Raw genomic sequence first — 57,200 nt, forward strand, 5'->3', positions numbered from 1 at the left:
TTGCCGGTCAGCTTCTTGCGGAGTTCCGCAAGTGCCTCATCTGATGCCAGGGTGCCGGTTTCGGCGGGCTTGTCGGATGAGTATGAGGTGGGTGCTGCTTCGGCGGGTGCTGATGCGGGAGCTGCAGTTGCGGCTTCTGCGTCGGCTTCGAGTGCCTTGGCGACCTGTGCCTTGTGTGCTTCCCAGCGGGTCTGGGCTTCGGCGTACTGCTGTTCCCAAGCTGAGCGCTGGGTTTCGAAGCCTTCGAGCCATTCGTTGGTCTCGGGGTCGAAGCCCTCGGGGTACTTGTAGTTGCCCTCGTCGTCGTATTCTGCTGCCATGCCGTAGAGAGCGGGGTCGAATTCGGTTGACTCGGGGTCAACACCTTCATTGGCCTGCTTCAGTGACAGGGAGATGCGGCGGCGTTCGAGGTCGATGTCGATGACCTTGACGAACAGTTCGTCGCCAACGGAGACAACCTGCTCTGCCAGGTCCACGTGGCGAACTGCGAGTTCGGAGATGTGGACGAGGCCTTCGATACCGTCTTCAACGCGAACAAATGCGCCGAAGGGTACGAGCTTGGTGACCTTACCGGGAACAACCTGACCCAGTGCGTGGGTGCGGGCGAATGCCTGCCAGGGATCTTCCTGGGTAGCCTTCAGTGACAGGGAGACGCGTTCGCGGTCCAGGTCAACTTCGAGCACCTCAACGGTAACTTCGTCGCCAACTTCGACAACCTCTGAGGGGTGGTCGATGTGCTTCCAGGAGAGCTCGGATACGTGGACGAGGCCGTCAACGCCGCCGAGGTCAACGAATGCACCGAAGTTAACGATGGAGGATACAACGCCGGTACGAACCTGGCCCTTTTCGAGCTGGTTGAGGAAGGTTGAGCGGACCTCTGACTGGGTCTGCTCGAGCCATGCACGGCGTGATAGAACGACGTTGTTGCGGTTCTTGTCGAGCTCGATGATCTTGGCTTCGATTTCCTGGCCGATGTAGGGTGCCAGGTCGCGGACGCGGCGCATTTCGACGAGTGAAGCGGGCAGGAAGCCACGCAGGCCGATGTCGAGGATGAGACCACCCTTGACGACCTCGATGACGGTACCGGTAACGACGCCGTCTTCTTCCTTGACCTTTTCGATGTCGCCCCAGGCGCGCTCGTACTGTGCGCGCTTCTTGGAGAGAATCAGGCGGCCTTCCTTGTCTTCTTTGGTGAGGACAAGAGCTTCAACAGTGTCACCAACGGAAACAACTTCGTCGGGATCTACGTCGTGCTTGATGGAAAGTTCGCGTGAGGGGATGACGCCTTCGGTCTTGTAACCGATGTCGAGCAGAACCTCGTCGTGGTCAACCTTGACAACTTCGCCGGACACGAGATCGCCATCGTTGAAGTACTTGATGGTTGCGTCGACAGCTGCGAGGAAGTCCTCTTCGGTACCGATGTCGTTGATTGCAACCTGAGGAATGTTGGTGCTCATAGAGAGTAGGGCTCCAATATGGATAGTTTTTCTAGGTCAGTGCAGATATTTTCTTAGCTTCTTGGTGCTACCGGGGTAGTTCCGAGGGTAGGAAAATATGTGGTTCGCTGCGCTGAGCGTTGATATGGACAAATTAACTGTGCGTTTTCTACGCATAGACGTAGTAAGCGCACAGGTTCAAGTCTAGGGGGTAGCTATCTGTGGGTCAACGGTTTGACCCGCGATTTGGCCATGTGTTGAGGGCTTTGACACGTGATGTTGGTCTTAAAGTTAGCTACCCCCGGACTCTGCCTGATTCCGGGGGTAGCTTTTGGGTTTTGTTAGTGTCCAGCTTCGTGCCAGGAGCGGCCCCAGCCGACCTGAACATCGAGCGGAACTTGTAGGGATGCAGCACCGCTCATTTCTTCGGTGAGGATACGTTCAGCAGCTTCCTCTTCACCGGAAGCGACTTCGAGGATAAGTTCATCGTGTACCTGGAGGAGCATGCGGGTTGAAAGCCCCTCATGTTTGAGCCGTGCATCAACGTTAATCATGGCGATTTTGATGATGTCGGCTGCTGTTCCCTGGATAGGTGAGTTGAGGGCGGCACGTTCAGCGGCTTCCCTTCTCTGCCTGTTAGAGCTTTGCAGATCCGGCAGGATGCGGCGGCGGCCAAACATGGTTTCGGTGTAGCCGGTCTTGTGGGCTTCTTTAACAATTGAGCGGAGGAACTTCCCCACTCTACCGAAGCGTTGGAAGTAGGTGCTTCGCAGGCTGGTGGCTTCATCGACGGAGATTCCCAGCTGCTTGGATAACCCGAAGGGTGAGAGACCGTAGGCTAGGCCGTAGCTCATAGCTTTGACCTTTGAGCGCATCTCGGGCGTGACGTCCTCTGGGGCCACGCCGAAGACCTCGGCACCTACGAATCGGTGGAGGTCTTCCCCGTCTTGGTAGGCCTGGATGAGGTCCCCATCGTTAGACAGGTGCACCATGATTCGCATTTCGATCTGTGAGTAGTCTGCTGTCAGCAGGCTGACGTAGTCCACACCGTCAACCGCTTGGGGTGCAACGACGAAGGCGTCTCGAATTTTTCGCCCTTCCTCCGTGCGAATCGGAATGTTCTGCAGGTTGGGGTCAGTGGAGGACAGCCGCCCGGTGGCAGCCACGTTCTGCTGGTAACTGGTGTGAATACGTCCGTCAACCGCTCTTGCCTTCTCAAGCCCCTCAACGGTCTGCTTGAGCTTGGTGTAGTCACGGTAGGTCTGGAGTTCAGCCAGAAACTGGGCACCCTGACTTTCGGGGTCCACCTGGTTGAGGATTCCTTGGAGGGAGTCAGCATCGGTTGAGTAGCCGCTCTTAAGTTTGCGGGTGGTAGGTAGCGACAGCTCATCGAAGAGGACGCCTTGGAGCTGCTTGGGTGAGCTCAGATTGACCTCGTGACCCAGCACCTGGTAGGCGGCTTCGGTAGCTCGGGTAACGTGCTCACCGTAGTAGTTCTTGAGCTCGGTGACGTTTCCGGCATCCAGCGCTACACCGGCGATTTCCATACGCGCTAGGACGCTTGCTGCTGGTAGCTCAATCTCTTGGTAAAGCCCCAGCTGGTTTTTGGCGACCAGGTCCCGGTGCAGGGCGTAGGCCAGTTCTTGAATGTAGCGCGCGACGTTGCCCTGGTAGTCCAAATCTACAGCGGGTTCCAGGGAGAACAGCTCGCCCTGGTCGGCCCCTTCCGGCTCAGCGGGGAAAGTTTGGTTGAGGTAGTCCCGGCTCAAATCTTCGAGCATGTCTTGGAAGCCTCGCCGCCGGGCCGTGGGAATAAAACCACAGACGTATGAGGAAAGGAGCGGGTCCTCAACTACACCCGCAAGGGGGAGTCCTGCGGCGTCTAGGGTCTTGTAGGCCTGTTTTGCGTCAAAGACAATCTTGGGTGCATTGGAATCTGCCAGCCAGTCCCCCAGCTTGGCCTGCAAGCCGGCATCGGCAAGCGGAACATCAAGATAGATGGCGGTATGCCCTGCAAGCAGAAGCAGGCCGTGTAAGCCCTGCCCGTGGGCTGGGCTGGTTTCGGGGGCTTCACGATCGATGACGGGGTAGAGGGTAACCGCCTGGGCAAGACGCTCGGGCACCTGGCTCCCCCGCTCCACCGCTGCTATATTCTGGGGAGCCTGGGCCAGGAAGTCCGTTAGACCCTGTGCCGTGCTGACAGTGTCAAGAGCTTTGAGAGAGATTTCAATAGCCGGTTCAGCCGGTAGCATTGATTCAAAGAGCTCAGCCATGCGCTTACGGATTGAGTTGAACTCCAGGTAGTCAAAGAGCTCATCCAGTTCTTCCTGGTTAGGGCCGTAGTGGTCCGCATCGGCCAGGGTAACAGGCAGATCGAGATCATCAACAAGACGGTTGAGGCGGCGGTTGCGCAGAACGTCCTCAACATGGTCACGGAGGGCTTGGCCCTTCTTACCTTTGATCTTATCTGCATTATCGAGCACACCGGCAAGGTCACCGTATTCGTTAATCCATTTGGCGGCGAAGCCGGGGCCAACCCCGGGTACACCGGGTAAGTTATCGGCCTGTTCCCCGGTGAGGGCGGCCAGGTCGGGGTAAAGGTGGGGTGCAACCTTATATTTCTCTTCTACAGCAGCCGGGGTCATGTAGCGAATCCCCTTAGTGGGGCCGGTCGTGACCGGGTAGAGCACGGTTACAGTATCGGTGACAAGCTGGAAAGCGTCGCGGTCTCCCGAAACAATCTGCACCTGGAACCCTGCTTCGCGGCCCTGGCGGGCATAGGTTGCCACGATGTCGTCAGCCTCATAGCGGGGCAGGGTCACCGATGGGATATTCAGCGCGGTGAGGGCTTTTTGGATCAGCTCGATCTGCCCGTAGAACTCTTCGGGAGTTTCGTTACGCCCGCCCTTGTACTCGCCGTATTCCTCGGTACGGAATGTGCCACCGGAGAGGTCAAAAGCAACAATGATATGGCTGGGCCGTTCAGTCTTAATGAGGCTCATGAGAGTAGAGAGGAAGCCGTGTACCGCGTTGGTGTGCTGGCCTTGAGCGTTAACAAAGACATCGACGGGAGTCCCATAGAAAGATCGAAAAGCCAGTGAATGGCCATCAATCAGCATCAGTTTCTGGGGGTTATCTGCTGAAGTTTCAGGTGTAGTAGTCACCCTCCCCATCCTACAGCCCACCCTAGCCGGTGCCCAGACAGCTTCCGTTCTTGGCAGCTATTCTCACCTACTATAGATAAAGGGTGTTCAAAGAGCCCTCAGATTACAGTGGAGGAAACAAGCAATGGACAGTACCCAAGCGCCCCCCAAGGACAAGCCAGCAGCTGCAAGCATCAGGGCAGGTTCCCTGGCACAGAAACTGGGCATTGAGATTCTTGAGGCCGACCCCCAGCTCACAGTTGCTACCATGCCCGTGGCTGGTAACACACAGCCAGCAGGTATACTGCACGGCGGCGCATCAGCGGTTCTTGCTGAAACTTTAGGTTCTTGTGCCGCGAATCTTTTGGTGGCCGGAAGCAGGCGGGCGGCGGTGGGCCTTGACCTGAACATCACGCATGTACGGCCTGCGCGAGCAGGGCTAGTGACCGGAACCTGCCGCGCTGTGCATCTGGGGCGGAGTATATGCGTTCACTCTATTGAAATCACCGATGAGACCGGCAAACTGATCGCAACAGCCCGCATCACTAACAAAATAATTGATGTGCCTGCCTCCTAGTTCAGCACCAGAAATTCAGGGACCTTGTCCTGTACACTCATGGGGTAACACAAGCACATAAAAGACCACACAACCACAAGGAAACCCTTATGAAGAAGATTCCGCTGCTCGTGTGGATTATCGTCGCCATCATCGGCGGTATCCTCATCGGCGCCTTTACGCCCGGCGCTATCGCCGGCATCAACGGGGCACTCGGTAGCTCAATTCCCACTGATTTCGTGGTACAGCTCTTTGTCTCATTCTCCACCGTATTTAGCGCCTTCCTGAGCTTTGCAATTCCGCTCATTATCATTGGCTTCATCGTGCCGGGTATCGGCTCGCTAGCCAAGGGCGCGGGTAAGCTCCTGGGCACAACCGTCGGCCTGGCTTACACTTCATCTGTTACTGCCGGCTTTTTGGCAGTCACCGTTGCGCATTTTCTCTACCCCATCATTTTAAAGGGGCAGCAGCTCACTGCTTTTGAGAACCCCGAAGAAGCGCTTTCTGCGGGCTACCTCACCTTTACTCTTGACCCGATTATGTCCGTTATGAGCGCCCTGATTCTGGCTTTCATTCTTGGCCTGGGTATTACAGCGCTCAAGACCAAGAACATGCTCAACCTCTTCCAGGACTTCCAGGTCATCATCGAGCGACTGCTGTCCTACGTGATTATCCCGCTCTTGCCCGTACACATCGTGGGTGTCTTTGCCAACATGACCATGGCCGGCCAGGTAGGTCAGATTCTAGCTGTCTTCGGCAAGGTCTTTGTCATGGTTATTGCCCTGCACTGGATTATGCTGGCTATCCAGTACACCCTGGCAGGTGCCCTTACTCAGCGTAACCCCGTCAAGATGCTGCGCGGCATGTTGCCCGCCTACTTCACCGCTATCGGTACACAGTCATCGGCAGCAACCATCCCCGTGACTGTCGCCTCAGCTAAGGATGTTGGTATCAAGGGCAAAATTGTTGATTTTGCAATCCCCCTCTGCGCAACCATCCACCTCTCCGGTTCAATGATTACCATTACATCGTGCGCTGTAGCTGTTGTTTATATGACCAGCGGGTCACTGAGCTTCACCGCTATGATTCCCGTGGTTCTGGTGCTGGGTCTCATGATGGTTGCCGCTCCCGGTGTTCCCGGTGGTGCGGTTATGACCGCAATCGGCCTGCTCCAGTCCATGCTGGGTTTCGATGAGTCCATGATTGCCCTCATGATTGCCCTTTACCTGGCGCAGGACTCCTTCGGTACTGCTACGAACGTGACCGGTGATGCTGCAATTGCATCATTGACTGAGCGTGTAGCTAAAGTTTTCGGTGCCGATAAAGACGACCTGCCCACTGCAGAAGCATCCCATAGGCCTATTGCCGCTTCTCACTAAGAAGTAGCTCCAATACGATGAGGTCCGGCCCCCTGCAAGTGCAGGGGGCCGGACCTTTCTCTTGACCGGGTAAAGTAGATAATCAAACGATTTTATCGATCCCACTCGAAAGGCTACCGATGAACCCCCGGCACCGAAAAATGCTTGGCAATATCTTTTTGATTCTTACGCTGTTTATCACTGCTACCGCCCTTAGTCAGGGGGGTCTGTGGTGGGCCGGGGTTACCCTCTTTGCTGCACTGACTCTGTGGGGAATCGGCGTCAAGAATGATGGCTCTTGAGAAAAGCTATCAACTCATACAGCTACTGAGGCTTTCAAACTGCCTGCCCCATAAATAAGCCCGCCTAGACTGCACGAGCTGTTTAGGCGGGCTTCGTATCGCTTAGGAGCTAACCCTACTGGACCTGCTTAACGATAGTCTGCGCGACATCACGCATAGAAAGGCGGCGGTCCATAGAAGTCTTCTGAATCCAACGGAAGGCCTCAGGCTCGCTCAGACCCATGCGGGTCATCAGGAGCGACTTTGCGCGATCGACTAGCTTACGAGTCTCGAACTGATCCTTGATATTTGCAACTTCGCTTTGGAGCGCACGAATCTGCTCGTAGCGACTGATAGCCACCTCAATAGCGGGTACTAGATCGTTGGGGGTAAAAGGTTTGACCACATAGGCCATCGCGCCGGCCTCTGTCGCCCTGTCCACTAACTCTTTCTGGCTAAAGGCAGTCAGCAAAACAACGGGTGCTAGTTGCTTCTCATTAATGAGTTCTGCTGCGGCGATACCGTCCATAATGGGCATCTTGACGTCCATCAGGACGAGGTCTGGTCGGTGTTCCTCAGCAAGTTCAACCGCTTTTTTACCGTTATCGGTCTCGGCTATTACCTGATAGCCCTGGTCTTTAAGAATCTCAACGATATCGAGGCGTATTAAGGCTTCATCTTCAGCAACAACAACTGTTCGTTGCGGCCTTTCTTCGTAGGTCTCAGGCTCTTGGATAGTCTGCTCCGACATCTCCCGCTCCTTTTATGGTTTCTGCTTGTGTGGGGGTTTACGGTGCCTTGATATTCACATGCAAACCGCCCGTTTACCCCGTAAAACGAGGTAAAGCGGGCCGACCCTTTCTTACCTATAATACCCCTCCCATAGCCTTCTGAATCGCACAGATTCCAGAGAGCAAGACACCGAATTCAGCTCACCGCACGAGGCTGCCCACCTCTTGACTCAAGGATTGGCATATTTGTGCCGAAACATGTAAGGTAGAAGAGCTTTAACCGCTTGCCCAAGTGGCGGAATTGGCAGACGCGCCGCACTCAAAATGCGGTTCTTCGGAGTGTGGGTTCGAGTCCCACCTTGGGCACCATAAAACGCCTAGTCAAAGCGTTATAAACCCTCTCCTGTTGACAGGAGAGGGTTTTTTGTTGACACAGCACCCCATACTTAACACCGTGGCAAGCATTCGAAAATGCCCCCGCCCCCTGGTATACAGCCCGGTCGGGGGCTTTTTAGGGCCACACGGGCAGGTCGCTGGCTCTCCCATGAAGTTATATACCAATATGCAGAAAAGCTTCTTGACCAGGGGAGGTCTTTATCGTCTGGAGATTGGCTGATACCCGCCCAGAGAAAATCCGCCCCTCCACATATAAGCCAAGAGGTGGATCGGGGCGAGACAAAATCACCTAGTTTTATTCTTGTGGTTCCTGCGGTGGTTTAATTCAAGACTAATGCGCTTAATCCTGAGTCACCGAGATAGGCCTATACCCGGTTGCGGCGCGCCACCTGGCACGCCCCCTTCTGAGCTAACAATACGTGCACCACAGGCTGATGCTTGAACATCTACCGGTCGCCATCACCAGGCGCTGAGCGCCAGGACGGTTATTAGCAAGCTCCGCCCACCCTAGAAGGGCAGGCGGAGCTTCTTTAGGTTATTTCAAGGCTTATTAGTCGTGGAAAGGGCCAACCGTTTCACGAGCCTCGGGAAGAATCGCCCCGGCATCGTCCAGATCGCCCACGCGGTGGACCTTAACGCTGTTGGTTGAACCGGCAACCCCGGGAGGCGAACCGGCGGCCATAACAATCAGGTCGTTGGGCTCTGCAAGGCCGTTAGCCAGCATGAAGCGGTCCACAACAGCAGTCATTTCATCGGTGTCACGAGCAGTCGGTGCCACTGCCGCTTCAACACCCCACAGAAGTGAGAGGAAAGCACGAACTGAGGGCTCAGGGGTAAGCGCCAGAACGGGCTTAGCAGGACGCAGGCGGGCCAGACGGCGAGCAGTGTCACCGGACTGGGTGAAGGTTGCCATGTATTTGACGTCGAGCTGGTCAGCAATGTTGACAGCTGCGCGGGTGATAGCGCCACCGCGAGTCTTAGGTGAAGTACCAAGCTCAGGAACACGGAAGAGACCACGCTCTTCGGTTGCTTTGATGATACGGGCCATGGTCTGAATGGTGATGATAGGGTACTTACCCACAGAAGTCTCACCGGAAAGCATCACAGCGTCGGCACCATCGAGGATAGCGTTGGCGCAGTCAGAGGCTTCTGCACGGGTGGGAGTGGGGTTCTGAATCATAGTTTCAAGAACCTGGGTAGCCACAATAACGGGCTTTGCCCAGCGACGAGCTAACTCAATCGCGCGTTTCTGCACCAGGGGCACTTCTTCGAGGGGGAACTCAACGCCGAGGTCACCACGGGCAACCATGATACCGTCAAACTTATCAACGATATCCTGCAGGTTTTCGACAGCCTGGGGCTTCTCAACCTTAGCGATAACCGCGATCTTTCGGCCTTCTTCTTCCATGATTTCGTGTACGCGCTTGATGTCATCACCAGAGCGCACGAAGGAAAGAGCGATAATGTCTACGCCGAGTTTGAGGGCGAAACGCAGGTCGCGTTCGTCTTTCTCGGTCAGAGCGGGGATAGAAACAGCAACACCTGGAAGGTTAATACCCTTGTTGTTAGATACCGGGCCCCCGACAACCACCCGGGTTGTTACAGTGGTTTCGTTAACCTCGATGGCTTCAAGACGGATTTTGCCATCATCAATCAAGAGGGTATCGCCGGGCTTAACATCTCCGGGTAGGCCCTTGAAGGTAGTACCGCAGATCTCCTTGCTACCTTCAACATCTAGGGTAGTAATCTTGAAAGTATCGCCGGGCTCAAGAAGTTCTGAACCGTTTTTGAAAGTTTCCAAACGAATCTTGGGGCCCTGAAGGTCGGCAAGAATTGCCACGTTTTGACCAAGCTTTTCGGCCTGCTCGCGGATAGTTGCGTATGAGTCAGTGTGAACTTGGTGGTCACCGTGGCTCATGTTTAGTCGGGCGACGTTCATGCCCGCTTCGATAGCCGCGGCAATCTTCTCGGGAGCTGAAATTGCAGGGCCGATGGTGCAAACAATCTTTGCGCGTCTCATCAATCAACCTTAGGTTTGTAGGGGTCTGAGAACCTGATGACGTGGCTTCTGCAAGTGCGCGGTTACCCGCTCACTAACTACCAAGGCATTCACAGAGCGATAGTCTGAAACCAACGTGTCTACCACCTAGTATACTTTGTTTTGTGAGGTTTTTATGGAGTCCTCCACCACTTTTTAGCCCTTCCCCCACCCAATTCCCACAAAAACACACATATTCAGTCAGTATTCCAATATTTTAGGGCTAAGGGTTACATTGCCCTTGTGCGGGCTAAAATGAGGGCGTACCCTGAACACTGTTTCATACTCGCGATACGGCACCCATAAGTGAGAGGTCCCTATGCCCAGCCCTACTGTTCTTATCCTTTTCGGTTCAACCTACGGCCATACCCAACGGTACTGCCGCTGGATTGCTGAAGATTTGGAAGCCCTAGAATCTGCACCAACCGTGCTACTCTCCCCCATTGCCGAAGCAACCGATGAACTCATTGAACAGGCAGATATCCTGATTGTTGGCGCTAGCTACCTGGGAGGCTTTCTCACAGGCGCCCCCACACTCCGCAAACGCCGTGAAGCAATGCTCAAGGTACCCCGCCGTCTCTTCTTCACCGTCTCTTTCAACGGCACCGAGGTCTACCCCCGCTCCTACCTTGATGACAAAATCATGAAGAGTTACAAGGCCGACGTAGCTGAAGGCCACCCCGCCTACCATTTCCGCGGCGGTCTAGACCTTAAGAACATGTCTACGACCCACAAGACTGTCCTAGCCGGTGTACGTACCGCCCTAAGACTCAAGCCTCACCAAAACGAATTTAACCGCCAGATGATTGAATCCTTTGATAACGGCGGTGGAGACTACACCAACCGTGAGTGGATCGATCCCCTGGTAGAGCAGGTCAAGACCTACTTGAACGATAGCAAGGGCTAAAACCAAGCACCACAGGAACTGAAGGGGAAACCCGCACCATGACAACTGTCCTTATTACCTACGCCAGTCAGTACGGGCACACCGAACGATACGCTCACTGGATTAGCGAACAGCTCGGAGGCGGCTACCGCTGTGAGCTCCTGCCCGTCGAAGACCTTACTGAAGCTGCCATTGAAAAGTCTGATGCAGTTGTTGCGGGTCTGAGTGACTACGGCGGATTTCTCACCGGTGCAAGTGCTCTCAAGAAGCACGCTGGCTTACTCGCTCAGCGGCCCCTAGCCCTCTTTACCGTTTCCTTTAGCGGATTAGAGGGCGGGAGCCAAGAAAAGCTCGATGCCATGCTGTCCAAGAATATTAAAGAAACCCTGGTCAGCCACGCTATCAGCACCTGCCACGTTCGCGGGGGCTTGGACCACACCAGGTTATCGCTCAAACACAAAGCCGCACTTGCTGGGATCCGCTCTGCCATTGCCGCTATCCCCCGCAAATCGCTGGCTAACCAGCAAATGCTCGATAGCTTCACCGCTAAAACGGTAGACTACTCCAGCCCAGAGCAAATAGAACCGCTTGTAACAGCACTCAAAACCGCGCTGTCCTAGTTCTTTTATAAAGATGAAAGGCCCGGCCCCTACTTTCTAGGGGCCAGGGCCTTTTTACGTGAAAACTCTGTGCCTGTTAGACAGAAAGGTTAATTGCGCGATCGCTGGGTGCAACCGGAGCCGGGAGCTGGGTAGATCCGGTCAGGAACTTCTCCACTGCCGCAGCGCAGGCACGCCCCTCCGCGATAGCCCAGACCACCAGTGACTGGCCTCGGCCGGCATCACCGCAGGAGAATACACCGGGAACATCGGTCATGTAATTCTCATCGCGGGCAACATTGGTACGCGAATCAAGTTCAGCACCCACCTGGGCAGTAATGGTGTCGCTCTCCTGGCCTGTGAAGCCCAGAGCTAAGAAGACCAGGTCGGCTGGAATGATACGCTCGGTCCCGGCCTTGGGCAGGCGACGGCCGTCGGGCTGGTACTGGGTATCGGCAACCTTCAAGCCTGTGAGCTTACCGTTCTCCCCCACAAATTCAAGGGTCGAGACAAGGTAGTTGCGTTCACCACCTTCTTCGTGTGACGAGGAGACTTCAAAGACCTTGGGGAACATGGGCCAGGGTTCATCTTCGGGGCGGTCTGTAGGTGGCTGGAGACCAATCGCCAGGTTAGTGATAGAGGCAGCGCCTTGGCGTACAGCGGTACCGATACAGTCGCTACCGGTGTCGCCACCGCCCAGAACAATAACATTCTTACCAGCGGCGTCGATACTGGGTGCTTCTAGGTCACCAGCTACCACCCGGTTTGCCTGGGTCAGGTAGGGCATGGCAAAATGAACGCCCTCAAGATCCGCACCGGGAATAGGCAGAGCACGGGGGGCTGTTGCTCCGGTTGCCACGATAACAGCATCGTAGCGGCGTTTGAGGTCGTCCCAGGAGATGTCCTGACCAATTTCAACGCCGGTGCGGAAACGGGTGCCCTCGGCCTCCATAACCGCGATACGGCGGTCAAGAATCTGCTTTTCCAGCTTAAAGTCCGGGATGCCGTAGCGCAAGAGGCCACCAATTTTGTCGTCACGCTCAAAGACAGCAACCGTAAAACCAGCCTGGGTAAGCTGCTGGGCAGCGGCAAGACCGGCAGGGCCAGAACCCACCACAGCAACAGTCTTATCAATCATGCGGTCGGGCATAATCGGCTCAATGTAGCCGCCCTCAAATGCCTGCTCTGCGATAGAGTATTCAATCTGCTTGATAGTCACGGCGGGCTGGTTGATACCCAGCACGCACGAGGTCTCACAGGGAGCTGGGCAAACACGGCCGGTAAACTCCGGGAAGTTATTGGTCGCGTGAAGGCGTTCAACAGCCTTCTCGGTCTGCTCGCGCCAGGTCAGGTCATTCCACTCAGGAATCAGGTTGCCTAGGGGGCACCCAAGGTGGCAGAAAGGAACACCACAATCCATGCATCGGGAGGCCTGGGTTTTGAGCACAGCCGAGTTCTGCTGAACCTGGACTTCATTCCAGTCCAAAATACGCACTGGCACCGGGCGCTTAGGGCGGTCCTGACGACTGGTTACCTTTAGAAAACCGCGGGGATCAGCCACAAGCGGTCACCTCCAAAATCTTGTTCCAAACCTTCATGGATTCGGCGTCTTGGCCGCGAGCGCTAGCCTCGGCACGGATGTCCTGTACTGCGGCGAAGTCGCGGGGCAATACCTTGGTAATGCGGGCGCAGGTGCCCTCAATATCGGCCAGCAGGGTGGCCGCCAACCTTGAATTTGTTTCTTGGCGGTGGCGGGTCAGCAAGTCGGTAATGAGGTCGCGGTCCTGGGCTGAGGGCTCAAGGAAGGTGAGTTCACCTGATTCCCGTGCCTGCTTATTGACCCGGGTCATATCCAGGTCTAGGACGTAGGCAACGCCACCGCTCATACCCGCACCGAAGTTACGGCCGGTTGAGCCCAGTATCAGGGTGGTTCCACCGGTCATGTATTCACATCCGTGGTCACCGATACCTTCAACCACCGCTGTTGCACCGGAGTTACGAACCAGAAAGCGTTCGCCCACGATACCGCGGATAAACATTTGGCCGCTGGTAGCGCCATAGCCAATGACGTTACCCGCTAGGACATTTTCTTCAGCAACAAGGGGTGCGGCGGGGTCCGGACTGAGCACGATACGGCCCCCGGAGAGGCCCTTACCGACGTAGTCATTAGAGTCACCGGTCAGTCGGATGGTCACGCCTTGGGGAAGGAATGCGCCCAGAGACTGTCCGGCCTGGCCCTTGAGATTGAGGGTGATGGAGTCGGGTTCGAGCAGGTCGATACCGAAAGTCTTGGTGACCTTGTGCCCTAGCATGGTTCCTACGGATCGGTCCGTGTTGACCACGGCTGAGTCAATGGTGACCTTCTGACGGCTCTCGAACGTTGCGGCAGAGGCTTCGATAAAGCGGTTATCGATATGGGCATCGAGTTCGTGGTCCTGGTCGCGCAGGTGGCGGATTCCCTGCCCCCGGTATTCGACGGCTGTTGAGGCCAGTAGCTTGCTCAGGTCAAGACCTTCGGCCTTCCAATGGGCGATGGCACCTGAAGTGTCAAGGACCTCGGCGTGGCCAATAGCTTCGTCCAATGAACGGAAGCCCAGGGCTGCCAGGTACTCACGAACCTCCTGAGCAATGAACTCGAAGAAGTTGATAAGGTGCTCGGCCTTGCCAGTAAAGCGGGCGCGCAGGTCGGGGTTCTGGGTTGCGATACCCACCGGGCAGGTGTCCAGGTGGCACTTGCGCATCATGATGCAGCCCTCAACGACCAGGGGCGCGGTAGCAAAACCGTATTCCTCTGCGCCCAGCAAGGCGGCAATGATGACATCGCGGCCGGTCTTGAGCTGGCCATCTGCCTGAACGACCACGCGGTCACGTAGGCCGTTGATCATGAGGGTTTGCTGCGTTTCGGCCAGACCCAGTTCCCAGGGGGCACCTGCGTGCTTGAGAGAGTTGAGCGGAGCCGCACCGGTCCCGCCGTCATGGCCTGAAATCAGCACAACGTCGGCCTTAGCCTTAGTCACGCCTGCGGCCACGGTACCGATACCGATCTCTGATACCAGCTTGACGTGGACGCGAGCGCTCGGATTGGCGCGCTTGCAGTCGTAGATGAGCTGGGCTAGATCCTCAATGGAGTAGATATCGTGGTGCGGCGGGGGTGAAATCAGGGTGACACCCGGGGTGGAGTGGCGGGTCGCGGCCACCCAGGGGTAGACCTTAGCGGCCATAAGCTGGCCTCCTTCGCCGGGCTTAGCGCCCTGAGCCATCTTGATCTGGATGTCATCAGCCTTGGTCAGGTAGAGAGAGGTCACGCCGAACCGGCCCGATGCGACCTGCTTGATAGCTGAGCGACGCTCGGGGTCAAGCAGACGCTCAACGTCCTCGCCGCCTTCACCGGTGTTGGACTTAGCGCCCAGCTTATTCATGGCAATAGCCAGTGTCTCGTGGGCTTCACGGGAGATTGATCCGTAGGACATTGCACCGGTGGAGAAGCGCTTGACGATCTCTGAGACAGGCTCAACTTCTTCAATCGGTACCGGTTGACGGTCTTGGGTGAAGCTCAAGAGGCCGCGAAGAGTCATCAGGTCTTTAGCCTGGTCATCAACCCGCTGGGTGTAGGACTTGAAGATATCGTAGCGGCGGGTCTTGGTGGAGTGCTGTAGACGGAAAATGGTTTCCGGGTTGAAGAGGTGGGGCGGGCCGTCACGGCGCCAGTCGTATTCGCCGCCGGTTTCGAGTGCACGGTGGGGCACCGATACGCCGTCATCGGGGTAGGCATCGCTGTGGCGCTTACGGGTTTCGGATTCAATCACATCCAGGCCTACACCGTCCATCTGTGAATGGGTACCGGTAAAGAACTGGTCAACCAGGGTCTGGGATAGGCCCAGAGCTTCAAAGGTCTGCGCGCCACAGTAGGAGGCAACCGTTGAGATGCCCATCTTGGACATAATCTTCTGTAGCCCCTTACCCAGTGCCTTAATCAGGTTGTAGACAGCTTCAGATTCGGTAACCCCGGTAATCTCTCCCTGGGCTACTAGCTCTTCAACCGATTCCATGGCCAGGTAGGGGTTGACAGCCGATGCGCCGTAGCCGATCAGGGTGGCTACGTGGTGGACTTCGCGCACATCACCGGCTTCTACGATCAGGGCGACCTTGGTACGGGTAGCGCTACGGAGCAGGTGGTGGTGAACCGCACTGGTGAGCAGCAGGGAAGGAATGGGTGCCCAGGCCCCGTTGGAGTTACGGTCCGAAAGAATCAGGAACTGAACGCCGCGCTCAACAGCCGCTGAAACCTTCTCGCAGATCTCAGCCAGGCGGGCTCGCAGGGCCTCTTCCCCACCGTGGGCAGGGTACAGTCCAGCCACTTTGAGGGCGGCGGGCATACCGTCTTCGTCCTCAATATGGGCGATTTTATCGAGCTCATCGTTGTTAATAACAGGGAAGTCCAGGCCCACATGCTGAACCTTGACCCTTCCCTTACGGAGCAGGTTACCGTCTGCACCAATTGAGGTCTTAAGACTGGTTACCAGCTCTTCGCGGATTGAGTCCAAGGGCGGGTTAGTTACCTGGGCAAAGGACTGGACAAAGTAGTCAAAGAGCAGGCGATGACGGCTAGAAAGTACCGCGATAGGGGTGTCGGTACCCATTGCGTAGATGGGTTCTGCCCCGGTCTTAGCCATGGGGGCAAGGATCTTTCGCAGTTCCTCTTCGGTGTAACCAAAAGTCTGCTGACGCTTAAGGATAGATTTGCGGGAGGCACGAATATGCTCACGCTCGGGCAAATCCGAGAGGTTAACGATATTCTCATCAGCCCACTGCTTCCAGGGCTGTTCCGCAGCAATAGTTGCCTTAACCTCTTCGTCGGGAACCAGTCGGCCAGCCTTGGTGTCCACGTAGAACATCTTGCCCGGCGAGACTCGCCCCTTTTCGATAATCTTCTCTTCGGGTATATCAACTACGCCGACCTCAGAAGCCAAAATAACCAGGCCCTCATCGGTCACCCAGTAGCGGCCCGGTCGCAGACCGTTGCGGTCAAGTACCGAACCCACGTTATCGCCGTCAGTGAAGGCGATAGCCGCTGGGCCGTCCCAGGGTTCCATGAGCGATGAATGGTAGCGGTAGAAAGCACGGCGGTCCTCATCCATGGTCTCGTGGTTTTCCCAGGCTTCGGGCACCATCATCATGAGTACCTGGGCGGCTGAACGGCCAGCCAGCATCAATAGCTCTGCGACCTCATCAAAGCTCTGGGAATCAGATGCGCCAGTAGAACAAATGGGGAAGAGTTCTTCGGGGTTGCGGCCCAGGACCGGGGACTTGAGCTGTGACTGGCGCGCACGCATCCAGTTGCGGTTACCCTTGACCGTGTTAATCTCACCGTTATGGGCAATAGTGCGGAAAGGCTGAGCAAGCGGCCACGAGGGGAAGGTGTTGGTCGAAAAACGCGAGTGAACAATAGCCAGCTTGGTGGCAAAACGCGGGTCAGAAAGATCCGGGTAGAAAGGCTCAAGCTGAGCAGTAGTCAGCATGCCCTTATAGACAATGGTGCGCGATGAAAATGACGGGAAGTAGACACCCAGCTTGTGCTGGGCACGCTTACGGACGCGGAAGGCTTTCTGGTCAAGCTGGCGACGTTCGGCGTCTTCATCCAGGTCGATAATGGGGATATGCCCGGTGAAGGGGGCATTGACGGCATCCAGATCTTCACCGCTAGCTTCGGCAATGAACATCTGCACGAAGTGGGGCATGACCTCACGGGCGGCCTTGCCTACAATCTCTGCCCGTACTGGCACCTCGCGCCAGCCCAATACACGCAAGCCCTCACGTTCTGCAATCTGGGTGAGTCCCTCCATGAGCTCGGTGGCCTTGTTACCACCGGTGGGCAGGAAAGCTGTACCTACGGCGTACTTGCCGAGTGCAGGAAGTTCAAAGTCCACTGCCTGGCGGAGGAAAGTGTCGGGGATCTGGAGCAGGATACCTGCACCGTCACCGGTACCCTCATCGGCTCCCACAGCGCCTCGGTGTTCAAGACGGCGCAGGGCGGTCAGCGCGTAGTCGACAATGTCATGTCCAGGTTCACCGCGCAGAGTTGCAATCATTGCCAGGCCGCAGGCGTCTTTTTCGTTCTCGGGGTGATAGAGCCCCCGAGCCTCTGGAATAGAGGCAAAAGTGGTAAAGGGTGAGGGCGCGTGATCCAGGGGTAACTCCTGGGTAAGGTTCTCTGCAGCGTGTGCTGCACCGCCGATCGGGGTGTGACTCATGGGGGCCATTCCTACTTACGTTGTTCGGGTGCCGCCGCTGGATAGACATTCCCGCCTGAGTCTCACGAGAGTCTCTTCGGTTCTGCTAGGACAGTGGCAGCCTGACTGGTCGGTGGTCTCCTCGCTGATTCGGTGGAGCGCAGGTGGACAGTTCGTCACCGGGGTGCCGGATGGGACTGTTCTCGCACCCTTCCCTTCTGCCCTGGTAGGGGGTGCCGAGGGATTCTTCACTAGTCTTCTGAGACAGAGTTACATCTGTGTAAATATATACGCTCTTGCGTGTAAAGATACAACAAGGCGCCGGCTAATGAGTCGATCGGTTTACCCTCTATCGCCTTGGAAATTGGCTCAAAACTCCACTATAGAGGCAGGCAAACCAAGGCTTATAGCCTATTAGGAAATGAATATATTTCGTAATTATGGGTTGTCTTAGCCCCAAGAATTTGAGCGAAAAGATACATACTTGAAACCTTTTCTCTCACATTGTGAACACTCTTACGGTATGTAAAATTGAGTACACAATGCCTGATTGCGTCTGATCGACAGACTTGCTTAAGGTGCGGTCTGCTAACAGGGCCTGAACTAGCGCAGAAAAAGGAAACAAAAATGACGGCTGATACAGCTAGCACCCTATCTATTGGCAGCCAGCGGGCCAGTTGGCAGGGCCTTCCAGCGGAGCTCCGCACCTGGGTTGAACAAACGGTGGGAGACACCGTCACAAGAGCTATATCGCAGAGCGGAGGTTACAGCCTGGGCACCGCTGACCGACTCATCTTCTCTTCCGGCAAGCGTGCCTTTCTCAAAGCTGTTGATGAATCCACCCACCCCGATACAGCAGATCTGCACCGTCAAGAAGCGCGAGTTACTAGTAGTTTTCCTGCCTATGCACCGGTTCCACTGCTTTTAGCGCACCAAGAAATCTCCGCCACTGACGGCAGTCACTGGGTGGCTCTACTGCTTGAAGATATCGAGGGGCACCAGCCAGCCCACCCCTGGAAACTGGATGAACTGGCTAGCACCTTTCAGTCTCTGACCGATATCGGGCAGATTCCCCTTGCTAAGCACCTTGAACTGCCCAGGGCTGAAGAGGATCTAGATGAGCTTGCTCTGTGGCACAAACTGGCTGAAGGTATCAGGGTGGAGAAGCTTATCCATGCCTCCCAGACCTCTGCATACCACAAGCTCGTGGGGCTTCTGAGCTGGGCCAACAGCCATGCGGCGGAGTATGCGACCTTGGTTGATCAGGAATTGATGAGCAGACTAGCGGGAGATAGCTACGTCCACACGGACCTACGCGCTGATAACATCCTCATTGGCCCCCAGGGCAGAGCAATCTTAGTGGATTGGCCGTGGGCAACAATGGGCAACAACCAGGTAGACCTTGCACTGATTGCTGTGGATGCGCTCATCGCCGATCCAGAGCTGTCATTGTCCCAGCTCCTTGAACTCATGCCTGCTCATAATAAGCCCAGTGAAGACTTCCTCAGGGCTACCCTTATCTCTCTAGCCGGCTATTACCTCTACGCCTCGACAGCCACGCCTAGCAGGTCTACCAACTCGTCATTGGTGAGCATGCGGACCCACCGCGCATCCGCATTGCTGGGTAGATTGGCCCTGGACCATACCTAATCCGCTACCCCAACCTCAAAAGACTCATTGATTAGCCAGGGGTGCTAAAGCTAATCACAGACAATAGCGATACCCTCCTGAGACCGAATATGGACAGCTAAACCTGCTGGCCCCGTCACCTGATCTACTCCACTACTTTGGGTTCTGAGTGCCCCCGCGATAGGTGCCGGTTGAAGCCGACTCCAGCCATAGGAAGCGCTGTTACCAAACCGAGCATCACCGTAAGCCGGGTAAAGTTTCCACCGGCTATTGAGGCAAGAGCGAAATAGATACCGTTTGCAGCAAAGCCATATATGACCAGGGCTAGCACAGCTTCAAGGGGGCTGGTGGGCAACCAGGCTTGCCACATTCCAGGGCGCACAACTCCGCCTGATTGGTTCTTCGCTTCTTTAAACTTGAAGTAGGTGGGTAAGAATGCCAGCACGATAAGGCCAAAAGTGGCTAAGAAAACAGTCAGACCGGGTTCAAAAAATCGCCAAGAAAAAAATGTCCCCAGTGAGGCCAGTAACCCAAAAATTGCCAGCGCCCACAGCGCAGAAGACAGCACATAAGCGGGAAAGGTTGTGAAGTGAGGGAAAGAAAAATGCCGCATGGTAGCCTCCACATTTTAACCGTTTTTACATACACCCTAGTGCGTGATAAGTAGGCATAGCAATTTCTCCAAGGGAAGAGAAAGACCCCACCCCTTCTCTCTTCGCCCCAGGATAATCAAGAGAGGCTCAAGAGAAAGAACAGGGTCTTGCGGCAGTCATGGCAGGCTCCAAGTCTAAGACTAGCGCTAGTCGCCCAAAGGAGCGGAGGACGGGGCAGGATCCTGCGCACCGAAGCAGGAAGAACTGGGCTGATCCTTGCCACCCCTGAGGGTAGCTGACGCGACGGAGGAAACCTGCTGATAAGCACCGGCACGCTCACCGTCTCTAGGGGCTCTGAGACCCATGACTGCGAACATCACAATACCCAGGAGCATAATCGCGCCGGACGTCCACACATGAATACGCATGCCCCAGAGCATCTCAGCGGTATCAATGCGCAAGAAAGCCTCAATCATCAGACGTCCGAATCCGTACCAGACGACATAAGCCCAAAAGGTCTGCCCCCGCTGGAAGAAGCCCTTCTTACCCAGGTAAAGCAAGAGCGTTGCGCCAAGAATGTTCCACAGTGACTCGTACAAGAAAGTGGGGTGAAAGAGGGTGCCCACAGGGTACTGGGACGGGAAGTTAGGAGAGCTAGCCGAAATCTCAAGGCCCCAGGGCAGGGTGGTCGGCTTACCAAAAAGTTCCTGGTTAAACCAGTTGCCCCAGCGGCCCATCGCCTGAGCCAGCATAATGCCGGGTGCGGCCGCGTCGGCAAACTTGGCCAAAGAAATACCGTAGCGGCGGCAGGCCAGCCAGGCCCCCAAGCCACCCACTGAGATGGCACCCATAATACCGATACCACCCTCCCAGATTTTAAAAACATCCAGGGGATCAGCCCCAGGACCGAAGTAGGTCCCCGGGTCAGTAATCAGAACATGGTAGGCACGGGCACCCACGATACCCAGAGGGATTGCCCACAAGGCGATATCCCAGACCCGCTCGGGGTCCTCGCCCCAGGCCTGCCACCGGCGGGAGGTCAGCCACAGGCAGAGCATAATGCCGGCCAGAATACAGAGCGCATAATAGTGGATGGTCAGCGGGCCCAGCTCGATAGTTGAAATACTGGGTGATGGAATGGAGGCTAGCAAAGTTGAATCGTTCACGCGGCCTTCACCTCACGGCCAGCCAGTTCGCGGGTCAAAGCACCCACAGCGTCAGGGCCCCCCTCGGCGAGAGCTTTGACCAGTGCGGTACCCACAATCACACCATCTGCATAGGCACCGATTTCTTCGACGTGCTCCCGGCGGGAAACCCCCAGACCCACGCAGGCCGCAGGGGCACCAGCCTCGCGCAAGTCTGCCACCAGTTCCTCTGCCGCTGTGCTCACCGACGAACGAGCGCCAGTTACACCCATGACCGAAACAGCGTAAACAAACCCACTAGAAGCCTGAGAAATTATTTTCAGACGTTCAGGTGAAGACGACGGCGCCGCTAAGAAAATACGGTCCAAACCGTACTTTTCTGAGGCCTCAAACCAGTCAGATGCCTCATCGGGGACCAGATCGGGGGTAATCAGGCCCGCGCCACCGGCGGCGGCCAATTCCTGAGCGAACCGGTCGATACCGCGCCGTAGCACGGGGTTCCAGTAAGTCATGACAACCACGACGGCATCGGTTGCCTGGGTAATTTCGCGAACAGCACGCATCAAATCATCGGTTCGGAAGCCCTTGGCAATAGCCTGGGCCGTTGCACGCTGAATCACTGGGCCATCCATGACGGGGTCGGAGTAGGGCAGGCCAAGCTCAATGATGTCGGCGCCGTTCAGACCCATCTCAATAGCTGCTTCAATGGACTCACCAACCGTGGGGAACCCTACCGGCAGGTAGCCAATGACTGCCGTTCTGCCCTCGGCCTTGCAGGCCGCCAAGCGAGCCGCTAGCTTTGAGTCCGGGTTGGGGGCAGGGAACACTCCCTTGCTCACCGAGTAACTGGCCTGGTCAGGATGGTAGATGTAGCTCATTAGGCACCTTTGCTTTCAGTCTGACTGACTTGCTTCTGCTCTGCTGCGGCTTCTTTATTACCCACACTCAGGCTGCTGGAAGGGATTGCTTTGCCCAGGCCAAACCAGGCCAGAGCGGTTTCCATGTCCTTGTCTCCTCGACCGGAGAGGCAGACCAGCATAGATTTCTCGGAAGCTGTTGCGGGGTCTTCCTCGGCCCAGGCACGGGCTAGGCGCAGGGCCCCGGCCAGGGCGTGCGCCGATTCGATAGCGGGGATAATGCCCTCGGTGCGGCAGAGCAGGCGCAGAGCGTCCATAGCCTCGCTGTCGGTCACGGCCTGGTAATCCACGCGGCCAATATCCGAAAGGTAGGCATGCTCTGGGCCTACGCCGGGATAGTCCAGACCGGCAGAAATTGAATGGGACTCGATGGTCTGCCCGTCCTCATCCTGCATCAGGTAGGTCATAGCTCCGTGGAGCATGCCGGGGCGGCCCAGGTTGATGGTCGCGGCGTGACGGTCAGTATCAAGACCATCACCGCCGGCCTCAAAACCGTAGATCTTAACCTCAGGGTCATCCAGGAAAGCGTGGAAGAGGCCGATAGCGTTTGAGCCACCGCCCACGCAGGCAGCAATACCGGTGGGCAGACCCCCGGTTGCCTCAATAAACTGTTGGCGTGCCTCAGCACCAATGGCATCGTGGAAGTAGCGAACCATAGCCGGGAAGGGGTGGGCGCCGGCGGCTGTTCCCAGCAGGTAGTGGGTGGTATCCACGTTGGAGACCCAATCGCGCAGGGCCTCATTGATAGCATCCTTGAGGGTGCGTGAGCCGGTTTGAACAGCGATAACAGTGGCACCAAGCAACTGCATACGGGCCACGTTCAGGGCCTGTCGCTCGGTGTCTTCCTCCCCCATATAGACAACACATTCCATGCCGAAAAGGGCTGCAGCTGTTGCCGTGGCTACACCGTGTTGGCCTGCCCCTGTCTCAGCAATCAGGCGGGTCTTGCCCATACGTTTGGCCAGTAGTGCCTGACCAATCACGTTGTTGATCTTATGGCTACCGGTGTGATTGAGGTCTTCACGTTTGAGGAAGAAGCGCACACCGCCGGCCTCAGCCGAGAGGCGGGGAACCTCGGTTAGCAGGGAAGGCCGGTTGGAGTATTCGGCCGAGAGGCGGCGAAACTCAGCCAAAAATTCGGGGTCCTCTTTTGCACGGTTAAAGGTTGCTTCGAGTTCATCGATAGCGGCGATGAGGGATTCGGCCATGTAGCGGCCACCGTAGTGACCAAAGTAGGGGCCCGGAGCGTTCTTGAGGCTCTGGCCGCTGGCGAGGAACTGGTCGGCGAGGGTTTCGGTCACTGTGGTTATCCTTAGGAAGTGGGTGGTAGATAGCAGGTGGGCGCGGGGCTAGTTACTGGTTAGTATCGAGGTAGTTACGGCGGGCGCTCTCCCCAGCGCCCCGAAAATCGCGCAAGGTCTCGGTGGCAGTGCCCGACTTGACAAGTGCCTCACCTACCAGCACAACCTGCGCGCCGTGGGAGGCGTAATCGGCAACATCGGCGGGTGAAGCAACACCTGACTCGGCAACAATAATTGCATCCTGCGGGAGCAAGGGGGCAAGCTCCCCAAATATGTCCTTATTGACCTCAAGGGTCTTGAGGTTACGCACGTTAACACCTACGATGCGGGCGCCCACCGCCATAGCCCGCTGAATCTCTTCAGGGGTGTGGGTTTCCACCAGAGCGTTCATGCCCAGTTCGTGGGTCAGGTTCAAGAAGCGTCGGAGGGTTTGATCGTCGAGGGCCGCAACAATCAGCAGGATTAGGTCGGCACCGTGAGCACGCGCCTCATAAATCTGGTACTCGTCCACCGTAAAGTCTTTGCGCAGAACCGGAATAGAAACCGCCGCACGAACAGCGTCGAGATCAGCAAGGCTACCCTTGAACCTGCGTTCTTCGGTCAGCACCGAAATCGCGGCGGCTCCCCCGGCCTGATAGGCGGATGCTAACTGGGCAGGGTCTGGAATATCGGATAGCTCCCCCTTGGAGGGGGAAGACCGCTTAACTTCAGCAATTACCTCTACGGTCTGTTGGCTCGCGCCTCGCAAAGCGCTGTAAGCATCCAGGGCAGGAGGCTGTGCGGAGGCTCGTTCTTTGACAGATTCAAGCGGTAGAAGGGCCTGACGTGCCGCCGTATCTTGGCGGACACCGGCAATGATGTCATCGAGTACGGTCATAGGTGCCCCCTGGGGTTGTGTGCGCGGTGCGCTTTGTTGCATGCCCTTCTAGTATCACCCAGATGGACCGCAACATGCCAGGTGGGTTCACCGGGTGAGAAAGGCAAAAGGACGCCACGCAGGTGCGTGACGTCCTTGAAAGAAGTTACTGCTTTGCAGTAGCCATTTAGTGGTTGTACTTGGTGTGCTTACCGCCCTGGCCGTAGCCAGCAGAACGCAAGACAATACCCGCAACAACACCAAGGGCAATCACGGCGACACCCACTGTAAAGATGGGTGCATTAGCCAGGCAGAAGCCCACAGCCCCAATAATAGAACCGAGCATCATAATAATCATCATTGCCCAGGACGCGATGGTGCTGCCGTGGTTGTTATAGGGAAGGTCGGGGACCATCTCGACGGTATGCTGTGCCATGTAAGACTCCTTGATGTGTGTGGGTGTCCACCGGGTATGGGCGGGGCGCACCTATGTTTGGTATCTATCTTAGGAGATAAGGCGGTACTTTTCCGAAATCTTCAGGACTTAGTGTGTCCGGTGTTCCTCTTATGACGGCCAGAGCAGCTGCAGCGCTAGCGATTTGTGGGGTCATCCCCCGCCGTCAGGGAGTCCCAGGTATCAATTTCATCGGGGTTCTCGTCAGAGTGCGTGCTCCCCTGGCCCCTGGTAGAACGATCGTACTTGCGGCCACTCCTCCACTGAGAGCTAGCAGCAAAGGCCCAGATACCGCTCAGGGTGATCAGTAAGCCAGCCACAAGACCCAGCCAAGGCATAGCAGTGAGCTCATAGCCATTAGCCGCCGCAGTTGTTCCCGTTGCGGCGCTCACCTGAGCCGCCGCCGCTGCCTGCGGGTCTGCCTGGACGCTATAGGCCGCTACCGCAAGACCAAAGCCCGCCCCGGCGATAAGGACCGAAAGTATCTTGCGCAAGCGTCGGCCAGCGATACGGAGCGCCACCGATGCCAGGAGCGCGACCAAGGCTAGGGCACTTACGGTTGAAGCGGCATCAGCCCCGGAAACATCAATTACGCTCGTATCAATGACCGTGGTAACTTCTGCCCGAATCCAGGTGGACAGTGTGCAAGCAAAGCCTAACCCAGCGGCCAGCATAGATCCGGCCATCACCCGGGATGGCTTAGCCCAAGCGGGCACGGTCTTTGCCCCGCTCTGTATTTGCTCAGACATCTAAGAAATCACCTCGGTGGATAGCGGAGCCAGTCCCGATGCTGTTAGCACAGCGCGCAGCGGAGCTGCGGCCTTGTTGACCGTTTCCTGGGCTTCGGAGGCGGGCTCAGAATCCATCACGATCCCGGCCCCGGCCTGGACATAGGCCCGCCCGCTCTTGAGCACAGCGGTGCGAATGGCAATAGCCATGTCCATGTTACCTGCAAAATCAAAGTAGCCGCAGACGCCCCCGTACACGCCTCGGGCGCTGATTTCATACTCGTCAAGGAGCTGCATGGCCCGGGGCTTAGGGGCACCGGAGAGGGTACCGGCAGGGAAGGCTACCCGCAGAACATCGTAGGCGTTCATGCCAGGAGCCAGCTGAGCCTGCACTTCTGATGAGATGTGCATGATGTGGCTAAAACGTTCAATTTCCATGAACTGGGTGACCGAAACGCTCCCGGGAACAGCGATGCGTGAGAGGTCATTGCGTGCCAGGTCAATGAGCATGAGGTGCTCGGAGCGTTCTTTCTCGTCGGCCAGGAGTTCTTCTGCCAGAGCCAGGTCTTCTTCACGGCTGGCACCGCGGGGGCGGGAACCGGCAATCGGGTGGGTAGTCGCTAGGCCGTCTTTGAGGGTCACCAACGCCTCAGGCGATGAGCCGACAATCTGGAAGGGTTCCCGGTCTGCGGTGGACTCAAAGTTAAAGAGGTACATATAGGGCGAGGGGTTGGACTGGCGCAGTACCCGGTAAACATCGAGCGCATTTGCCTGATTCTCCACTTCAAAGCGCCGTGAAATCACGATCTGGAAGACGTCTCCATCGATGATGTTCTTCTTGGCTTTTTCGATTGCCTCAAGGAAACCCTGCTCCTGCCAGGTGTGCTTGACGGTGGCAAGGCGGTCCTCAAGCTGGCCGATATCAGACAGGGTTGATACGCTCTCGGAGGCAGGCTGGGCCAGCTTGTCCATCATGGCGTACACCCGGGAGAGGGCATCGGCATAGGCGGCATCAACGTTTTCGTCGGTGCCATTGAAGTTAATAGCGTTGGCAATCAGGGTAACAGTGCCATCGGCGTTATCATGAACCGCCATGTCTGAAACGATATTGAGGGCAAACTCGGGCAGTTTAAGGTCATCCGCGGGGCCGCCTCTGAGTTTCTCCCAGTGACGAACAACATCCCAGCCAATGTAGCCCACCAGGCCACTGGTGAGCGGGGGCAGATTCTCAAAAGGTTCGGTATGGAGCATCTCAAGGGTCTCACGGATAGCTTGGACGGGGTCGCCCTCGGTGGGCGCACCGCTGGGTGTGAGACCCTGCCAGACAATTTTCCCGTCGTGTGTGGTCAAAGTAGAGCGGCTAGAGGCGCCGATGAAAGAGTAGCGTGACCACTGCTTCTGCTCATTGGCAGATTCCAGCAGGAAAGTACCAGGAGCCGGGGCACCGTCGGCAAGGACCAGCGACCGGTAAATACCGATGGGAGTCATGGCATCAGCTAAAACCTTGACCCGAACCGGAATAACCCGGCGGGTAGTAGCGAGTTGCCTAAACTCTTCAAGGGTGGGTTCAATGATTCCAAGATCCTGCATCTTTACCTCTGACAATACGTGGCGAATGAGAGTAGGGGGCGTTCCCTCAAGGGTCAGGGGAACCGCACAAGGTGCCCTGCGAAAAGGCCTAGTCGGGCCTATTCTACAGGCCGTGTTCCGCTGACGGCGGGTAAAACTCCACCCGCCTCAAAGCAGGTGGGGGTTCCGGTATGGCAGGCAGCTCCTACCTGGTCTACCTGCACCAAAAGTGCGTCACCGTCACAGTCGATGCTGACGCTCTTAACGTACTGGTAGTGGCCACTGGTATCACCTTTACGCCAGTATTCCTGGCGAGAACGTGACCAGAAAGTTACCCGCCCCTCGGTCAGAGTCCGACCTAGGGCTTCATCATTCATCCAGCCCAGCATGAGAACTTCTTTACTGTCGAACTGCTGGATAATTGCGGCAAAGAGCCCATTCTCATCACGCTTGAGTTGAGCGGCAATAGCGGGGTCAAGCGAGGGCTGGGGGGCGGCGGTTTGAAGTGGTGTAGTCACCCAACTATCCTAACCGATAGGCCCCAAGCCCCTTTGCTCTCGCCCTAGGGTTAGGATAGGAAGCATGACGGCACTTTCTCCCTTAGAACTCGTAACTTCTGAACGCCAAGCTCTCTGCTTGGCACTGTCCCAAGCAGGCCCTTTGGCCCCTACCCTCTGTGAGGGTTGGGAAACCAGGCACATGCTGGCCCACCTACTCCTGAGAGAGTCGCAACCACTGGCCGCGGCAGGTGTTGTTGGCGGACCGTTAGCCGCCCGCACTGACCGACTGACCGGGCAACTGGCTGATGATTTGGCCGAACCCGAGCGATACGAGCAGGGGCTGGCGCGTTTTCAGGCTCTGCCGGGGTATTTGGGCATGCGTTCGCGCGCCCCTCAGCTCGACCTGGCCATGAACCTGCTGGAGTACTTTGTGCATACCGAGGACGTACGCCGGGCCGCCGATGCCACCGTGGAACCGCGCACCCTACAGGACGAAGTTCAGCAAAAGCTCTGGGAGGCTCTGCGAAAACGCGCTCGACTCATGGCCGGTAAGAAGTTCCCCCCTGGCCTGGTACTGGATGCACCGGGATACCGGCCCAGCGTCCACACAGTTATTGCTCCGCATCCCGGTCAAAGGGCGCAGATTCTGACCGGCCAACCGGGCGAGCTGGTGCTCTACCTCTTTGGCCGGGAAGATGCCTCTCAGGCTACCCTCGCAGGTTAACTTGAGCCAGCCATTTTTTATGGCTGAACTTTCTTTAATCCTTTTCACCCTGTGTTTTAATCTCAGCGGTAGGAGTGGCGCACGTCCACCCCTACCGCTTAATCATGAGAGTAAAGTCTCTACAGTTGATGGCCTAGAGGCCCAGCATCTCTCCCCCGCCCAGGGATCGTCCTTAGCCCTGTCACCCCTTAGCCCTGCCACTCAAGCTCAACCTTATAACCCTCAAGAGAGGTCCCGGTAACCAGGCTCTGCACCTGGGATAAAAGCAGGCTCTTGGCACGGTCCCGGGCTCGGTCCAGCAGACCGCTTTCAAGGGCTTTGTCCTTGGCTTCTTGCTCTTTGCTAGCTAGTAACCCGGTAATATCCTCCACTTTTAGCTGGTTGAAAGGGTTCATGGACTGATCGTAGACCCTGACGCTGGAGGGGTCTATTTTGGTTTCTAGCAGCCTGACATCTGGGGCTCTCAGAGTGATTGTCTGTGACTTCTGATTCACTGCTACCTCTATAGCCTCAAAGTTATCGATCCCAGCTTTGACTGAGCCCTCATAGGTGAAGATGACCTTCTTGTGTGCAAAGGGAATATCCAAGCCAAGAACCTTTGCGGGCTCATCAATGACTGCTATATCTGTGAAGTAGTACTTTTCTAGGCTGAGCTCTGCAATTGGTTCAAAGCCCTCCGACAATTCATGGTTGAGGTCATCTTTCTTAGGGAAGATAGCACTCACCGCTAAAACACCCAAGGCTACCAGCACTAGGAATAGGGCCAAGCCCCGTGTTTTCTTTTTCATGTGGGATCTATTCCTCAAAAATCTTCCAGACTAAAGCCCGGTTTATACCTTAGAACTGAGCTCAGGATCCCACCCATTGACTGCCGGGACAACCTGGGCAGCGGAATTATTACCCGAGTCCTTAGCCCATAGGGTTGCCACCACTGTCACAGCGAAACAAGTAGCCATATAGAGGGAGGGCAGAAGGATACTCCCCTGACCGAATTCAAAGAGTGCAGCAACGATCATAGGAGTGAAACCTGCAATCACCACACCGTTCAGTTCACGGGCCAAGGCAACGCCAGTAAAGCGGGTTTTGATGGGAAAGAGGTTAACCAGGAAAGCACCCTGGGGGCCCGATGTCGTCGCCAAGACGACACCAAAAGAAATGGAGAGAGCACAGAAAATGAGCAGGAAACTACCCGACGTTAGTGCCGTAAACAGTGGGAAGGCAAAGATTAGTCCTGTGACTGATCCCAGGAGCATGACCTTGCCAGCTCCCAGCTTATCGCCCAGGGCACCACCCACCGGTGATAGCACAACACCAAAAATAGTTGCCAGCATAACCAGCATCAGGGCATCGCTGCGACTTAGCCCACCGTAGTTAATCATGACGGTAATCGAAACAATCGAAATGATGTAGTTATTGGCATTATGGCCGGTAACAGCCATAAAGCCGATGAGTACCTGCTTGAAATTGGTGCGCAAGACATCTGCCAAGGGAACTTTGAGGGCCTCTTTCTTCTGCTCCTGCTGAGCCATAGCAGCTCGGTACTCCGGGGATTCCTCCAGCTTGTTACGGATAAAAATTGCCACTGCAAAAAGTACCGCCGAAAGCAGGAAGGGAAGACGCCAACCCCAGCCTCTAAAAGTTTCTTCCGGCAGTCCGCTCACCAGCATAAAAGCTAAAGTGGCCAGCAGGGAGCCAGCTGGTGGCATTGAAAGAACCAGAGAGGTCCAAAAACCTCGGCGCTGTACCGGAGTGTACTCAGCTACCAGCGTCAGCGCCCCCGTTAGTTCTGCGCCAGCACCCAGCCCTTGCAAGAGACGCAAAATAACCAGTAGAACCACTGCCCAGACACCGAGGTGCTCAGCTGTCGGTAAAAGGCCAATACCCACCGTAGAAATACCCATGATGATAATGGTCAGGAGCATGGCAGGTTTACGGCCCCGCCTATCCCCCAACCAGGCAATCAAGAGACCACCCAGAGGGCGGGCCACAAAGCCCACAGCAAAGGTGGCAAAGGCAGCGATGGTCGAGCCTGATTCCATCTGCCCAAAAAAGAGCGGACCGATGACCAAACTGGCTGCAGCTCCGTATAGAGCATAGTCATACCATTCAACCAAGGAGCCCAGCATAGAAGCCAGCAGTGCTCTGCGGGTATTAGGGTTCAAGTCTGCTTTGAGGGTAGCAAAAGTGCTCATTCTAAGGCCTCCAATCCAAACGGACGTGATCGGGAGTGAGCTGGTCAAGAGAGCTGATGCCCATGAGCTGTAGGGTACGTGTCATCTCTGCTCGGAAAATATCCAGCAGGCGGCAGACTCCTTCTGCCCCGCCGGCCATCAGACCATAAAGATAGGCCCGTCCAATCATGACACCGTCCGCTCCTAAGGCGCAGGCAGCAACGACATCTGCCCCGGACATGACACCGGTATCCAGCAGGACAGTGTAGTCATTCCCCAGGCGCTGGCGGACTTCCGGCAGAGTATAGAGGGGCACTGGTGCCCTATCCAGCTGGCGGCCCCCATGGTTGGACAGGACAACACCATCAGCACCAGCCTCTACAGATAGCTGGGCATCTGAGACTGTCTGAATCCCCTTAACCAGCAACTGGCCGGGCCACTGCTGCCTGAGCCAGGCAAGGTCCTCAAAGTTGAGGGTGGGATCGAACATATTGCCGATCTCTTGCACCGACTTGGTTCCCTCCCCAAAGTTGGTGAAACCTAAAGGCTTGGTGGTCAGAAAGTTGAACCACCACTCAGGCCGGTAGCTAGCGTTAATGACAGTCTTGGCGCTTAGCTTGGGAGGGAAGGTCATGCCGTTACGAACGTCCCGGTGGCGGGCACCGGTCACAGCGGTGTCAACGGTTACCATGAGGGTGTCATAGCCTGCCTTGTGGGCACGTTCAACCAGCTCAAAAGCCTTAGAACGGTTCTCCTTCCACAGGTAGAGCTGGAACCAGCGGCGACCGTCTGGTCCTGCGGCGGCAACATCTTCGATGGTCTCAGTTCCCATAGTAGAGAGGGTAAAAGGGATACCTGCTTGATGAGCGGCCTTCACACCTGCGATTTCGCCTTCGGCATGCATCATGCGGGTAAAACCTGTCGGGGCAATAGCCAGCGGCATAGCGGAAGGGGCTCCAGCCATGCCAGTTGATAGATCGACTTGGGCAACATCTCGTAGCACCCCCGGCTCGAAGGCCAGGTTGTCAAAGGCTTGACGTGCCCGCTGTAGTGACAGCTCTTTCTCTGCAGCACCATCTACATAGTCAAAAGGACCCTTTGGGGTGCGTCGTTGGGCTAGAGCGCGCAGGTCCCAAGAGTCGGCTGCTCTAGCTAGGCGGCGGGCCCGGAAATCTGTGGTGGGCAGATCGAACTTCATAAAGTCCTTGAGCATGTGAGCTGATGGAAGCTGGCGCCTTAGAGGTACCAGGCGAGGCGTAGGCATAATGACTCCCGGTTTCTTTCACGTTTGGGTATCAGATAGGTTATCGTGCTTGGCACCGCAAGCTAAAAAATCCATCTATTTTTTTAAAAACTAGGGAAAAATAAATTATTTTATTTTTTCAAGCTAGAGGGTGTGCTTTAATATCTGTGGCGGCCCCAACGCCCAGCACCAGCCGTAACTCTAGCAAGCGGCACACAGTGCGAAGGGAATAGATTTTCTCTGGGAGCAGCCCTGACAGCGGGCTGGCTGGCATAGGAATACCGATAGACGGCGTAGCTAGAGTACGCAGGAATCGTTGTATCTATGACCGCTAACCGAAACTTTAAAAAACTTGTCCGCGCCCGCATGCAGGAAACCGGGCTGAACTTTACCGCTGCCCGGCAGGGTCTGATCGATGAACTAGCTCAGCAAACAGCAGAACCCTCACTCGTAGCTCAAGCTGAACTCACCCACCAAACCGTGGTACAGCGCTTCTTCAAAGACGGGGTTCTCACAAGCTGGCCATCCAAACGCAGAACGCGGGCCCATATTCTCTTGCACCTGGTCACCTACTTTGAGCCGGGCCGAATTTACTCTGAGCCAGAGGTCAACGAGATTTTGAAAGCACTCTGGCACGACTTTGCGTTCATGCGCCGGGAGATGGTGCAATACGGCTATCTGGTGCGAAGCTCAAGCGGCAGGAGCTACCGGCTAGCTACCCAGCTTGCCGTGCGCGAAGGCACGCTCCTGCACGCTGAGGCGCCCGATTGGGAGGCTATCTGGTTGCCGGGTTATCTGGCTGAAAGGTAGGCAGATGACTCGCTCCACCCCTTTCAAACTGAAACTTGTCCTGGGTGCTGTTTTTCTCTCTTCGGTCAGTGAGTCCATGATCAGCATAGCTTTCGGGCTCAAGGCGGCCGCTGAGGGGCAGGCTAATCTGCTTTCAGCTCTCCTGCTAGCTTCCCTACTACCGCAGGTTCTTCTGGGTCTGTGGGGTGGCAAGCTCGCTGACACCGCTATCCGTTGGTGGTGGTGGCCGCTCGCCCTGGCCTTTCAGTCCCTTATCTATTGTGCGATAGCCGCATGGACCATCTGGCCAGCTATCATTCTGGGAACGCTCGCCGTTAGCACAGCTACCGCGCTGGTGGGGCCGGTAGCTCGCAAACTGGCCACCCACTATTCAACCGATACCCAAGGCACAGGTTCTTGGTTGAGCATGATTGCGGGCCTTGCCGGTGTTCTGGGCCTAGCGGTGGGTGGCTTGCTGGTTGGGCAGGGGCTTGTTCAGGCGCTCCTGCTGGCCAGTTCACTGGCCCTCTTCTGTGTGGCCCTACTGGCTTTTGCGGTATCGACCCGGGACGCGCTGGTTGTGGAGGCAAGGGAAACCAAGGGCGCCCTGCTCGGTTTTAGGATATTGTCAAGCCCCCAGCTTCTGGGCAGGGCGGGCTTTCTTTTTCTGGTCTGTTGCGTTCTGGGAACATCCTTAGACGATGTGGTGTCCGTCTTTGTGCTGACCGGCTACCTGCATTTGAAGGAGACTGTCTTCGGTCTTGTTTCGGGGTGCTGGGCGCTGGGGATTATTATGGGCTCTCTTCTATCAGCTAAGATTCCGGCTCATCGCCCGGTTCTACCCTTGGTTGCCGGTGGCATGCTCATGGGTGCTGGTATTTTCAGTATTGCCTGGCTTCTGCCTACGGCGCTGGGGGCGGCAGGAATCTACCTGGTAGCTGGGGCTGGCAACGGGATTTTTATCAGCCTCATGAACAGCACCATCATGAGCAGGGTAGCTGAGAACCAGCAGGGGCGAGCCTGGGCGGCCTACGGTTGGCTGGTCAAAATCTGCTTGCTCCTTGGCTACCTTGCCGGTTGTTTGTGGGGATCGGCTGTCCCACGTGAGCTTATGCTGACCAGTGGCTCCATAGTTCTTGGGGCGGGCGCTTTCGCTCTAGTTATCCCCCGTTTGCGCGGGAGGGTTTAGCGTACCTGGTAGCCAGCCTCGCGGATTGCGGCTTTGACCTCGCCGATAGAGACTTCACCGAAGTGGAAGATAGAGGCGGCCAGGACAGCATCGGCCCCAGCTTCAATGGCGGGCGGGAAGTGCTCGGTCGCACCGGCGCCACCCGAAGCAATCAGGGGCACCGAAACCACCCGACGAACGGCGCGAATCATGGGCAGGTCAAAGCCGGCCTTGGTGCCATCGGCATCAATGGAATTCAGCAGAATCTCGCCTACACCGCGCTCGGCGGCCTCAGCGGCCCACTCTAACAGGTCCATGCCCGTGGACTTGCGTCCGCCGTGGGTCGTGACCTCATAGCCGCTGGGAGTCGCGTCAGATTTTTTAGCGTCCAAGGAGAGCACCAAAACTTGGGAGCCAAACCGCTCGGTAATCTCGTTGATGACCTCTGGTCGGGAGATTGCGGCGGTGTTGATGGAGGCCTTATCGGCACCGGTTCGTAGGAGCCGGTCAACGTCCTGCACCGACCGTACACCGCCGCCCACTGTCAGGGGGATAAAGACCTGCTCAGCGGTTGAAGCCACCACATCAAAGGTGGTCTGGCGCTCCGTTGAAGAGGCGGTAACGTCCAAGAAAGTTAGCTCGTCGGCGCCCTCGGCATTGTAGCGCTTGGCCAGTTCCACCGGGTCACCGGCATCGCGTAGGCCCTCGAATTTGACGCCCTTGACTACGCGACCAGCGTCAACGTCTAGGCAAGGAATCACACGAATAGCTACACCCACGGGTTAGCCCTTTCTTATCGGTCAGTCAATATTTTTGGTAGGCGGGCCTCGAAGAGGAACCGCGCGGGGAGGTTACAGGCGGGCGGCTTGGATAGCGGTCACCAGGATTCCGCGACCACCAATCTCATAGAGCTTATCCATCACCAGATTGGCGCTCTTGCGGGGAACCATTGAGCGGATAGCTACCCAGCCTTCCCGAGAGAGCTGTGAAATAGTGGGGGCCTCAAGACCGGGAGTGAGCTGGGTCGCCTGAGCAAGGTTTTCTTCGGCAATGTTGTAGTCAATCAGCACGTACTGGCGGGCAATCAGCACACCCTCTAGCCGGCGCTGAAGACGTTCAAGACCGGCATGGTCCTCCACACCTGGGCGTTTAATAAGCAGGGCCTCTGAGCGCATAATCGGGTCACCAAAAGGCTCAAGACCGGCGGCACGCATAGTGTTACCGGTTTCCACCACATCGGCGATAGCATCGGCAACGCCCAGGCGGATAGACGACTCAATCGCGCCGTCCAGCCTGACAACCGAAGCCTTGATACCGGAACGCTCCAGGTAGTCAGTCAGCAAACGCTTGTAAGAGGTTGCAATCCGCTTACCCTCTAGCTCTTTGGGGTCGCTGTACACTCCTACGGGACCGGCCAGGCGGAAGGTAGAACGGGCGAAGTCAAGGTTGAGGGCTTCTTCAGCGTGGGTACCAGAATCAATCAGCAGGTCCCGACCGGTAATACCAACATCCAGGGTACCTTCGCCAACGTAAACCGCAATGTCACGGGGGCGCAGGTAGAAGAACTCCACATCATTTTCACGGTCCACCAGAACCAGCTCGCGAGAGTCACGACGCTGAAGGTAACCGGCCTCGGTCAGCATAGTAATGGCGGCTTGGGAGAGCATGCCCTTATTGGGAACAGCAACGCGCAGCATAGTCTATAGTCCTTTGCAAGGTGATGAGATTTAGAGGTACTTGTAGATATCTTCGGGAGTCAGTCCCTTGGCGATCATCATGACCTGCAAATGGTAAATCAGTTGTGAGGCTTCTTCAGCACATTCAGCGTCGGATTGGAATTCGGCAGCCATCCATACTTCTGCCGCTTCTTCAACAATTTTCTTGCCGATAAAGTGTACACCGCGGTCCAGCTCGGCAACCGTGCCGGAGCCTTCAGGCCGGGTTTGAGCTTTTTCAGCTAATTCTGCGAACAGGGTTTCAAAATTCTTCACGCCCTTTAGCCTACCGTGATTTGGGTGGGTGGGAGTAGCTGGGGTGCCCGCATCTTGCATTTCGGGCACCCCGGTAGGCCAGCGCTGGGGTGGGCTGAGCTGAAAACCACCCCTGAGCACTTACCTTCTGAGTCATGAAGCCTTAGATTGAGCGCAGGGCGACCACGGTTTCTAATGCGGCGGCGGTAGCTTCATAGCCCTTGTCCTCGGATGAACCGGCAAGCCCCGCCCGGTCCAGGCCCTGCTGTTCGGTATGGCAGGTCAAAACACCAAAGCCAATAGGGGTCTTGCTCTCAACAGATACCTTGGTCAGACCGCTGGTCGCGGCATCACAGACGTAGTCAAAGTGCGGGGTATCACCGCGCACTACAACGCCCAGGGCCACAAGAGCATCAAACTTCTCCGCCAAGTGAGCGGCAGCTACCGGCAGCTCAAAGGTGCCCGGAACGCGCACGATCAGGGGCTCAATTCCCGCCTCCTGGGCCGCACGGCGGGCACCATCAAGCAGTCCGTCCATGATCTGGGTGTGCCAGGAGGCGGCAACGATAGCCAGGGATAGCCCGGCGGTGTCCTGGGGGTTAATGGTGGGTGTAGGTGCTCCTGCGCCACTCATGGTGTTCTCCTTGCTTGGGGCCTTCGGTTCTGCCTGCTTAGGGGCAGGCACTCTCTTAGTTCTTGTTTTGAAGTCTATCGGCCATTGAGCCCTATAGGGCTTGTTGCTAGGCCAGGCGGTGCCGCATCCGGTCGCGTTTGGTGGCTAGGTAGCCCTCGTTTTCGGGGCGGGGTTCAACAATGTCAGGTACTAGTTCAAGTACCCTTACTCCCAGCCTTTCCAGGGCTTCTGCCTTGGCGGGGTTGTTGCTGAGCAGGCGGATCTGTGTGAGCCCCAGCCTTGTGAGGACAGCAGCGGCCTGGGTGTAGTCGCGGGCATCTGCGGGCAAGCCCAGCTGAAGGTTGGCGTCCAGGGTATCTATCCCCCGGTCTTGTAGGGCATAAGCCCGAAGCTTGTTAACCAGCCCGATGCCCCGGCCCTCCTGCCCGCGTAGGTAGAGAACAGCCCCGCCCTGACGCTGGACGGTCTCTAGCGCCTGTTCTAGCTGGGGTCCGCAATCACAGCGGTAGGACCCCAGCAAATCGCCGGTAGCGCACTCTGAGTGAAGCCGGATGAGTGGGGAGCTCTCCCCCGTTTTCTCATTCCCGTCAGCATCAACGGCTGTGGCCAGCATGTGTTCGTTACCATCTGAAAATTCAAAGCCGCGCACAGCAAAAATACCCTGCGCAGTGGGCACCAGAACAGGGTCGCTGCTCTGGATCAGTTCAGCTATTTTACTGTTCAAAGGTGTCACGTTCCTCTAGGTAGCTCACGAGATCAGCGATTGAAATCATGGGCATCTTGTGCTGGGTGGCAAATGCGCGCAGGCCATCAAAGCGCATCATGGTGCCATCGTCGTTCACTACTTCTGCGATAACGCCAACACCCGATAGGCCAGCGAGGGTGCTCAGTTCAAGGGCGGCTTCGGTGTGTCCAGGGCGCACGCGCACACCTCCTTCTACCGCCCGGAGCGGCAGAACATGGCCGGGGCGGGTCAGGTCACACGCTCCAGACTCGGGGTTTGCAAGTACTCGTAGGGTGTGGGCTCGATCAGCCGCTGAGATGCCGGTGGTCACCTTGTACCGTGCATCGCAGGTCACGGTGTAGGCGGTGCCCTTAGCGTCCTCGTTGACCCCCACCATAGGGGGCAAATTGAGTAGGTCAGCACGCTCACCGCTCATCGGGGCACAAATCACGCCGGAAGTATAGCGAATGGTGAAGGCCATGAGCTCAGGGGTGGCATGTTCGGCGGCAAAGATGATATCACCTTCGTTTTCGCGGTCTTCGTCATCTACAACGATTACGGCCCCTCCACGAGCGATTTCTGCGATGGCTCGTTCAACGGTATCGAGAGCCTCGGTAGGGTGGGCCGATGAAGCAGCCGGGACGGGGGCAGCTATACCCAGGCCCGGCACAGAACCGGAAACAGCCAGAATTCGCTGGACATACTTGGCCAGCGCATCGGTTTCCAGGTTGACGGTATCACCCACGGTGAGTTCGCCCAGGGTGGTTGCTTCAAGGGTGGCAGGAATCAGGCCCACTTCAAACCAGGTGGTGTCCGCCTGGGGTTGGGAAACAGCGGTGATGGTCAGGGAAGCGCCAGATACGGTAATGGAGCCCTTTTCTGTCAGGTAGGAGGCCATATCACGGGGTGCCCTAATCCGGATGGTCCGCCAGGACTCGTGGTCCTGAACCAGCACAACGGTGCCCAGCCCGTCAACGTGTCCTTGCACTAGGTGCCCGTCAAAGCGACCGTTGGCGGGCATACAGCGTTCCAGGTTGACCCGGTCGCCGGGGGCCAACCTGCCTAGGTTGGTGCGCTCTAGGGTTTCGCCCATCATGTCAGCAGCAAAGCTACCCTTGGCAATTTCCTGGGTGCGGGTGGCGGTCAGACACACGCCGTTGACGGCTAAGGAACCGCCGTGCTCAAGGTCAGCGATAAGATCGCCCGCCTTGATTGTGACCACCGCGGATTTGGGGCGGCCTGCTGAGTCGAGGACCGGTTCAATGGATTCTACGGTTCCTGTTGCGGCAATAATTCCTGTAAACATGAGGGGTCTTTCGGGCTGGTTGGAAAGTTCGGCTAGGTAAAAAGTCTTAGTGCGGGGTCTGAGAGGACGGTACCAGGTGGGTTGCTGTGTCGACGCCAAGCTGTCGCAGGGCTGGGGACATGCCCAGGTCATCGAGCTCCCAACGGGCCGCCCGGCTCAGGGTGTCGATGCCCAGCTCGCCTAGAGCAGGTTTCCCCGCGCCCAGGAGCAGGGGCGCCCGGTACCAGTAGAGTTCGTCCACCAGGTCCTGAGCCATGCAGGCAGTCAGCAGGGTGGGGCCGCCCTCAATCATGAGGTGACGGACTCCCTGCCTGTAGAGGTCTGAGAAAACCTCGGTTAGTTCACGCCTACGGTAGTGCAGGGCTTGACCTGCCGCTACCGCAGATTGCAGGTAGCTAGCGTCAGGCAGTGAGCTGCGCCCAATGACGACGCGCAGGGGCTGGCGCTCTGATAGTCGGCCCTGAGCACGGGCGGTGAGCTGGGGGTTGTCAGCCGCAACGGTTGCGGTACCGACAGCAATGGCGTCTACCCGGCTTCTCAGGGTGTGCCCGTCCTGGCGGGCCTCTGGGCCGGTAATCCACTGGCTGGTCCCGTCGCCGGCCGCGATAAAGCCGTCCAAACTACTGGCAATTTTTGCGGTGACGAAGGGGCGACCGGCTACCTGGGCCTGGAACCAGCGCCTGTTGAGGGCAAAAGACTCCTCAGCTAAAAGCCCAGAGCCTACCGTGATTCCCTGGGAGCGCAGGTAGTCTCCCCCACCTGCGGCCAGGTCGGTGGTGTCGCTGGAGGCGTAGATGACCTCGCTGATTCCGGCTTGGGCGATAGCGTGGGAACAGGGGCCGGTGCGGCCGGTATGGTTGCAAGGTTCTAGGGTAACCAGCATACGGGCACCGGTCAGGTCGATACCGGCTGAGCGAGCCTGGGCAATAGCGTGGGCCTCGGCGTGCGGGGTTCCGGCCCCTCGGTGCCAGCCAGTCACTAGATGGTGACCATCGGCGGATAGGATGACTGCGCCGACCAGAGGGTTGGCGCCCCGAAGGCCCCGCCGTGCAGCCGCAAGCGCCAACCGCATGGCCTGCACCTTGCCCACATGCGTCATTTTCGGACATCCACTGTGGGGTCAGGGAAGATAGTTTCCAGTTCCACCCGGTCTGCCTCGCGGTTGCGGGTTCGCCACCAGATAAAGAAACCGGTTAGCGTGAAAGCACCGTAGAAAATATACATGAAGGCGCTGGCGTAGTAACCGGCTGACCAGAGCAGAGGAACACCGACGATATCGACAGCTACCCAGACCAGCCAGAACTCAACCCAACCCTTAGCCATGCCGAAGGTTGCTAGCAGGGAGCCGGTGAAGATCCAGGCGTCGGACCAGATTGGCTCATAGGAGCCCAGCGCTCGGAATACCGGGGTCAGTAAGCCTGTTCCCAGGATCATAAAAAGCACCATAAAAATTCGTTCCCGGCCACTGGCCCAGCGCGGTGATACAGCTGACTGGTTCGCCCCCAGGCCCCTGCGGGTTTGGCTCCACCGGTACCAGCCCCAGATGGATACCGCGATAAACATGAGCTGTCGGCCTGCTTGGCCTAAGAGATTAGCAGTACCGTAGTCAGACCCGAAGACTGTGCCCAAAAAGACGGTGAGCAAGAGCAGATTACCTATAATGCCTACCGGCCAGGCCCAAACTTTACGGCGCATACCGCCCAGGGCAGACAGCAGGCCAAAAATATTTCCGAGGACTTCGCGCACCAACAGTGACTGGTGATCGCCAAGGGCAATCTGTGCGTCGAAGAGCCACCGCAAGAGATCCATAAAAACTCCCGAAGCTAGTGGCTCCGGGAGAACAAAACCAGGTGTGCCCTGCACAGGTGCGCCAAGATAGTGCCTGCCAGGGCAGGTCTTCTTTGCACCCGAACGGGTACGGCAGACGGCACGGGGCCGTCTCGACGGTTTGCTCGTGCTACCTTCCATCCAGACTGTACTGTCGGTACAGGAGTTTCACCTGTCAGGTCCCTACCCCAAAGGGGCTAAGGATTAGCGGACTATCACCGCCGGTTCGGATTTTCACCGGGTCCCGGAGCACGATGTTTTATTACTGTTCAAGTTATAGCACGTACGGGGCTGTCTTGGGTACCTGTTTGCTGACCGCCGAACTCAGCTCCACTAGGCGGCTCTAAACGGGCAGGGCAGATAAGAGGTCGGCTTGCTAGGATAGGTGAAGATTTTTTCTCTCCCCAGTGAAGGGTAAAGCCCATGAGCGATACAAAACCCGCTAACGTCCAAAAACGCGATACCACCTTTAAGCAGGAGCACGGGGCGGTTGCTCATCTGCTTAAGCGCAAGCCGGAACAGGCCATTGCCCGTGCTGTTCGCGGTGCACAGAAGCTCTTGGACGAAGCCCAAAACAAGCAGGCTCTTAACGTGCTCACTCTGGTCAAGCCCATTCTGGCCAAGCGCCCCGAGGCTGAGCAGACCGAGTACTGGATGATGCTGGCTACCATTCATCAGGCGATGGGTAACCCGTTAGCGGCCCAGCGGGCAGAGGAAAACATCAGGGCGTAGCACACCAGCAGGGAAGTCTGGACGCATGGGAGATAATCTACATCTATCTGTGGATAAGTTACCCCCGGAGGCAATAACTATGTCACAACCGAGTCATAAATAGCTTAGTTTTCCCATGTCACTAGCGCTTATGCGGCTCCTTGAGTAAGAAGAAGGTACAGCCTGTTTTGGTTGTATCAGATTCTTCTACCGGTGTTTAAGGAGCCCGCAATGACCGCTTCCCTGTTTCCTTCCGCCGCCCTAGGGTTTGCTCTCGTACTCAGCCTGAGCGGGTGCGTTCTTCAAGCCCCTCAGCCAGAGAAGACTGGCTATCAAAAAGCTGAGCAAAGCACCAGCTCAACCCCATCAGCCAGTTCAAGCCCCAGCCCCCAAAGCACGCTAGGGACCCAGCCCTCTGCCTCACCCCATGATTCAGCAGGCAGGGTGACTCCTTCACAATCAGTATCACCCCGGTTGCACGGCAAAACCACCGAAGGCCCCAAAACCGAGCTGGCCCCACCGGTGGCAGACCCCGGTGCTCGCCAACAAACCGCAGATGGGCTTTATCTCTTTGCCGAGCACTGGGCCGCAACCTTCAACTACGCGGTCGAGACGGGTGACTTCAAGCCCCTTGAAGATACACTTTCACCCAGAGTCAGCCCCCGGTGGTCAGAGATTATTGCATCGCGTAAGGACGTCTACACCATCAAGGGGTGGATTGAAGGCAACACGATGTCTATATCTCGGCTCAACTCTCCCCTAGCCGATGTGGGCAAAGGGGCCCAAGGTATGGTCATCAGCCTTGAGCTTACAGACGGCCTCATGCGCGGGACAGACCCGCGAACAGGAAGGGAATACACCTACGACATCGAGGGTGACCCCGCCATGGAAGTCGTTTTTATTGCTGAGTACATCGAGGGCAACTGGAAATTCATTACCACCACCGAGGGCAGTAAACATGGGCAGTAAAAAACTGAACCTGTGGCCTAGGCATTATGAGCTTGGGGGCAGTTTCTGAAGCAAGTCCTGGACAAACTCAGCGGCCTCTAGGTCACCGGCCGCACGGTAGTGCTCTGTAGCTGCTCGCAGGTGTTCTTCGGCCCGCTCTGAATTCCCCTGCTGGGCAATAACCAGGGCTAGAAGCTGGTGAGTCTCCCCCAAGCCCACCAAGTCATTGTGTTCGCGGGCAAGGTCTAGTGCCTCGGTGAGGTAGTTCAGAGCTTGTTGCTCTTCACCGGTTGCCAGAAGCCCCTGGGCCATAGCACTACGTACCTGCACCATTTGCTGGGGCATACCAGCCTGACGGTAGAGCCCATAGGCGGTTTCTAAAAGCTCCTGGGCCTGGCTCTCTTGCGAACCGTAGCGCGCTAAACCCGCTAAAGCCAGGTAATTATGAGCCTGCCCTTGGACGTTACCGGAGGACTCGTAGCCGCCTAGCCCCTGAGCGTACCATTGCTTAGCTTTTTCAAGCTGCCCCAGCTCCGCATAGATTGAACCCGTTTCTGTGGCAAAATCCGGGAGTTGTTCGGCATGGGGTTTCTTCTCAGCCAGTAGAGTGTAAGCCTCTTTAACCTGCTCCAGAGCGCCATCAAGCCTGCCTAGATCGCGGTTAACCTCGCTTGAGATTTTAAGGGCAAGAATCAGGCCAAAGACTTCGCCGGCATTCTCAAACCCAGCGCTGGCTTCACGCAGGTCAGCCAGAGCTTCTTCCAGACGTTTCTGGCTGATTTTTTCCTGCGCCCGTGAGAGCGCAGCATCAGCTTGGGTCAGAAGGTGTGTTTGGCTACTCATTATTTTCCCTTCATTTATGCTTGCGGGCTGAGACTTGCCGCCCGGCGCAGCCCGGCAATAGCGGCGGGGATGTCGTCGGCCCCATAGACCGAAGAACCGGCCACAAAGCAGGTGGCACCGGCTTCTGCCGCGCGTAGGATCGTTTCGGTGGTTATCCCGCCGTCAACCTGTAGCACCAGGTCAGCGCCTGAGCCTTCAATAGCGGCGGCCGCACGTCGAATCTTGGGCAGAGTAAGGTCCAAGAAGGGCTGGCCGCCGAAGCCGGGCTCGACCGTCATAATCAATAGCATATCCAGCTCGGTGAGCATATCCAGATAGGGTTCCACCCCGGTGGCCGGGCGCAGAGCCATACCGGCCTGTGCCCCGGACTCACGCAGGGTACGAGCCAGCTTAATCGGGGCGGTAGCCGCCTCAGCGTGGAAGGTCACCGATTCACAGCCCACTTGGGCGTAGGCGGGAGCCCAGCGATCAGCGTCCTCAATCATCAGATGCACATCAAACGGCACCGGGGAAACCTCTTTGAGCCTCTTCACCACGGGTAGGCCCCAGGTCAGGTTTGGGACAAAGTGCCCGTCCATCACATCGATGTGGGCCGCATCGGCTGAAGAAATAGCCTTGAGTTCTTCGCCCAGCCGCGAGAAGTCTGCACTCAGAATAGACGGGTGAATATGGCAGGTCATGAAGTCTCCTCGGTCAAGATGATGTGCTGTTTCCATGCTAGTGCCTTGAGCGCCTGAAGCAGTAAAGATAATCACCATCACAGTCTCAGGGGCCTGTATGTGTAGGGGCTTACAGCTCCCTCACAGCTAAAATATACTGGCTTCTTCTCGCAAAGGTTAGGAAAATGATGAACTCGGTTCTGCTTGCAGTACTCGTGATGCTTGTCCTCTCCGCGGCCCGTGTGCATGTTGTCCTAGCGCTCTTTATTGGTGCGCTGGTGGGTGGTTTGTTCGGCGGGCTCGGTTTCGATGGAACCATGGTGGCCTATCAGGAGGGCCTCTCCGGTGGAGCCATGCTGGCTCTCTCCTATGCCCTACTGGGTGCATTCGCTATGGCCGTGTCCAGCTCAGGACTACCCCAGTTACTTGCTGGATCAATTATTAACCGGGTGGGTGTCCAAAGCGCTCAAGGAAAAAACGGCCTTGAATTTGCCGTCAAGTGGTTCCTTCTCGCGGGGATTTTGGCCATGTCCGTAATGTCTCAGAATCTTATTCCCGTGCATATCGCTTTTATCCCTCTGGTTATTCCGCCGCTCTTAGCTGTTTTTAACCGTCTGCATATTGACCGCCGTCTGCTGGCCTGTGTGATCACTTTCGGTTTGGTGACAACCTATATGTTCCTGCCGGTTGGTTTTGGCGCTATCTTCCTCAATGACATTCTGCTGGGCAATATCAAGTTGGCAGGTATGTCCACAGACGGTATTAATGTCATGCAAGCGATGGCGATTCCTGCCGCCGGTATGGTTTTCGGTCTGCTCCTTGCTATTTTCTTCTCTTACCGCAAACCCCGAATCTACCGTGATGTTGACATTGATTCTGCATCGCAGGCTTCCCAGGAGATCAGCACATTCAAGGTCCTTGTTGCTCTGATTGCTATTGTTGCGACCTTCGCAGTGCAGGTTCTTATGCAGAGCATGGAGACCGAGGCTAACTCACTTCTGGTCGGAGCACTTGTTGGCTTGACAATTTTCATGGTGACCGGCGCGGTTGAGTGGCGCAAGGCTGATGATGTCTTTACGTCCGGTATGCGCATGATGGCGCTGATCGGCTTCATCATGATTTCAGCACAGGGTTTTGCCTCCGTTATCTCAGAAACCGGTGACGTTGAGCCACTGGTCTCATTTGTTGCCGATGTCTTCGCAGGTAACAGGGCCGCGGCTGCTCTAGCTATGCTAGTTGTCGGTCTTATTGTGACCATGGGTATTGGTTCTTCTTTCTCAACCTTGCCCATTATCGCCACCATCTACGTGCCGCTGTGCCTTGCCTTGGGATTCTCGCCACTTGCGACGGTATCTATCATCGGTACCGCAGGTGCGCTTGGTGATGCCGGTTCCCCAGCCTCTGACTCAACCCTGGGACCCACTTCCGGTCTGAATGTTGATGGTCAGCACGACCATATTCGAGACACCGTCATTCCCACTTTCTTGCACTATAACCTGCCACTGCTGGGCGCAGGCTGGGTCGCGGCCATGACTCTGTAAAAACCTTACCTCACGAGCTCAAGGGGCCGCTGCTACCATTCCGGGTAGCAGCGGCCCCTTTGCCATGCCTGCTGTAGTCTCTAAGAGCTGGCTGATTTGCGGGTTGTGAGCACCTGAATCAGGACAGGAATCAAAGAGAGCAGAATGATACCCACAACGATCAGGTCAACGTGCTCACGGATAAAGGCGATTCCTCCCAGGTAGTGACCTGCGATGGGCAGCAGGGTGCCCCAGAGGAATGCTCCGATCAGGTTCCACTTAACAAAGGTTGTGCGGGGCATCTCGTTGATGCCTGCTAAGACGGGGACGACGGTACGGACAATGGGGACAAAGCGGGCGATGACTACGGTTCGGGCACCGTATTTTGCAAAGTACTCGTGGGCCTTGTTGATGCGTTCATCGCCAATCATGCGACCAGCCCGTGAGCGCAGAACTGCCGGCCCTGTGCTCTTTCCGATCTGGTACCCGGTCTGGTCACCCACGAAACCTGCGGTGACGGTCACCAAAAGTAGGGCCCATAGAGGTGCAATTTTGGTCTCGCCGCTAGTCATGAGCCCTGCGATAAACAGGAGCGAGTCGCCGGGCAGGAAGAAGCCAATCAGCAGGCCGGTCTCGGCGAAAAGAACCAGCGCAATGCCAATGAGGCCGAACGTGGTTATGAGATGCTGGGGGTCTAGTAAAGAGGACATAGATTATAGCTTTCTAAAGTGAGGGCTTACAGACCTAGTTTTTGCGAAAGAGGGCAAAGAACATAGCGTCAGTCCCGTGGATATGGGGCCAGAGCTGAGCGGTGGTTGCGCCCTGGCCTGCTCCATCAGGGCTAAAGGAGGGGTCTTTCTCCCCTGCCAGTAGGCTTTGCCCCCGGTCATCGGTCAGGGCTACCGAGGTGAGTGCGGCCCCCGAGTCGAGCAGGGTCACGTCGGTCTTACGCAGAATATCGTGCACGATGCTCTGGGTTTCTGCGGTATGTGGAGAACAGGTGACGTAGGCAATCAGACCACCGGGTCGGGTGACTTCTGCTGCGGCCTGGAAGAGCGAGAGCTGAAGGGGCAGAAGCTCAGCGATATCGCGGGGGTTCTTACGCCAGCGAGCCTCGGGACGGCGGCGCAAGGCACCTAGACCTGAGCAGGGAACATCGACCATAACACGGTCAAAAAGTGCGCTGGCTTCTGCGCTACCGGGCATTTTTTTCTGCTGGCTCAGTGTGCTGGCAATTTCCCGGCCATCACCGGTGAGTACCGTGTAGGTGCCTTCCGGAAGCGGGGCCAGAGAACGGCGGACCAGTTCGGCCCGGTGCTCAGCAGACTCGTTAGCCACCAGGGTAGCCCCGCGCTGGGCCCCCAGGGCACCGAGTAGGGCGGCTTTACCGCCGGGACCTGCGCAGAGGTCAAGCCAGCGACTGTCTGGGCCCTCCAGTGGGGCATCAGCCAGAGCACGAGCTACCAACTGTGAGCCGACGTCCTGGGCCCGAACCACACCACTGCGCACTGTCTCTAACCGGGCTAGGTCGCCCGAAGCGTACAGGGCAGAACCTTGAACGAGCTCACCGTCGCTCGCACCGGCGGCGCGGGCCTCATCCAGGGTCCCCAGCCCGGGTAACTCAACCAGGTTCACTACCGGTGAGAGGTTATCGGCTTCAAGCAGTTGCTCTACCTCACCGGGCGCACGGCCGTGGGCAGCAAGGGCCTGACGGAAGGACCGGACGACCCAGGCCGGGTGGGACTTCTCCAGGGCCAGACGGGTCAGCTCATCGGGTGCCTGAGAGGCAATCAGTTCGTGCCATTGCTCGGGGCTCCGTTCTGAGACCCGGCGCAAGACCGCATTGACGAAGTTGGCAGGGCCGATACCGATTTCGGAACGGGCCAGTGCAACGGTCTGGTTGAGAGCGGCATGATCGGGCACTCGCATGGCCATGAGCTGGTGAACTCCCAAACGGAGGACCAAGAGAATCTTGGTACCGATTTTTTCCACCGGACGGTCAACACAGTGGGCCAGAATCGCATCATAGGTTCCCTGATTACGCAAGGTTCCGTAGGTCAGCTCGGTGGCAAAGCCAGCATCACGGGCATCGAGCCGTGCAGTGCGGATAGCTTTGGGCAAAACCAGATTAGCGTAAGAGTCCTCATGGGCTACAGCCAGCAATACCTGGTAGGCGACAGCGCGGGCCTTATCAGCTCTGCGGGCGCGCTGTGAGGGCGCGGCATCAGAAAAGACGCGGTCTTTGACGGCCTTCCGGTTGCGTTCACGGCCCTTAGCATTACGGCGGCTCTCCTTGTGGTGCGCGCTGTTTTCCTGTGCAGGACGCCCACGGTAGGAACCACTCGTGTTACCGGTCTGAGGCCCGGCACTTCGTTTGCCGCGGGAGCCGCGCGGGTTGGGGGTGCCGCCTCGGTTGGCTGAGCTAGGACGGCCTTTACCGTGACCGCGTGCTGCGCCGGGTGCGTCATGGGCACTCATACCAAAACTACTTTCTGATCATTGATAGCCGCGCTTTGGCCTCGTGCCCAGTCGGCGGCGTTCATCATCTTCTTCCCGGCAGGTTGGACCTGGGTAAGTTCAAGGCTACCGTCACCACAGGTGACAACGGGTTTCTTGCCCGCAAGGTGGACTGTCCCTGGTGTCCCTCGAGTGGGAGCTTCTGAGCGGCGAAGCATGCCAATCTTGAAGCGGGCACCGCCAAGCTCCGCCCATGCCCCAGGTTCGGGTGTCACGCCGCTTACCTGAGCTAGAATCTGGCCGGTGGTGCGGCTGAAGTCAATTTTTCCGTCGGCGATGGTGAGCTTGGCAGCGTGTGTTGCCTGCCCGGTTTGGGGCTGGCCGGTAGCGCCCTCAGCGATATCTGCAAAGGTAGCAGAGAGCAGGGCTCCACCGGTAGCCGCGAGCCGGTTCAGGATATCACCAGCGGTATCAAACTCGCCCACAGGTGTTGACTCCTGACGGAAGACCGGGCCGGTATCCAGGCCTGCCTCAATACGGAAAGTATTCGAGAAGATTTCGCTTTCCCCGGCCATCAGCGCCCGCTGAACCGGTGCGGCACCGCGCCAGTTAGGAAGCGCAGAAAAGTGGAGGTTAATCCAGCCGTGGGGAAGAAGGTCCAGCGCTCGCTGAGGGAGCAGGACTCCAAAGGCAACAACAGCCGCAATCTCCGCCCCGGTGTCAGCTACAGCAGCGTGAATCTCGTCGTCCCAGCGGCTGGCCTTAATAACGGGTACTCCCAGCTCCTGAGCACGCTGGGCTACGGGTGAGGGAGTAAGAACCCTCTTACGCCCCACCGGAGCATCTTCGCGGGTCAGCACAGCAACAACGTCGTGCCCAGCTTGGAGCAGGGCATCAAGCGGGGCAACCGCGAGTTCAGGCGTGCCAGCGTATAAAACCTTCATATCAACTTTCTTGTGAGGACCGAACTAGATACCAAAGGAACCCGGCTTGCGCGCGGCCTTTCCTTGGCCTGCGCCCAGCGAACCGCCGAGGGCACCAAAAACCGATGAGGCCTGAGCGGCCCTCTCCCCTTGGACGGCGTCGGCTACCTCGTTGTAGCTAGACTGGCGGATCTTACGCCAGACGTTTTTCTTGTCTTCGCCCACCAAGCGATCAATAAACATAGTGCCGTGCAGGTGGTCAGTCTCGTGCTGCAGCATGCGAGCAAAAAGGCCTTGGCCCTCGTAAGTCACAGGCTGCCCCTCACAGGTAAGACCCGTAACTCGCGCCCAGTTCTTGCGCGGAGTCGCAGCAGATAAACCGGGAACGGAAAGGCACCCCTCGCCACCCTCCTGGGGTTCGTCCCCTATCTCAATCACCGGGTTAATGACGTGCCCTTCAAGCCCATCAATGTTGCCAAAGGTAAAAATCTGCTTGGCAATCCCCACCTGGGGGCCAGCTAATCCCACGCCTTCAACGGCGTACATGGTTTCGAGCATGTCATGGACCAGCCTGCACAGGTCCTGGTCAAAAACGGTAATGGGGTCACAGGGAGTGCGGAGAACCGGGTCACCTACGGTGCGGATAGTCAGAATGGTCATGAGCTCTCTTGGGCTAGGGTACAGGGGTCTATGAGGCAGCTTTACCGGGGTGCTCGGCAGAATCAGCAAACGGTGGCGGCACCAGGGGCATCAGTGACTCTTCGGTACTCTCAGTCAGCTCTCGGTTCAGATCCCATACTCTTTTGAGGGCACAGAATTTGAACCAGTTGCTTTTGAGTACCTGTGGGTTGGCTTGCTGGGGAACAACCTGGGTCTGGCCCACGGCTACCCCCATCAAGATGCTAGCTCCACCGTGTTTCCAAGGCTCCCACTCACCGTTTTCAGCGTCGATAAGAGCCTCTTCAGCTTTGAGCCCGGCCACCAGTTGCATAACGACCTTATCGTCCAGAGGCTTGACCCGACCTTTGCGGTCGGTGCCCTTGGTTTTATAGTCAATGATGCAGGTGTGGCCCGCTATTTCTGCTACCAGGTCAAGGGTGCCAGCATAACCCACTGTCTGGTTCCAGATAGTGACCTCGGTAGCTAAGGGTTGAGGGCGGTACTGTTCCCACCACTCATCAAAACGGTCAGCGTAGGCCTGCTCACCGTGGGCTATCAGGTTTTCACGGTAGCCTTCCATCTCATGAGGCAGGCCCATGGCTCGTAGGGCGACCTGCTCCGCATAGTTGTGCACACGGTCCCCGCGGGCTGCGGCATCGTCTCGGTAGCGCTCCGATGCGCTCGCCGCGTCACGGATAATGGCAAATTTGAGCCCAGCGCTACTTGATGCTCGGTAGGCTCGCTGATCTTCAAGAGCAGCTTTGGCTGCCATGTAGCCATGCCAACCACTCAAGTCACTGGCCTGTTGCCCAATAACTGTAGTAATGGAAGGCACCAGCAACTCCCCGCCCACGGTGCGCGCATACATTCGACCGTGGTCGGTGGCCTGCGCGAGCATGGGAGTGGTCAAAGAAACGTCCTGACGTGGTGGGGCGGGGTTGGCGATAGATTCAGGCGCCGGGTACCTTGCATCAATCTGGGCTGCCGGCGCTCTATCGATTATACGCGCCTGGTCACCTCAATACGAGGGCACCCGTAGGTAAGCTCGGCTACCCCTATACTGCTTTGCTGCTGTCTTCTGGCTAAGTCCCCTGTTGATCACTGGGCATCAAAAAGCCCGACCTCCTAGGAGGCCGGGCTTCTCTTTGTGCGCGATACTGGGATCGAACCAGTGACCCCTTCCATGTCAAGGAAGTGCGCTACCGCTGCGCCAATCGCGCGTGGAGGTGAGGACGGGATTCGAACCCGCGTACACGGTTTTGCAGACCGTTGCCTAACCACTCGACCACCCCACCACACGCTCAGGCCGGGGCCTGAGTTGCGAAAACTAGTGTTTCCGAGAGAGCGGTTGACGAGACTTGAACTCGCGACATCCACCTTGGCAAGGTGGTGCTCTACCAACTGAGCTACAACCGCAACTTGAACAACTATACACAAGGGCAGGGCCTGTTTCAACCTGGGGTGTTTGGGTTGGCTTGTAATGGAGAGGGGTATGGAAAAACCCCCGGCCATAACCGGGGGTTTGTCTGGAGCGGTTGACGAGACTTGAACTCGCGACATCCACCTTGGCAAGGTGGTGCTCTACCAACTGAGCTACAACCGCAGTTGCATTTCTATGCAGGGCTTCACCCTGTGCTGGATACGCAATGTATCTTGCGTGCGCGATACTGGGATCGAACCAGTGACCCCTTCCATGTCAAGGAAGTGCGCTACCGCTGCGCCAATCGCGCTAGAACCCTCGCCTGAGGGTTAGCGAGCGGTTGACGAGACTTGAACTCGCGACATCCACCTTGGCAAGGTGGTGCTCTACCAACTGAGCTACAACCGCATGTTTGCTGATTCCTTGGGGAACCGAACCAACGAGTAAATACTATACACGGTGTTTTGGTTTACGCAAAATTGTTATTTTGTGGTGTTGTTTGGCCGGTTTTTCCTTGATTTATAGGGGTTTTGGGCCGGTTTTTATGGGGGCGCTTTATTATTTTTATTCTATGGACTGTGCCACAGTTATTGGCGGGTTAGGATATGTTGCATTGTTGTGGTGGTGTCAAGGGAGGTTTGAGCTGTGCTACCCAGTCTTCTGACGGAGCGTTTGACCTTGAGGGCTTTACGTTTAGGGGATCTGTCTGCCCTGGTTGCAGCCTGCAGGGACCCGGAGATTGTCCGCTGGTGTGTGTCAATTCCGCTGGGATACACGGAGCAGGATGCCCTGGATTTTATCAGTTACTCACATGATGCTGCCCTTGCAGAGGCTGAGTTCATTTGGGCTATTGATGCCAGCGGTGTTTTCGCCGGGGTGGTCAGCTTATTCGATGTGTCGAGGTCTTCAGCCGAGGTTGGCTTTTGGCTTGCTCCCGATAGCAGAGGTCAAGGTTTTATGGCTGAGGCTTTGGGAGCGGTCACCGGTTTTGCACTGGATCCTTTGGGCTTGGGCTTGGATAGGCTAGTGTGGACTGCCCTGCAGGGGAACAGCTCCTCGGAGAAGGTTGCTCGCAAGGTTGGCTTTGAGGGTTTCCGCACTCTTCCTGAGGGCACGCCCGGTCGCCCAGGCTTTGATGGAGTTGCCCTCATGCAGACTGCGCGTCAGGCGGAGCTGACTCGCCAGCGGTGGGCTGAGGTTGGTTTCCCCGGTTAAAGCGGCCCCTGCCCCTAGGCGCTCAAGAGCAAAAGCCCCGGCTCCTTCGCCGCCAGAAGGAACCGGGGCTGGTGTTTAAAGTGTGCTCTTCTAGGAAGCTGACTTCTGCCCTGCTGTGTGGCCTTCGCGGGCAAGAGCGGTTAGACGAGAAACGGCTCGGAAGTACTTTTTCTGGTAGCCGCCTGTCATCATTTCTTCGGTGAAGACCCTGTCAAAGGGAAGTCCGGAGGCGATAATCGGCAGGTCTTTATCGTAAAGACGGTCAGCCAGCACCACGAAGCGGAGGGCCACGGCCTGCTGGGTAATGGTTGTGACATCGCGCCAGGCAATAGCATCAAGCCCTTCAATAAATTGGCGGTAACGAGAGGGGTGAACCTTGGACAGGTGCTCAATGAGGTCCTCAAAGCTATCGATTGCAACGGTGCCAAGTGCACCAAAACCTGCTTCAACAGCGGCATCAAACTGCTCAGGTGCAAGGGGGTCCGGTGCCGGGTCAAGCCCGCGGTGGCGGTAGTCCTCGCCATCTACACGAATCACATCAAATTGGTCTGAGAGTACCTGAATTTCACGCTTGAAGTCTGCGGCGGCAAAGCGCCCCTCACCGAGTGAGCCGGGCAGAGTATTGGAGGTGGCGACCAGCTTCACCCCTGCTTCGGCTAGCTCACGCATGAGTCGGGACATCAGCACGGTGTCACCGGGGTCATCGAGTTCAAATTCGTCAATACAGACCAGCTTGTAGCCTGAGAGGGCTTCAACCGTCTTGCGGAAGGTGAGTGCACCGACCAGGTTGGTGTATTCGACAAAGGTACCGAAAGCTTTAGGGCCCTCTACTGCGTGCCAGAGGGAGGCAAGCAGGTGGGTTTTACCCACACCAAAACCACCGTCTAGGTAAAGACCTGGCTTACTGACCTCCTTTTTCTTGCCCCCGCCAAAGAGCTTGCTTAAAAATCCACCGCCACTAGCGACGCCACCATTGATACTATCCCCGAAGGCTCGTAAGGCATCGACTGCCGCCTGTTGTGAGGGCTGCGCTGGGTCCGGGCGGTAGGTATCAAAGGACACCTCACCAAAGCGTTCTGAGGGGCGAAAACCCGCCAAAAGTTCATCAGCAGAAACCTGGGGGGTACGTTCGGTGAGGTGGGTGTAGGTGGCCACGTGCCTAACTTTCCTTGAGCGCAAGGGTGCGCGGGTTACATGTACAGCACCAGTGTAATGGGTGCGGGAGGTAAGGGCCGGTAGCGGTTAAGACTTTGGGGGGTGATGACACTAAGGCGGTTGAATTCTTCACAGTTCGTAGCGTTTTCCGCTGTCCGGCAGCTTCCGCTGGCGTGTTCCTTTTAGGCTAGTAAAGGTAAATCGGAAGCAAAAAGAAAGGGTTTTCTCGTGGCCAAGGGTAAAAAGAAAGCCGGAGCATCTACTGCCGCAGTTGCTCTCTTGCAAGAAAGCGGGGTTGCCTTCACCATGCGCGAATACGAGCACGTCCAGGGTGAAACCCAGTTTGGTCTGGAGGCCGCTCAGAAGCTAGGCCGCTCCCCCGAACAGGTTTTCAAGACACTCATGATTAATCACGACAAAGATTTTGCGGTCTGCCTGGTTCCGGTAGCAGGCAAGCTCAACACTAAGGCCGCCGCTGCCCAGTTAGGGTGGAAGAGCGCCAAGATGGCCGAACCTAAAGTAGCTGAGAAGCGTACCGGGTATGTTGTGGGCGGCATTTCTCCCCTGGGCCAAAAGACAGCCCACCCCACCCTGATCCATGAGACAGCCCAGCTTTTTGACACCGTTCTGGTCTCGGGTGGGCGGCGTGGCCTCGATCTTGAGTTGGCTGCTGATGATCTGGTCAGGCTAACCGGCGGCTCCTACGCCGATATTGCGGCACCCTAACACCTCAAGAAATAGGAGGGGGCAGCCGCTGCTGCCCCCCATCACTGCCTGAGCTTATTCTGCCGACTTAGCCTGATGTACTGGCAGGTTCAGCCCCAGCTTATCCCCCAGCCACTTTTCCACGGTGCTCTCCCAGAGCTCAGGGTCCACGTTCCACTCACGGGTGTGGGGTGCCCCTGTAAAGGGAACAAAGTCCACCAGCGGTGAAGCCTGCGCTAACTGTTCTGATGGTTGATAGGGCACGTAGGTGTCATCGCGGGAATGCAGAATCAAGGTGGGTAGAACAATATCCTGTACACGGTTAGGCCAGGATATCTGTTCAAGCCGAATCGGCTCGTGCAAGCCGGTAAACCCGGTCAGTGCAGGGTGAGAAATCATGTGCACACCCAGCTTCCCTATCGAGAGGGGAATCTTGTTGAGCTGAGTATGGTAACGGATGAGTTCAAGCCAGTCCAGGGCGGGCCCATCAAGCACAAGGCCCCGGATAGCGCGGCGGTTAGAGGCAAGGTCAGCTGTTTGCATACAGATAGAGCCACCCATAGACCAGCCAAAGAGCACTACATCTTCAGCACCATGAGAAAGTGCGTAGTCGATAGCAACTTCAATATCGCGCCATTCGGTAAATCCTAGGCCGTATCGGCCGTCTTCACTGGCCGGAGCTTCACGGTCGTTACGGTAGCTAACATGCAGGCTGGTAAGCCCTAGCTTTTGAGTCACTGTCAGTGAGCGCAGGGTTTCTGCACGTGTTGACCCCATGCCGTGAACCATCACAATCCAAGTGCTACTGGGGACTGCTGATGAATCAGATTCAGTAGCGCTATCAAGCCAGGCATTAGGGTGCACTACCCAGGCGGGGGCAGGACCAACAGGCAGGTTAAGCTCGATGTCTTGGTAGCGGTAGCCAGCCATCTGGGGGTCGGTGGCTACAACACCGGTGAGTCTGCCGCGTTTGCAGGTGGTGATATCGCCTCGATAGACCCCTTCGATGGACCGTACTACGGTCTGCTCGGTCGGCAGGTAGGAGATTACCTCGCCCAGCAGGGCGAACCCTGCTCCCCCGGCAAAATAAAACCCGTAGCGGCCTGGAGCCTGAGTCCGTTCCGTCGCGTCTAGGCAGATACTGGTGGGCTGTTGGTCTTCTATATTTTCAGCGGTTCCGTAGCCCACCGAATAAACACGAACATCTTCGTGGGGTGCTTTGGGCGGGACAACAATTTTGCGGGCAAAGTGTGTTGCCAGTCCTGCCGCCCCCAGTGCACCAGCCATAGCAAGGGTGGCACCTGCGGCACCAGCAACTCCTGCGACGGTAGCTAGAGTGAGGGTGCGCGCCGTTGAAGATGTGTCCTGCTCTGTATTCATAATGACCAGTCTAGGGGAGGTATTGCTACTAGCGGGAACGGCACACCCGTGATGTTACCAACCAGTAACCTTGTAAGGAATATCAGGGACAAGGCTGATGCCTTATTCCACTGGGTGTAATCTGGCTGAATATACATACTGTGTTATCGATACGGGTAAGGACTATACAAAATGTCTGAGCATCTACCGGGCCTAGGAAAAATCGCAAAAAACTGGAAAGAGGTTCTGACCCCTACTGAGTACGCTGTGCTCAGAGAGGGCGGTACCGAGCCTGCCTTCACCGGCCAATACTGGGATACCACCACCGAGGGTATCTACTCCTGCAGGGCTTGCGGCACCGAGCTCTTCCGGTCCAGCGAGAAGTTTGAGAGCCACTGCGGCTGGCCTGCCTTCTTCGAGCCCTTGGCAGAAAACCGAGTGCTTTATATAGAGGACCGGTCTTTGGGAATGGTTCGTGTTGAAGTGCGCTGTGCCGCCTGTGATTCTCACCTTGGCCACGTCTTTGAGGGTGAGGGCTACGATACCCCCACAGACCTGCGTTACTGCATCAATTCTGTCTGCCTCACTCTGAATGAGAAACCGCTTGAGCCCTAGCTTGAGAAACAGGACAGCAAGAAATATTTAAGCATGAGGTAATCTTCTACCGTTCAATCTCACACTCGCGACATAACCGGGTAACAGGGTTAGCTGACATAATAGTGGGGTAGTTTTCCACCGGGAGGGAGTTTTATTGTGGCGCAAACTGACAAGGTGGCAGCACCTTTAAGCGCCTCCACCGGGGGTTTTGAGATACCCGAGGGAATCACGATTCCCGAGGCTGTCTTTCTCGATGAACCCGACGGTGGCACTCCCAGCGTTATTACCACCGTCCGTGGCCTGCAGAGAGTTGCCGATATCCTTGCCTCCCAGAGCGGTCCGGTAGCAGTCGACACCGAACGAGCATCGGGCATCAGGTACGGTCAGCGAGCTTTCCTGGTACAGCTCAAACGAGGTAACTCCGGGGTCATCCTCATTGACCCGGAGAGCTTCCCCCATCTCTCCCCCATCAACGAGGCCTTAGCCGGCGCTGAGTGGGTTATCCACGCCGCAAGCCAGGACCTTCCCTGCCTAGCAGAGCTGGGGATGCGCCCCGATGTGCTTTTCGATACCGAACTGGGCGGTCGTCTTGCTGGCTTTGAGCGGGTTGGCTTGGGCTATATGGTCGAGCATTTGCTGGGTTATAAGCTCGCCAAGGAGCACTCAGCGGTGGACTGGTCCCATCGGCCCCTGCCCGCGCAGTGGCTCAACTATGCGGCTCTTGACGTTGATATTCTGCTCGATTTGCGCGATGCCGTTGAGTCTGAGCTCAGGGCACAGGGCAAACTCGAACTGGCCCGGGAAGAATTCAACGCAGTTCGCGAGCGCACCGGGTTTGAGCAGAAACCTGATCCTTGGCGCAAGACCAAGGGCATCAGGGATTTGAAAACCCGCCGCCAGCTCACCGCTCTGCGTAATCTTTGGTACGAGCGTGATCACCTTGCACAGAAAAAAGATGTGGCCCCCAAGCGGCTGCTTCCCGATTCGTCCTTGATTGCTGCGGCGCGTATCATGCCGCAGACAGTTCCAGCGGTGTTGGCGATACCGGGTTTTCAGACTCGTTCCCTCAAACGAGAGGCTCCCCGCTGGGTCAAGGCCATTACCGAGGCGAAGAAGGAACCCAGCCCGGTTCCTTTCACTCTGCCTGCGTCTGGGCCGCCGCCGCTGAAGGCCTGGGAGGTTAAGAGGCCGCTTTCCGCTGAACTGATTGCAGAAGCTAAGCCCCTTGTTATTGAGATCAGTGAGCAACTCGGTATGCCTCAAGAAAACCTGCTGACCCCCGATATCCTGCGGAGGCTGTGCTGGGACCCGCCTGCGGGTTCGGGTGAGCAAGAACTTAGGTTAGCCCTGCTTGAACTTGGGGCGCGTCAGTGGCAGATTGAACGTGTAGCGGGGCATCTGGCCACGGTATTCACCCGGGTCAGAGCCCAACACTCACAGTAAGGATTGTACCCATGTGCACCACATGCGGCTGTCAGAATAAAGAAGAAAAACCCATTGTTGATGCTCCCCAGGAGCTAGCCGCGAGTAACCCTTCAGGGTTTTCCCGCCGCACAGCGATTATTGGTGCTGGTGGCCTGGGGGCAGGCGCAGTTCTGCTCTCTGCCTGCGGCTCCAAGGATGGCCAAACACTCACCGAAAGCGACGGTCGCCCTGCCGAACCAACCGACATGGCCGCCACCAGCGACGTACCGATCGGCGGGGTAATTCAGGCTACAGCAAAGGGGAGCGTCGTCATGATTAGCCAGCCCACCGAGGGCGCTTTCCATGCCTTCTCATCGGTCTGCACCCACCAGGGGTGCCAGCTCAAGGCCTTGAAAGATAAAAGTATTTCCTGCCCCTGCCACTCCTCAGTTTTTTCGCTGGAGGATGGATCTGTCCTTGGTGGTCCGGCTGAGACTCCGATCGCGGAATTCCCGGTCGAGGTTAAAGACGGACGTATCTGGGTCGGCTAAGGCTACCGGTAGACAATAGAAAAACTAAAGCGGCTCTTTCTTCTGCTGAAGAAGAGCCGCTTTGAGTGTCCCTGCTCTGGGATTTGGAGGGTTAGGAAGTGTGTTTAGGCCGTTCGCCCTCTGTTCGCGCGAAAGGCACCATATCGCCCGAAAGCTGAGCGAGAATATCGG

52 protein-coding genes, 7 tRNA genes and 1 riboswitch (1 of these 60 running past the window's edge) are annotated in these 57,200 nt (G+C 56.9%); of the genes, 17 read left to right on the top strand and 42 right to left on the bottom strand.

The window, feature by feature from the left end; genetic code table 11:
- A partial coding sequence (rpsA, locus tag ACN082_RS08545) for a 30S ribosomal protein S1 (protein ID WP_419100441.1) occupies positions 1-1,457 on the bottom strand: 1,457 nt, incomplete at its 3' end.
- Between the two features lie 320 nt (positions 1,458-1,777).
- Positions 1,778-4,609: a DNA polymerase I gene (gene polA, locus ACN082_RS08550; RefSeq protein ID WP_419100442.1), complete on the bottom strand. Its 2,832-nt coding sequence runs from the start codon at positions 4,607-4,609 to the stop codon at positions 1,778-1,780.
- 115 nt (positions 4,610-4,724) lie between these two features.
- Between polA and ACN082_RS08555 the strand changes: the two genes are divergently transcribed.
- Positions 4,725-5,156: a PaaI family thioesterase gene (locus ACN082_RS08555; protein ID WP_419100443.1), complete on the top strand. Its 432-nt coding sequence runs from the start codon at positions 4,725-4,727 to the stop codon at positions 5,154-5,156.
- An 89-nt stretch (positions 5,157-5,245) separates the two neighbouring features.
- Positions 5,246-6,514 (top strand): dicarboxylate/amino acid:cation symporter, encoded by a 1,269-nt coding sequence (locus ACN082_RS08560; protein ID WP_419100444.1) that lies wholly within the window; start codon positions 5,246-5,248, stop codon positions 6,512-6,514.
- A 396-nt stretch (positions 6,515-6,910) separates the two neighbouring features.
- Here the strand turns inward: ACN082_RS08560 and ACN082_RS08565 are convergent, their stop codons facing one another.
- On the bottom strand, positions 6,911-7,525 hold the full coding sequence (locus ACN082_RS08565) for an ANTAR domain-containing response regulator (RefSeq protein ID WP_419100445.1): 615 nt from the start codon (positions 7,523-7,525) through the stop codon (positions 6,911-6,913).
- 266 nt (positions 7,526-7,791) lie between these two features.
- Here ACN082_RS08565 and ACN082_RS08570 point away from each other — a divergent pair.
- A tRNA-Leu gene (locus ACN082_RS08570) sits at positions 7,792-7,874 on the top strand.
- Positions 7,875-8,451: 577 nt separating this feature from the next.
- On the opposite strand, the gene pyk is transcribed toward ACN082_RS08570, so the two are convergent.
- Entirely contained in the window at positions 8,452-9,921 is a 1,470-nt protein-coding gene (gene pyk / locus ACN082_RS08575) for a pyruvate kinase (RefSeq protein WP_419100446.1), read from the bottom strand.
- Between the two features lie 337 nt (positions 9,922-10,258).
- On the opposite strand from pyk, the gene ACN082_RS08580 reads away from it, so the two are divergent.
- Together ACN082_RS08580 and ACN082_RS08585 are read left to right on the top strand one after the other, a co-directional pair.
- The gene (locus ACN082_RS08580) at positions 10,259-10,846 is read left to right on the top strand and encodes a flavodoxin domain-containing protein (RefSeq protein ID WP_419100447.1); all 588 of its coding nucleotides are present in this window, start codon (positions 10,259-10,261) and stop codon (positions 10,844-10,846) included.
- A 38-nt stretch (positions 10,847-10,884) separates the two neighbouring features.
- Positions 10,885-11,445 (top strand): flavodoxin domain-containing protein, encoded by a 561-nt coding sequence (locus ACN082_RS08585; RefSeq protein ID WP_419100448.1) that lies wholly within the window; start codon positions 10,885-10,887, stop codon positions 11,443-11,445.
- A 76-nt stretch (positions 11,446-11,521) separates the two neighbouring features.
- On the opposite strand, the gene ACN082_RS08590 is transcribed toward ACN082_RS08585, so the two are convergent.
- Positions 11,522-12,985, bottom strand: coding sequence for a glutamate synthase subunit beta (locus tag ACN082_RS08590; RefSeq protein ID WP_419100449.1), 1,464 nt, complete (start codon positions 12,983-12,985; stop codon positions 11,522-11,524).
- The gene (gltB, locus tag ACN082_RS08595; RefSeq protein WP_419100450.1) at positions 12,978-17,675 is read right to left on the bottom strand and encodes a glutamate synthase large subunit; all 4,698 of its coding nucleotides are present in this window, start codon (positions 17,673-17,675) and stop codon (positions 12,978-12,980) included. Before gltB ends, ACN082_RS08590 begins: the two co-directional genes overlap by 8 nt.
- A 606-nt stretch (positions 17,676-18,281) precedes the next feature.
- Here gltB and ACN082_RS08600 point away from each other — a divergent pair.
- The gene (locus ACN082_RS08600; protein WP_419100451.1) at positions 18,282-19,304 is read left to right on the top strand and encodes a phosphotransferase; all 1,023 of its coding nucleotides are present in this window, start codon (positions 18,282-18,284) and stop codon (positions 19,302-19,304) included.
- Between the two features lie 124 nt (positions 19,305-19,428).
- On the opposite strand, the gene ACN082_RS08605 is transcribed toward ACN082_RS08600, so the two are convergent.
- From ACN082_RS08605 to hisI, 9 genes are all read right to left on the bottom strand, one after another.
- Entirely contained in the window at positions 19,429-19,896 is a 468-nt protein-coding gene (locus ACN082_RS08605; RefSeq protein WP_419100452.1) for a hypothetical protein, read from the bottom strand.
- A 186-nt stretch (positions 19,897-20,082) separates the two neighbouring features.
- Positions 20,083-21,042, bottom strand: coding sequence for a prolipoprotein diacylglyceryl transferase (gene lgt, locus ACN082_RS08610; RefSeq protein WP_419100453.1), 960 nt, complete (start codon positions 21,040-21,042; stop codon positions 20,083-20,085).
- On the bottom strand, positions 21,039-21,899 hold the full coding sequence (gene trpA / locus ACN082_RS08615) for a tryptophan synthase subunit alpha (RefSeq protein WP_419100454.1): 861 nt from the start codon (positions 21,897-21,899) through the stop codon (positions 21,039-21,041). Before trpA ends, lgt begins: the two co-directional genes overlap by 4 nt.
- Positions 21,899-23,239 (bottom strand): tryptophan synthase subunit beta, encoded by a 1,341-nt coding sequence (trpB, locus tag ACN082_RS08620; RefSeq protein ID WP_419100455.1) that lies wholly within the window; start codon positions 23,237-23,239, stop codon positions 21,899-21,901. Before trpB ends, trpA begins: the two co-directional genes overlap by 1 nt.
- Before the next feature lie 52 nt (positions 23,240-23,291).
- Positions 23,292-24,116: an indole-3-glycerol phosphate synthase TrpC gene (gene trpC, locus ACN082_RS08625; protein WP_419100456.1), complete on the bottom strand. Its 825-nt coding sequence runs from the start codon at positions 24,114-24,116 to the stop codon at positions 23,292-23,294.
- A 166-nt stretch (positions 24,117-24,282) separates the two neighbouring features.
- Positions 24,283-24,531 (bottom strand): HGxxPAAW family protein, encoded by a 249-nt coding sequence (locus ACN082_RS08630; protein WP_419100457.1) that lies wholly within the window; start codon positions 24,529-24,531, stop codon positions 24,283-24,285.
- Between the two features lie 155 nt (positions 24,532-24,686).
- A complete protein-coding gene (locus ACN082_RS08635) occupies positions 24,687-25,298 on the bottom strand; it encodes a Trp biosynthesis-associated membrane protein (RefSeq protein ID WP_419100458.1) in 612 nt (203 codons plus the stop codon).
- Positions 25,299-26,867, bottom strand: coding sequence for an anthranilate synthase component I (locus ACN082_RS08640; RefSeq protein WP_419100459.1), 1,569 nt, complete (start codon positions 26,865-26,867; stop codon positions 25,299-25,301).
- Between the two features lie 98 nt (positions 26,868-26,965).
- Positions 26,966-27,364: a phosphoribosyl-AMP cyclohydrolase gene (gene hisI, locus ACN082_RS08645; protein ID WP_419100460.1), complete on the bottom strand. Its 399-nt coding sequence runs from the start codon at positions 27,362-27,364 to the stop codon at positions 26,966-26,968.
- Between the two features lie 64 nt (positions 27,365-27,428).
- On the opposite strand from hisI, the gene ACN082_RS08650 reads away from it, so the two are divergent.
- Positions 27,429-28,070, top strand: coding sequence for a TIGR03085 family metal-binding protein (locus ACN082_RS08650; RefSeq protein ID WP_419100461.1), 642 nt, complete (start codon positions 27,429-27,431; stop codon positions 28,068-28,070).
- Positions 28,071-28,258: 188 nt separating this feature from the next.
- Here ACN082_RS08650 and ACN082_RS08655 read toward each other — a convergent pair whose 3' ends face one another.
- The 3 genes from ACN082_RS08655 to ACN082_RS08665 are packed head-to-tail and all read right to left on the bottom strand — an operon-like array spanning position 28,259 to position 31,439.
- The gene (locus tag ACN082_RS08655) at positions 28,259-28,858 is read right to left on the bottom strand and encodes a DUF4230 domain-containing protein (protein ID WP_419100462.1); all 600 of its coding nucleotides are present in this window, start codon (positions 28,856-28,858) and stop codon (positions 28,259-28,261) included.
- A gap of 42 nt (positions 28,859-28,900) precedes the next feature.
- A complete protein-coding gene (locus ACN082_RS08660) occupies positions 28,901-30,262 on the bottom strand; it encodes an MFS transporter (protein ID WP_419100463.1) in 1,362 nt (453 codons plus the stop codon).
- Position 30,263: 1 nt separating this feature from the next.
- A complete protein-coding gene (locus tag ACN082_RS08665; RefSeq protein WP_419100464.1) occupies positions 30,264-31,439 on the bottom strand; it encodes an alpha-hydroxy acid oxidase in 1,176 nt (391 codons plus the stop codon).
- Positions 31,440-31,808: 369 nt separating this feature from the next.
- Here ACN082_RS08665 and ACN082_RS08670 point away from each other — a divergent pair, with 369 nt between their 5' ends.
- The gene (locus ACN082_RS08670) at positions 31,809-32,294 is read left to right on the top strand and encodes a DUF2087 domain-containing protein (protein WP_419100465.1); all 486 of its coding nucleotides are present in this window, start codon (positions 31,809-31,811) and stop codon (positions 32,292-32,294) included.
- Positions 32,295-32,298: 4 nt separating this feature from the next.
- Positions 32,299-33,462 (top strand): MFS transporter, encoded by a 1,164-nt coding sequence (locus tag ACN082_RS08675; RefSeq protein ID WP_419100466.1) that lies wholly within the window; start codon positions 32,299-32,301, stop codon positions 33,460-33,462.
- Here the strand turns inward: ACN082_RS08675 and hisF are convergent.
- The 8 genes from hisF to pnuC all read right to left on the bottom strand — a co-directional run bounded on the left by hisF (position 33,459) and on the right by pnuC (position 39,884).
- Positions 33,459-34,220, bottom strand: coding sequence for an imidazole glycerol phosphate synthase subunit HisF (gene hisF, locus ACN082_RS08680; protein WP_419100467.1), 762 nt, complete (start codon positions 34,218-34,220; stop codon positions 33,459-33,461). The two genes, ACN082_RS08675 and hisF, sit on opposite strands and share 4 nt — an antisense overlap.
- A gap of 72 nt (positions 34,221-34,292) precedes the next feature.
- The gene (gene hisG, locus ACN082_RS08685) at positions 34,293-35,138 is read right to left on the bottom strand and encodes an ATP phosphoribosyltransferase (RefSeq protein WP_419100468.1); all 846 of its coding nucleotides are present in this window, start codon (positions 35,136-35,138) and stop codon (positions 34,293-34,295) included.
- Positions 35,139-35,168: 30 nt separating this feature from the next.
- Positions 35,169-35,432: a phosphoribosyl-ATP diphosphatase gene (locus ACN082_RS08690; RefSeq protein ID WP_419100469.1), complete on the bottom strand. Its 264-nt coding sequence runs from the start codon at positions 35,430-35,432 to the stop codon at positions 35,169-35,171.
- 142 nt (positions 35,433-35,574) lie between these two features.
- Positions 35,575-36,045, bottom strand: coding sequence for a 6,7-dimethyl-8-ribityllumazine synthase (ribH, locus tag ACN082_RS08695; protein WP_419100470.1), 471 nt, complete (start codon positions 36,043-36,045; stop codon positions 35,575-35,577).
- A 106-nt stretch (positions 36,046-36,151) separates the two neighbouring features.
- On the bottom strand, positions 36,152-36,769 hold the full coding sequence (gene ribA, locus ACN082_RS08700) for a GTP cyclohydrolase II (RefSeq protein ID WP_419100471.1): 618 nt from the start codon (positions 36,767-36,769) through the stop codon (positions 36,152-36,154).
- A complete protein-coding gene (gene ribB / locus ACN082_RS08705; RefSeq protein ID WP_419100472.1) occupies positions 36,759-38,075 on the bottom strand; it encodes a 3,4-dihydroxy-2-butanone-4-phosphate synthase in 1,317 nt (438 codons plus the stop codon). The genes ribA and ribB overlap by 11 nt, the downstream gene beginning before the upstream one ends.
- A gap of 46 nt (positions 38,076-38,121) precedes the next feature.
- Complete coding sequence (ribD, locus tag ACN082_RS08710) at positions 38,122-39,147, bottom strand: bifunctional diaminohydroxyphosphoribosylaminopyrimidine deaminase/5-amino-6-(5-phosphoribosylamino)uracil reductase RibD (protein WP_419100473.1); 1,026 nt, start codon at positions 39,145-39,147, stop codon at positions 38,122-38,124.
- A 23-nt stretch (positions 39,148-39,170) separates the two neighbouring features.
- Positions 39,171-39,884, bottom strand: a complete 714-nt coding sequence (pnuC, locus tag ACN082_RS08715) for a nicotinamide riboside transporter PnuC (RefSeq protein WP_419100474.1) — start codon at positions 39,882-39,884, stop codon at positions 39,171-39,173.
- Between the two features lie 142 nt (positions 39,885-40,026).
- Positions 40,027-40,158, bottom strand: a riboswitch (FMN riboswitch).
- A 167-nt stretch (positions 40,159-40,325) separates the two neighbouring features.
- On the opposite strand from pnuC, the gene ACN082_RS08720 reads away from it, so the two are divergent.
- Both ACN082_RS08720 and ACN082_RS08725 read left to right on the top strand, forming a co-directional pair.
- The gene (locus tag ACN082_RS08720; protein WP_419100475.1) at positions 40,326-40,634 is read left to right on the top strand and encodes a hypothetical protein; all 309 of its coding nucleotides are present in this window, start codon (positions 40,326-40,328) and stop codon (positions 40,632-40,634) included.
- Positions 40,635-40,844: 210 nt separating this feature from the next.
- Complete coding sequence (locus tag ACN082_RS08725) at positions 40,845-41,582, top strand: DUF6318 family protein (protein WP_419100476.1); 738 nt, start codon at positions 40,845-40,847, stop codon at positions 41,580-41,582.
- Positions 41,583-41,606: 24 nt separating this feature from the next.
- Here ACN082_RS08725 and ACN082_RS08730 read toward each other — a convergent pair whose 3' ends face one another.
- Positions 41,607-42,404: a hypothetical protein gene (locus tag ACN082_RS08730; protein ID WP_419100477.1), complete on the bottom strand. Its 798-nt coding sequence runs from the start codon at positions 42,402-42,404 to the stop codon at positions 41,607-41,609.
- 14 nt (positions 42,405-42,418) lie between these two features.
- The gene (gene rpe / locus ACN082_RS08735; RefSeq protein ID WP_419100523.1) at positions 42,419-43,084 is read right to left on the bottom strand and encodes a ribulose-phosphate 3-epimerase; all 666 of its coding nucleotides are present in this window, start codon (positions 43,082-43,084) and stop codon (positions 42,419-42,421) included.
- Positions 43,085-43,248: 164 nt separating this feature from the next.
- On the opposite strand from rpe, the gene ACN082_RS08740 reads away from it, so the two are divergent.
- Positions 43,249-44,604, top strand: coding sequence for a Na+/H+ antiporter family protein (locus ACN082_RS08740; RefSeq protein ID WP_419100478.1), 1,356 nt, complete (start codon positions 43,249-43,251; stop codon positions 44,602-44,604).
- Positions 44,605-44,684: 80 nt separating this feature from the next.
- Here the strand turns inward: ACN082_RS08740 and ACN082_RS08745 are convergent, their stop codons facing one another.
- From ACN082_RS08745 to ACN082_RS08795, 11 genes are all read right to left on the bottom strand, one after another.
- Positions 44,685-45,293, bottom strand: coding sequence for a DedA family protein (locus ACN082_RS08745; RefSeq protein ID WP_419100479.1), 609 nt, complete (start codon positions 45,291-45,293; stop codon positions 44,685-44,687).
- A 34-nt stretch (positions 45,294-45,327) separates the two neighbouring features.
- Positions 45,328-47,061 (bottom strand): RsmB/NOP family class I SAM-dependent RNA methyltransferase, encoded by a 1,734-nt coding sequence (locus ACN082_RS08750; protein ID WP_419100480.1) that lies wholly within the window; start codon positions 47,059-47,061, stop codon positions 45,328-45,330.
- Positions 47,058-47,984 carry a methionyl-tRNA formyltransferase gene (fmt, locus tag ACN082_RS08755; RefSeq protein WP_419100481.1) on the bottom strand — a complete coding sequence of 309 codons (927 nt, stop codon included), beginning with the start codon at positions 47,982-47,984 and terminating at the stop codon, positions 47,058-47,060. The genes ACN082_RS08750 and fmt overlap by 4 nt, the downstream gene beginning before the upstream one ends.
- Positions 47,985-48,008: 24 nt before the next feature.
- Positions 48,009-48,623, bottom strand: a complete 615-nt coding sequence (def, locus tag ACN082_RS08760; RefSeq protein WP_419100482.1) for a peptide deformylase — start codon at positions 48,621-48,623, stop codon at positions 48,009-48,011.
- A gap of 28 nt (positions 48,624-48,651) precedes the next feature.
- On the bottom strand, positions 48,652-49,533 hold the full coding sequence (locus tag ACN082_RS08765) for a cytochrome (RefSeq protein WP_419100483.1): 882 nt from the start codon (positions 49,531-49,533) through the stop codon (positions 48,652-48,654).
- A 238-nt stretch (positions 49,534-49,771) separates the two neighbouring features.
- A tRNA-Val gene (locus tag ACN082_RS08770) sits at positions 49,772-49,843 on the bottom strand.
- 1 nt (position 49,844) lies between these two features.
- Positions 49,845-49,918, bottom strand: a tRNA-Cys gene (locus ACN082_RS08775).
- Between the two features lie 48 nt (positions 49,919-49,966).
- A tRNA-Gly gene (locus ACN082_RS08780) sits at positions 49,967-50,039 on the bottom strand.
- 111 nt (positions 50,040-50,150) lie between these two features.
- Positions 50,151-50,226 (bottom strand) — tRNA-Gly (locus ACN082_RS08785).
- Positions 50,227-50,281: 55 nt separating this feature from the next.
- Positions 50,282-50,353 (bottom strand) — tRNA-Val (locus tag ACN082_RS08790).
- 25 nt (positions 50,354-50,378) lie between these two features.
- Positions 50,379-50,451 (bottom strand) — tRNA-Gly (locus tag ACN082_RS08795).
- 237 nt (positions 50,452-50,688) lie between these two features.
- On the opposite strand from ACN082_RS08795, the gene ACN082_RS08800 reads away from it, so the two are divergent.
- Complete coding sequence (locus ACN082_RS08800) at positions 50,689-51,258, top strand: GNAT family N-acetyltransferase (protein ID WP_419100484.1); 570 nt, start codon at positions 50,689-50,691, stop codon at positions 51,256-51,258.
- Between the two features lie 90 nt (positions 51,259-51,348).
- Here the strand turns inward: ACN082_RS08800 and zapE are convergent, their stop codons facing one another.
- Positions 51,349-52,413 (bottom strand): cell division protein ZapE, encoded by a 1,065-nt coding sequence (gene zapE, locus ACN082_RS08805; protein ID WP_419100485.1) that lies wholly within the window; start codon positions 52,411-52,413, stop codon positions 51,349-51,351.
- Between the two features lie 228 nt (positions 52,414-52,641).
- Between zapE and ybaK the strand changes: the two genes are divergently transcribed.
- Positions 52,642-53,139: a Cys-tRNA(Pro) deacylase gene (gene ybaK / locus ACN082_RS08810; RefSeq protein ID WP_419100486.1), complete on the top strand. Its 498-nt coding sequence runs from the start codon at positions 52,642-52,644 to the stop codon at positions 53,137-53,139.
- A gap of 54 nt (positions 53,140-53,193) precedes the next feature.
- Here ybaK and ACN082_RS08815 read toward each other — a convergent pair whose 3' ends face one another.
- Positions 53,194-54,498 (bottom strand): alpha/beta hydrolase family protein, encoded by a 1,305-nt coding sequence (locus ACN082_RS08815; protein WP_419100487.1) that lies wholly within the window; start codon positions 54,496-54,498, stop codon positions 53,194-53,196.
- Positions 54,499-54,669: 171 nt separating this feature from the next.
- On the opposite strand from ACN082_RS08815, the gene msrB reads away from it, so the two are divergent.
- The 3 genes from msrB (at position 54,670) to ACN082_RS08830 (ending at position 57,029) form a co-directional block, all read left to right on the top strand.
- The gene (gene msrB / locus ACN082_RS08820) at positions 54,670-55,092 is read left to right on the top strand and encodes a peptide-methionine (R)-S-oxide reductase MsrB (RefSeq protein ID WP_419100488.1); all 423 of its coding nucleotides are present in this window, start codon (positions 54,670-54,672) and stop codon (positions 55,090-55,092) included.
- A 138-nt stretch (positions 55,093-55,230) separates the two neighbouring features.
- Positions 55,231-56,517 carry an HRDC domain-containing protein gene (locus ACN082_RS08825; RefSeq protein WP_419100489.1) on the top strand — a complete coding sequence of 429 codons (1,287 nt, stop codon included), beginning with the start codon at positions 55,231-55,233 and terminating at the stop codon, positions 56,515-56,517.
- Positions 56,518-56,528: 11 nt separating this feature from the next.
- Complete coding sequence (locus ACN082_RS08830) at positions 56,529-57,029, top strand: Rieske (2Fe-2S) protein (RefSeq protein WP_419100490.1); 501 nt, start codon at positions 56,529-56,531, stop codon at positions 57,027-57,029.
- Positions 57,030-57,120: 91 nt separating this feature from the next.
- Here the strand turns inward: ACN082_RS08830 and dxs are convergent, their stop codons facing one another.
- On the bottom strand, positions 57,121-57,200 hold the end of the coding sequence (gene dxs / locus ACN082_RS08835) for a 1-deoxy-D-xylulose-5-phosphate synthase (RefSeq protein ID WP_419100491.1). Its footprint extends 1,897 nt past the window's final position; the window shows 80 of its 1,977 coding nt (coding positions 1,898-1,977); the start codon falls outside the window, past its right edge — the gene reads right to left on this strand; the stop codon is at positions 57,121-57,123.

It is taken from the genome of Rothia sp. CCM 9417, from assembly GCF_048513575.1.
In the GTDB taxonomy this organism is placed as follows: domain Bacteria; phylum Actinomycetota; class Actinomycetes; order Actinomycetales; family Micrococcaceae; genus Rothia.

Coding starts and splice junctions, on each gene's coding strand:
- trpA (WP_419100454.1), bottom strand. CDS start 21,899: ATGAGCTACATCTACCATCCTGACCAGGCCAGTTACTCGGTGAGCAAG.
- ACN082_RS08580 (WP_419100447.1), top strand. CDS start 10,259: ATGCCCAGCCCTACTGTTCTTATCCTTTTCGGTTCAACCTACGGCCAT.
- gltB (WP_419100450.1), bottom strand. CDS start 17,675: ATGAGTCACACCCCGATCGGCGGTGCAGCACACGCTGCAGAGAACCTT.
- ACN082_RS08630 (WP_419100457.1), bottom strand. CDS start 24,531: ATGGCACAGCATACCGTCGAGATGGTCCCCGACCTTCCCTATAACAAC.
- ribD (WP_419100473.1), bottom strand. CDS start 39,147: ATGCGGTTGGCGCTTGCGGCTGCACGGCGGGGCCTTCGGGGCGCCAAC.
- ACN082_RS08725 (WP_419100476.1), top strand. CDS start 40,845: ATGACCGCTTCCCTGTTTCCTTCCGCCGCCCTAGGGTTTGCTCTCGTA.
- ACN082_RS08730 (WP_419100477.1), bottom strand. CDS start 42,404: ATGAGTAGCCAAACACACCTTCTGACCCAAGCTGATGCTGCGCTCTCA.
- def (WP_419100482.1), bottom strand. CDS start 48,623: ATGACCATTCTGACTATCCGCACCGTAGGTGACCCGGTTCTCCGCACT.
- hisG (WP_419100468.1), bottom strand. CDS start 35,138: ATGCTGCGCGTTGCTGTTCCCAATAAGGGCATGCTCTCCCAAGCCGCC.
- ACN082_RS08745 (WP_419100479.1), bottom strand. CDS start 45,293: ATGTCCTCTTTACTAGACCCCCAGCATCTCATAACCACGTTCGGCCTC.
- ACN082_RS08740 (WP_419100478.1), top strand. CDS start 43,249: ATGATGAACTCGGTTCTGCTTGCAGTACTCGTGATGCTTGTCCTCTCC.
- polA (WP_419100442.1), bottom strand. CDS start 4,609: ATGGGGAGGGTGACTACTACACCTGAAACTTCAGCAGATAACCCCCAG.
- pyk (WP_419100446.1), bottom strand. CDS start 9,921: ATGAGACGCGCAAAGATTGTTTGCACCATCGGCCCTGCAATTTCAGCT.
- trpC (WP_419100456.1), bottom strand. CDS start 24,116: ATGACCGTACTCGATGACATCATTGCCGGTGTCCGCCAAGATACGGCG.
- ACN082_RS08635 (WP_419100458.1), bottom strand. CDS start 25,298: ATGTCTGAGCAAATACAGAGCGGGGCAAAGACCGTGCCCGCTTGGGCT.
- fmt (WP_419100481.1), bottom strand. CDS start 47,984: ATGAAGGTTTTATACGCTGGCACGCCTGAACTCGCGGTTGCCCCGCTT.
- ACN082_RS08600 (WP_419100451.1), top strand. CDS start 18,282: ATGACGGCTGATACAGCTAGCACCCTATCTATTGGCAGCCAGCGGGCC.
- ACN082_RS08660 (WP_419100463.1), bottom strand. CDS start 30,262: ATGAGCACTTTTGCTACCCTCAAAGCAGACTTGAACCCTAATACCCGC.
- ACN082_RS08640 (WP_419100459.1), bottom strand. CDS start 26,867: ATGCAGGATCTTGGAATCATTGAACCCACCCTTGAAGAGTTTAGGCAA.
- ACN082_RS08750 (WP_419100480.1), bottom strand. CDS start 47,061: ATGAGTGCCCATGACGCACCCGGCGCAGCACGCGGTCACGGTAAAGGC.
- ACN082_RS08675 (WP_419100466.1), top strand. CDS start 32,299: ATGACTCGCTCCACCCCTTTCAAACTGAAACTTGTCCTGGGTGCTGTT.
- ACN082_RS08665 (WP_419100464.1), bottom strand. CDS start 31,439: ATGAAGTTCGATCTGCCCACCACAGATTTCCGGGCCCGCCGCCTAGCT.
- ACN082_RS08650 (WP_419100461.1), top strand. CDS start 27,429: ATGACGGCACTTTCTCCCTTAGAACTCGTAACTTCTGAACGCCAAGCT.
- ACN082_RS08555 (WP_419100443.1), top strand. CDS start 4,725: ATGGACAGTACCCAAGCGCCCCCCAAGGACAAGCCAGCAGCTGCAAGC.
- ACN082_RS08720 (WP_419100475.1), top strand. CDS start 40,326: ATGAGCGATACAAAACCCGCTAACGTCCAAAAACGCGATACCACCTTT.
- ACN082_RS08830 (WP_419100490.1), top strand. CDS start 56,529: ATGTGCACCACATGCGGCTGTCAGAATAAAGAAGAAAAACCCATTGTT.
- ribH (WP_419100470.1), bottom strand. CDS start 36,045: ATGAGTGGCGCAGGAGCACCTACACCCACCATTAACCCCCAGGACACC.
- ACN082_RS08670 (WP_419100465.1), top strand. CDS start 31,809: ATGACCGCTAACCGAAACTTTAAAAAACTTGTCCGCGCCCGCATGCAG.
- ACN082_RS08655 (WP_419100462.1), bottom strand. CDS start 28,858: ATGAAAAAGAAAACACGGGGCTTGGCCCTATTCCTAGTGCTGGTAGCC.
- pnuC (WP_419100474.1), bottom strand. CDS start 39,884: ATGGATCTCTTGCGGTGGCTCTTCGACGCACAGATTGCCCTTGGCGAT.
- ribB (WP_419100472.1), bottom strand. CDS start 38,075: ATGTTTACAGGAATTATTGCCGCAACAGGAACCGTAGAATCCATTGAA.
- ACN082_RS08585 (WP_419100448.1), top strand. CDS start 10,885: ATGACAACTGTCCTTATTACCTACGCCAGTCAGTACGGGCACACCGAA.
- msrB (WP_419100488.1), top strand. CDS start 54,670: ATGTCTGAGCATCTACCGGGCCTAGGAAAAATCGCAAAAAACTGGAAA.
- ACN082_RS08815 (WP_419100487.1), bottom strand. CDS start 54,498: ATGAATACAGAGCAGGACACATCTTCAACGGCGCGCACCCTCACTCTA.
- ACN082_RS08560 (WP_419100444.1), top strand. CDS start 5,246: ATGAAGAAGATTCCGCTGCTCGTGTGGATTATCGTCGCCATCATCGGC.
- ACN082_RS08605 (WP_419100452.1), bottom strand. CDS start 19,896: ATGCGGCATTTTTCTTTCCCTCACTTCACAACCTTTCCCGCTTATGTG.
- rpe (WP_419100523.1), bottom strand. CDS start 43,084: ATGACCTGCCATATTCACCCGTCTATTCTGAGTGCAGACTTCTCGCGG.
- ACN082_RS08565 (WP_419100445.1), bottom strand. CDS start 7,525: ATGTCGGAGCAGACTATCCAAGAGCCTGAGACCTACGAAGAAAGGCCG.